The following is a 54,585-nucleotide window of genomic DNA, read 5'->3' on the forward strand; positions in this document are numbered from 1 at the left end:
TTCTTGCTCAGGTGGGTGCCGCCGCCGTTGAGGGCCAGTTGGCGGCGCACGCATTCCTTGTAGAACCTCATCAGCCGGGTACGTTTGGCCGCGCTCCACCGGTCGACGTGGTAGAAGTCCAGTTCGCCCAGATAGGGGAACAGCACGATCCAGAAGCCGGATCCCAGCGACCAGGTGAGCAGAAAGTCGTCTTCCTCGGCGGCGAAGAAGCCGGTGCGATGCATGTCGTTGGTGTCAGCCAGGGCGCGCTCTTCGACAGCTTCGATCTTGCGCCGCAGCCGCTTTGAAAAGAAGGTCTCATCGACGCGGAACAGCAGGCGCAGCAGCCGCTTCTCCAGCAGCGAGGGGAAGAACATCTCGTACATCAACACGACGCTGAACTGTTCGTCCTGGGCCATCAGTCGATGCAGGTAGGTCGTTCCGCTGCGGGCATGCCCCACCGAGAAGACCGGCTCGCGGACTTCGGTGCGCCGCAACGACGGAAACAGCAGGGGATCGAGGGCGAAGCAGACGGCGTGGACGGCGACCATGATCGGAACGCCGACGAGGAAGGCCGCCAGCAGCTTTCTGCGCCGGGCTCGGTCGGATTCGGCGCGCACCAACCGCAGCATCGTGACGTAGTTGCCGACGTCGAAATAGAACCGCGTGCCGACCATTGTCGAAGGCTAGAAGCGAAAGATTGACAAAGTCAAGGAATTCGGCGGGCGGCGCATCAGTCGTCGATCGGGGTCGCGACGGAATCGGCGACGAACCGGGTCAGGAAGTCGGCGTACTGGTCCAGTTCGGCCGTCGTCCACCCGGACAGCGCCCGGCGAAGGTGACCCCGGCGTACGTCCTGCAGTTTCCCGGCCACCCGCCGCCCGTTGGGGGTGACCGCCACCAGCGACACCCGCAGGTCGGCGGGGTCCGGCTTGCGGGTCACCAAGCCCGCGTCGACCAAGGCGGTCACTTGGCGGGTCGCCATGCCCACGTCCATGTGCGCGCCGCGGGCCAACACGCCCATCGCCACCGGTCCGCCGTCGATCAGCACCCGCAACAGCGCATACGACGGCTGGGTCAGGCTCACGCCGGCCGCGGCCGCCTGGCGAGCGAACAGCGACCGGCTGGAGGTCAGGCGCACCACCTGGGCCAACGATCGACTGATCGAGTCGAGCGACTCGTCCTTGGCCGAAGATGTCACAGCAGGTCCGTTCCGTACGTGGTTCAGCTCTGTTGATACCAGCCCGCGGGCCGCGCGGTGCCATCGATGTCGTTGAATGCCCCCATGGCCACGCATCCGGCACGGCTGGGGGTCGCACTCGCGGTCTCGGCGATGGTGTGTGTGCAGCTCGGTCTGGCCGTCGCGGTGGGGCTGATCGACCGGATCGGAGCCGAAGGCGCGGCCTGGCTGCGGCTGGCCTGGGCGGGCGTGCTGTTCGCGGTGGTGGTGCGCCCACGGCGGGCGTCGTTCACCCGTGCCACGTTCGGCATCTGTGTGCTGCTCGGCGTGGTCACGGCCCTGACCACCACGGTGTTCATGGCGGCCTTGGCCCGCATCCCATTGGGCACCGCCAGCGCGCTGGAGTTCCTCGGCCCGTTGGGTGTGGCGGTGGTCAGCGGATCGGGCCGCGGCCGCTGGATGTGGCCCGCGCCGGCCGCGGTCGGTGTGGTGGCGCTGACCCGGCCATGGCAGGGCGGCATCGACGCGGCCGGCGTGGGGTTCGCGCTGGCCGCCGCCGCCTGCTGGGCGGCCTACATCCTGCTCACCCAGCGGGTCGGCGACCGCGTCAGCGGGCTACAGGGACTGGCGGTGTCGATGCCGGTCGCCGCCCTGGTCGCCACGGCCGCCGTCGGTCCGATCGTGGTGCCGCGGATGACCCCGGAGGTGATCCTGATCGGTTTCGGCCTGGCGTTGCTGCTGCCGATGGCACCGTTCGTCCTCGAGCTGCTGGCCTTGCGCCGGCTCACCACCGCGACGTTCGGGACGCTGATGAGTCTGGAACCCGCGTTGGCGCTGCTGATCGGCTTCCTCGTGCTGCACCAGGTGCCCGGGCCGATGGCGATCGCCGGGGTCGGTCTGGTCGTCGTCGCCGGAATCGGTGCCGCGCGCAGCGGCGCCCGGGAGGCGCGGGCGCCGGTCCAGCCCGGCTGACCCGTCAGCCCCATTCGTGATTCATCGCCCGGGTCCGGGTGACGTCGTCGATCGATTCGAGCGGCCGCAGCCGCGGGCGGGTGACGGCGATCAGCACCATCGCGGCCGCGGCCGTGCCCGCGCCGAGCGCGAAGATGATCGTGAAGCTGCTCTCCGGGGTGTGGCCGTGCGCCGACCGGCCCAGCAGCACGGCGACGATCGCCGCAGCGATCGAGCTGCCGATGGTGCGGGCGATGGCGTTCATGCTGGTCGCGACCCCGGTTTCGTCGGCGGCCACTTCGCGCACCACCAGCGCCGGCAGCGCGCCGTAGGCCAGGCTGATGTAGGCGTTGGTCAGCACGCCCGCCGCGATCACCTGCCACGGCTGATCGTGGAGGGCGGCCAGCAGGACGAAGCCGAGCACCCCGGCGGCGGCGCCCACCACCAGGACGGCCCGGGCGCCGAACCGGTCGATGTAGCGTCCGCTGAGCACCGCGGTCAGAAAGCCCGCGACCGCGCCGGGCAGCAGGAACAGCACGCTGGCGCCCAGCACCGTCGCGCCGAACCCGTAGCCACTGCCCAGCGGTGCCTGCACGAAGTCGGTCAGGCCCAGGAACGCGAAGTACAGACCCATCCCGACCAGGACGGTCGCCAGATTGGTCAGCAGGATCGGCCGCCGTGACAGCATCGTCGTCGACACCAGCGGGTGGCGGCACCGGCGTTCCCACCACCACCAGGCGCCCAGCACGACCACGCCGGCGGCCGCGCACCCCAGTGTGCGCGCCGATCCCCACCCCCAGCCGTGGCCCTGGGTGATCGCCAGCAGGAGCGCCGACAGACCCAGCGCGAGCCCCGCCGCGCCGGCCCAGTCGACAGAGCCTTCGGCTGTGCGTGGCCGGGTCGGTACGACCAGCAGCACCGCGATGATCACCAGCGCAGTGAACGCGGTGGTCAACCAGAACACCCGGTGGTAGCCGGCGTCGCCGCGCATCAGCAGACCCGTGACGACCAGCCCCATGCCGCCGCCGAACCCCAACGATCCGGACAGCACGGCCATCGCGCGCATCAGCCGGTCGGCCGGCAGCTCCTCGCGCAGGATGGACACACCGATGGGATACAGCGCGTAGGACGCGCCCTGCAGCACTCGCGCCACGATCAGCAGCGGCAGCGACGCGGTCAGAGCGGCCAGCAGCGAGCCACCGAGCACGACGATGAGGACGGCCAGCAGCACCCGCTTCTTGCTGTACAGGTCGGCTAGCCGGCCGATCAGCGGCGTGGTGGCCGCGGCGGCGAGCAGGTTGGCCGTCACCGCCCAGCTGACGTCGACGGGGGAGACGTGCAGCTGGCGGGCCATCACCCCTAGCACCGGCACGACCCCGGTCTGCAGGACTGCGACGGTCAGGGCGACGACGCTCAGGGTGGCGACCAGCAGTCCCGGCCGGTGATAGCCTTCGCCGGTCTGAGTTCGGGTCGCCTCGAGATCCGACACGTGACCTCCGTCTGTGATGGGTGACCCGACCCGTTGATTATGTCGTCTAAACATCCGGCTGCGGGCACCGGAGTCCGCTGTGCGAGGATGCCCGGATGGCCACCCGACCGGCGCATTTCCTCGCCGACCCCGACGGCATGTTCCATCCGACCGAGAACGCGCGCAGCCGCTGGGGCGACGACATGCTCAACGGGCCGGCCGTGGTCAGCCTGGCCGCCTGGAACCTGGAGCAGCGTTTCGGGATGCCCGGGTTTCTGCCCGGGCGGCTCACGGTCGACCTGTTCAAGGCGGCGCGCCGGGTGCCGACGACGGTCCGCTGCCGGCTGGTCCGCGACGGACACCGCATCCGCACCTCCGAGTGCGACGTCATCCAGGGCGAGGTGATCGTCGCGCGGTCCACTCTGGTGCAGTACCGCCTTTCCGAACCGCCGCCTGGCCAGGAGTGGGTGGGCGCGGCCGCCTTCACCCCGCCGTCCGGTGGCGAGGCGCACGGGTTCTTCATCGGCAGCGACGACGTCGGCTGGAGTGCCAGCGGGCAGGCGCACCAGAACACCTCGCGCAAGCGGGTCTATCACAGTCCGATCGATGTGGTCGCCGGCCACGACATCACCCCGTTCGTGCGCACCGTCGTCGTCGCCGAGGCCACCAGCCTGGTCACCAACCTCGGCACCAGGGGCATCGGGTACATCAACGGCGACCTCACCGTGGCGTTGTCCCGACTTCCGCAGTCGGAACACATTGGTGTGCAAGGTGATTCGCATTGGGTTTGCGACGGGATCTCGGTCGGCACCGGGACGCTGTTCGACGACGCGGGCCCGTTCGGCACCGGATTGGTCACCGCGATCGCCAACCCGGCGGCGCAGATCGACTTCAGCAAGCCCGATGCGATGCCGACGTTGAGTGTCTGAGTCAGAGCAGGGCGCGCAGCTGGTCGTGGGGTAGCGCGGGGGAGCGGTGCCCGTCGCGGCCCACCATGTCGGCGTTCACCACGAGCGCATTGAGCACGGCTTCCTCGACGCTGTGCACGACGGCGCTGTAGAACTCGTCCATCCGCCCCCAGGGCAGGAACGTCAGCCGGCCGAAATCGTCGTCGCCGGCCGCGCCGATGGGAAAGCGGCTGCCCAGATCCGCCGCCTCGGCGGTGGAGAAGGCCAGGAAGATGTCCCCGGAGAAGTGGCTGCCGGTGGTGCCCGTGCGGGCCAGGCCCAGCGGCACCCGGCGGGCGAGCGCCTTGCACTGGCCGGGCAGCAGCGGCGCATCGGTGGCGATCACCACGATCACCGATCCCGCACCGGGTGGCGGACGGTTCAGGTCGCGCTCGAACCAGTCGCCGTCCAGCGGGTTGTCGACCGCCAGCTGCCCGCCGATGTGGCGGCCGGCGACGGTGAGTTCGTGGCGCGCACCGAAATTGGCCTGTACGAAGGCGCCGACGGTGAAGGTGTGGCTGCCGTAGCGCACCAGGCGCGAGGCGCTGCCGTTGCCGCCCTTGAACTCATAGCAGTTCATCCCGGTTCCGCCGCCGACCGACCCTTCGGGCACCGGGCCGCCGCGGGCATTGTCCAGCGCGGCCTCGGCATGTTCGGGCCGCACGTGGCCGCCGTTGATGTCGTTGAGGTAGCCGTCCCAGGTTTCCGCGCAGACCGGCAACAGCCATTGCCGGGCCAGCACCGGATCAACCCGGTTGACCCACGCGATCACCCCGGTGTGGCAGGCGCCCACCGCGTGCGTATTGGACAGCAGCACAGGCAGATTGAACGCACCTGACTCTTCGATCCAGGTGGTTCCGGTCATCTCGCCGTTGCCGTTGAGCGAATGCCAGCCGGCCGCGCAGGGCTGTCCGAGTCCGCCTCGGCCGCGGGGCAGGATCGCGGTGACGCCGGTTCGCACCGGTCCGGCCCCCACCGTCATCGGCCCGTCACCGGACACCAGCGTGGTGACGCCGACCTCGATGCCGGGCACGTCGGTGATCGCGTTCAACGGCCCGGGTTCGCCGGGAATACAGATGCCGAGCCCGCGAGCACGGGGTCGGCCGTCGGCGGTGAATGCCGCTGGGGACGTCATCCGGCCGACCCTACCGTCGTGTGGCTCGGGCGGCCCGGCTCAGACCGCGGGAATCCAGGGCCATTCGGCCCTGCCGACGACGGGCCATCAACTCCAGAGATCCGGTCTCACCCGACGTAATCTTCGACCCAGGGAGGTGTGGCATGGCCCGACGACTCGTGCGTGACGACGAGGTTCGCGTCCCCGTCGACGATGTCGTGGTTTCCGGACATCTGACCGTGCCGGAGGTGCCGCGAGGCATCGTGGTGTTCGCACACGGCAGCGGAAGCAGCAGGCACAGTCCCCGAAACCGTTATGTCGCCGACGTCCTGGTGTCGGCCGGGCTGGCGACGCTGCTGTTCGATCTGCTCACCCCGGCCGAGGAATCGGACCGTGCCAACGTGTTCGACATCGAACTGCTGGCCCGGCGTCTGATCGGCGTGACGGTATGGCTGCGGTCTCAACCCGACACCGCCGAATTGCCCGTCGGCTATTTCGGGGCGAGTACCGGAGGCGGTGCGGCGCTGCGCGCCGCTGCCGATTCGCAGGTCGACGTCGCTGCCGTGGTGTCCCGCGGCGGTAGGCCCGATCTGGCCGGAGCCTGGCTCAGGCGCGTGGATGCGCCGACTCTGCTCATTGTCGGAGGGCGGGACGAGGCCGTCCTCGAGCTCAACCGGCAGGCCGCCGCGGCGATACCAGCGGAGTGCACGATTGCCGTAGTGCCCGGCGCGACTCATCTTTTCGAAGAGCCCGGCGCGCTGGAGCAGGTCGCTGAGCTGGCCAAAGACTGGTTCATCGACCATGCGACGTCGATCGCTGTGAAACCCTAGCCAGAATCACGAACGCCGGGGAAGGCGTCAACAACCTTCCCCAGCGCCGTCTGCCGCTCGCACCACACCCCCCAGTAGTGGTACGAGCCACCAAACAATCCCGACACCCCCGGCGGGACCCGTGACTCGACTGACGTCTGCCATCAAGTTAAGGGGCAACCGTCAGGTGGTGCACGCGTAGTGCACTACTCGATTTCAGGCTGTTCTCAGGTTTGGTACCTATAACAGCACTCGCCCGCGGGCCGGGGCATGATCATCGGTGGCCCGCCGAGCAACGAACGGAGATCCCATGACAGCGCGCGCGGACGTGTTGACGACGGCAGAGGCGCTGCTCAGCCGCGTGGCCGCGGGCCAGCCGGTGACGCTGCTGGACGTGCGGTGGACATTGAGCCGGCCGGATGGCCGCGACGACTACCTGAAGGGGCACCTTCCCGGCGCGGTGTACGTGTCGTTGGACGACGACTTGTCCGATCACGCGGTATCCGGGCGGGGCCGACACCCGCTGCCGTCAGGATCCGCTGTTCAGCAGGCCGCGCGGCGGTGGGGAGTCCGAGACGGCGTCCCGGTGGTGGTCTATGACGACTGGAACCGAGCCGGGTCGGCGCGGGCCTGGTGGGTGCTCAGGGCGGCCGGGATTGCCGATGTGCGGATCCTCGACGGCGGCCTGGCGGCGTGGAAGGCGGCCGGTGGCGTCCTCGAAACCGGCCAGGTCGATCCGATCCCCGGCGACGTCACCGTGGCACACGACGACCTGTACGCGGGCGCGCTGCCCACCTTGACCGCCGACGACGTTGAGAGTCGACCGCTGCTGGACGCCCGTGCTCCGGAACGCTTCCGCGGCGACGTGGAGCCGGTGGACGCGGTGGCCGGCCACATCCCGGGCGCCCGAAACCTGCCCAGCACGGTGCTTCTCGGCGGGGATGACACCTTTGTGGCCGGTGCCGCGGTCGACCGGCTGCTGCGCGAGCGGGGGATCGGGGCCGGCGAGCTGGTCGGGGTCTACTGCGGCTCGGGAATCACCGCGGCGGTCGCCGTCGCGGCGTTGGCCGCCGCCGGCCGCGACGCGGCCCTGTTTCCGGGTTCCTGGTCGCAGTGGAGCTCGGACCCGGACCGTCCGGTGGCCCGCGGCGAGCAGTGACGATGCAGACCTTTCGGCTCTACCTGAAGATTCAGGCGATGTGTCTGGTGTTCGGCATCGTCGGCCCGATCTTCCTGGCGGTGTACTTCGCCACCCAGCCCGATCCGACCGTGCGGTGGATGTACTACTGGGGGCTGGTGATCACCGCGATCGACGTGCTGATCGCGCTGGGCCTCACCGACCAGACGCTGCGCGCCCGTCAGGTGGCCGGCGACGAGCGGAGTACGTCGTCGTGACCGCCGTTGCGCACCGCAGCCCGGCGCCGACGTCTGAAACGCGGGTGCAGCGCTGGCAACGATTGGCCGAGTGGCCGCTGGCGGCGTGTGCCGCGGTGTTTCTGGTGTTGTTTTCGGTCAAGGTACTGGCTCAACCACAGGGCGTGAACCGCACCATCATCCACGGGATGCTGTTCGTGCTCTACCTGCCCTTCCTGATCGACTACCTTGCCCGCTTGCTCTTGGCGCAACACCGTGCCCGGTGGTTCTTCCGCCATCTGCTCGATCTGGTGGTCGTCGTGGTGCCGGTGATGGGTCCGCTGCTTCTGCTGCGCCTGGTTGCCTTGGTCGCGGCGCTGCAACGGGCTGTCGGCGACGCGATCCGGGGCCGGGTGGTCGTGTACACCGCGTTCAGCGCGGTGTTGTTGGTGTACTCGGCGTCGCTGGCGGTGCTGCAGGTGGAGCGGCCCGCACCGGGAGCCAACATCACCAACTTCGGTGACGCCGTGTGGTGGTCGGTCGCCACGATCACCACCGTCGGATACGGCGACCTCTATCCCGTCACCGTGTTGGGCCGGGTCGTCGCCGCACTGCTCATGATCGGCGGGATCAGTCTGGTCGGTGCGATCACCGCGACGATCGCCAGTTGGATCGTGCAGCGGGTGGCGGCGGTAGACAATGCCCAGCAGGCCGCGACGGTGGCGCACATCGAAAGCTTGCAGGCCGAGGTTTCTCGGCTGGCGGACTTGGTTTCGGCCCGTCAGAACACGGAGGGCCGGTCAACGTGACCGAGCGCGGTCCCTTCGACGGCAAGGCCGTGCTCACGGGTGCGGGTAAGTCCCAGGTCGGACGGCGGCTGGGGCGCACCGGACTGGAGCTGACCATCGAGGCCGTGCTCAGGGCCATCGCCGACGCCGGGCTGGATGTCGACGACGTCGACGGCATCGCCAGCTACCCGGGCGCGGTCGCCGGCAACCCGGGTTTCTCGGGCGCCACCGTCAGCGAGGTCCGCACCGCGCTGGGATTGCGCAGCCGCTGGTACATGTCGGGGCTGGAAACCGCAGGCCAGATCGGGCCGGTGATCGAGGCCTGCATGGCCGTCACGCTCGGGCTGGCCAACCATGTGGTGGTGTACCGGTCGGTGTGGGAGTCGACGGCGGCCCAGCAGGCCGGCGGCGGCCACGCGTCGGTGTTGTTCGGTGGCGGTGGGACGCTGCCGCCTCAGATGGAGTGGACCGCGCCGTTCGGTGCGCTGTCAGCGGCCAACTGGCTGGCGATGCCCGCCCAGCGCTACATGCACGACTTTGGGCTCACCCGTGAACAACTCGGGGCCGTCGCGCTGAATGCACGGCGCAATGCGGGGCTCAATCCCGACGCGGTCTACCGGGATCCCATGACGATGGCGGACTATCTGGACGCGCGGATGATCTCCGAACCGTTGTGCTTGTTCGACTGCGACGTGCCGTGCGACGGGGCCACCGCGGTCATCGTGTCGCGCCGGGATGCCGCCGGCGGCCTGCCCCGTCATCCCCTGACGGTCGAGTCGGTCGGCCCCGGGATGTTCGAAAGGCCAACCTGGGAACAACGTTTCGACCTCACCACGATGGCGGCGCACGATTCGGCGGCCACCTTGTGGGAGAACACCCGGTTGCAACCTGGTGACGTGGACATGGCGCAGCTGTACGACGGCTTCAGCTTCCTGACGGTGATGTGGTTGGAGGCGTTGGGTTTCTGCGAGCACGGCAGGGTCGGTGAATTCATCGAGGGTGGTGAGCGGATCGCGCTCGACGGGCCACTACCGCTGAACACCAGTGGTGGTCAGCTGTCGGGCGGTCGCCTGCACGGGATGGGCTTCCTGCACGAAGCCTGCATCCAGTTGTGGGGAGAGGGCGGTGAGCGTCAGGCGCCGTGCACTCCCGAGATCGTCGCCGTCGGCGTGGGCGGGGGCCCGGTCGCCGGGTCGATGTTGGTGAGCAGCCGATGACCTATCAACGGCCGGATCTGCGGCTGGCGCCCAGTCCGACACCCGAATCGCAGGCGTTCTGGACCGGCGGGCGCGACGGGCATTTGCTGATCGCGCGCTGCCAGAGCTGCGGATATTTCTTTCACCCGCCGGCCCCGGCATGCTGGCGTTGCCGCAGTACCGATGTTTCCCCCGAACCCGTGTCCGGCCGGGCGACGGTCGCCGCGTTCACCGTGGACCGGCAGCCCTGGATCCCGGGTTTCGAGCCGCCGTACATCGTCGCGATCGTCGAACTCGCCGAACAGCCCGACGTGCGACTGATCACCAACGTCGTGGATGTCGAGCCCGAGCAGATGAGTATCGGGCTGGAGGTGGAGGTGTTCTTCGAGGCCTGGACAGCGCTATCCGGTGCCGAAGAAACCCGGGTATGGATACCGTTGTTCCGGCCCGTAACCCGCTGACGGGCCGGGTTCAACCGTTGTCGGACAACGGGATTGGATCAGTCGCGAACCCAGACCGAGATGTAGCCGATGGGAATGCCGGTGCGGGTGGCGATGCACTCGCGGGCAGCCAGTTCGACCTTGTCGCGGCTGGTCGCTTCGGTGGCGTCGTTGATCTCCGGAATCCGGATGAGCCACCGGTTGCTCTCGAATCGGAGGTCGATCTCGAAGCACTGACCGGCCATCGGCCGAAGGACCTGGTGGGTGCGAAGACCCCGTTGCGGACGAGTGGAGAAGCCGCGAGTTCTGTAATGAGTACGCATCTTCATGCTTTCCGAAACGATTCTGGGCCGCGGGAAAAGATACTCCCTGTGACCCGGAATACAAAATCGCGGTGATCTGTGGCCATGATGGGGATATGGCTCATGACGACATGACCGCCGCAGAGCGGATCGACGCCCGCATCGCCGAGCTCGACGACTGGCGTGGCGAGACATTGGCCCAGCTCCGCGCCGTGATCAAGCGCGCCGACCCCGAGGTGGTCGAAGAGTGGAAATGGCGCGGGGTACCGGTGTGGTCGCATGCCGGCATGATCTGCACGGGCGAGACGTACAAGAACGCGGTCAAGATGACGTTCGCCAAGGGCGCGTCGCTGGCCGATCCGTCGGGATTGTTCAATTCGAGCCTGGATGGGAACACCCGCCGGGCCATCGATTTCCACGAGGGCGATCTGATCGACGAAGACGCGCTGATCGCGCTCATTCATGCAGCGGTGGAATTGAACCTGTCGTCGCGCGGATAGGCGTACCGCCAGGACTCTGCGCCGACGGTGGACGTCGTCGGAAGGGTCAGTTGCGCGAACTCGGGGGACAGATGGCCGGTTGCAGACCTAGCGAGTTGGCCATGGCGTTCTGGTTCTGACACGCATTCACCCCAGAGTCCGGTGGTGTGCTCGCGCCCTGCGTCCCCGGGCACGGGGTGGGTTGCAGGCCGATGGAGATGGGCATGGCGCTTTGGTTTTGGCAGGCGGTGGATCCGGAGTCCGGTGGGGTGTTCGGCCCCTGACTGGCCCGGCAGGTGGTGGCCGGCAGGCCCAGTGAATTGGCCATCGCGCTCTGGTTCTGGCAGGCATTGATGCCGGAGTCTCTCGGGGTGCTCCCCGCCGGAGGGTTCTCCGATTGATCTTTGTCCGCTGAGCTTGCGCCCTGGCTGTCGTCGGCCGAATTGTCCGCGTCTTGATTGTTGTCTGCCGTCGGACTTGGGCTCGGGCTCGGGCTTGGACTCGGGCTGGTCGTGGGGCAGGGCGGGGGGTTGTATCCACCTTGCTGGAAACAAGCGGCGACGGCGGTGCCGGTCGGCGGGGCGGCATGGACGATTCCGTACCAGATCACGCAGGCAGCGATCGTCAACACAGCTGCACAGCGGTCCCAAATATGCTGTCGCGTCACTGATGTGGGCAACTATCGGGTGCTGTCGCCGAGCGCCCGGTTGCGACGCACACTGAATCTCCACACCCCGTCGCCGCGGCGGGGCGGTGGCACTTGATCGCCGTGATGCACGTCGATGTCGATGGCCTCGGTCTGGGTATGAGGGCCATGGGACAAGGCGGCTGCTCCTTTCGGCCGGACCAGATACCCCTGGAAGGTAGTCGATCGGCTGCTTATTCGCGCCGCTTGGCGCGCGAGCAGGTGGAGATTCGGAGGCGCTCAGTTCGTTGCTGCCCGGTCGGTAGCCTCGGCCACCGAGCCGGCGCGGCGACATGGGGGAGTCGGCCGAGGGTGCGTCCTTCGACCTGACATGACTCTCGGTGATTCGGTCGATTCGAGTAACGCGCTACTCGTTCTATGTGAGCATAGAGTCCATAGGCTCACTCCCAGTCTGAGAACGCGGGGAGAAGCAATGACAGACCCCCAACCTGATAATCCGGCCGACGTGCTCAGCCCAGTACGCCGGATTCCCGGCGACGAGAACAGACAGCCCGAACGGGGTCTGGCGCTGTGTCTTTCCGGTGGCGGCTACCGGGCCATGATTTTTCACCTCGGCGTCTTGTGGCGGCTCAATGAGCTCGGACTGTTGCCCGATATCAAACGCTTTTCCTCCGTGTCGGGCGGTTCCATAACGGCCGGTGTACTGGCGATGAACTGGGAGAAGCTTGGATTCGATGGCGGCAAGGTCGCGTCGAACTTCGTCGATGCCGTCGTCGCGCCGCTCAGGCGCATGGCGGGCACGCGCATCGACATTCCCGCATTGGTCACCGGTGTGCTGCTGCCGGGTGCCTCGGTGGCCGACCGCGTCGCCGACGCGTATCGCCGTAACCTCTTCGGTCACACGACGTTGCAGGACCTTCCGGATGACCCGCACGGGCCGCCGCGGTTCATCTTCAACTCGACGAGCCTGGAAACGGGTGTCCTGCTGCGGTTCAGCAAGCCCTATCTCGCCGACTACAAAGTGGGACGCATCCTCAATCCCGGACTCGATCTGGCCGTCGCCGTCGCGGCTTCGTCGGCGTTCCCGCCAATCCTCTCGCCGTGCACGCTCGACCTGAAGGGCCAGCGGTGGATCCGGGAACCCGGTAACGACGAAGCTCTCGACCGGCCGGAGTATCGCGACGAGATCACGGTCACCGACGGCGGTGTGTATGACAACCTCGGCCTGGAGACGGCGTGGAAGAACTTCACCGACATCGTGGTCAGTGACGGTGGTGGCCAACTCGCCGAGGAGTCCGATCCGCGTAGCGACTGGGTACGCCAGACCTATCGGGTGCTCACGATCATCGACAGTCAGGTTCGCGCACTGCGCAAGCGCCAGATCATCGGATCGATAATCGCCACGGTCCGCAAGGGCATGTACGTCGGCATCAGAAGCCGCATACCGCAGGAGTTTCCGCAAGCCGTGCTACCGGCCCGCCCCGAGAAAACGCGCCCTCTCGCCGAGATCTCCACGCGGCTGGATGCATTGAGCGGCCCCGAGCAAGAGGGGCTCATCAACTGGGGCTACGTGGTCTGTGACGCCGGGCTGCGCTCACATTATCTACGCGCCCAACTGCGCGGTGAGCCGGCCACGCCGCTGCCATATCCCGAACTCCCGCTCGGATGAGACGGTGACAAGGAGTAGCCATGGCGTCCACACGACGAGTGCCCGACGACGGACCAGGCGCTCTGCGGCCGTCGCCGCCGCCACGCGCGGTGGCGGTGACGATCATCGCGCAAGACCCGTCGGTGAAGGACCGCGCGAAGCGCATTCTCACCTCTGAAGTCGCCATTCCGGCCGAGCGTCTCGAACCCGGGCCGCGCAGTCACCGGTTCTTTGTCGTGGACTACGACACGACCACCAAGACGGCACGATGCCCGGTCAGGCTTACCGACCCGGACGGGCAGTTCGTCGACCGCTTCAAAGATCCTGCCCACAAGGGCATCTCAGACGACGACCTCGAGCGCGATCCAGCGTTTTGGGCGCAGAATGTCTACGCCATCGCGGCCCGCATCCTCGCGGTATTCGAGCGCTACCTCGGCCGCCGACTGCCATGGTCCTACCCGTCGCACGAGTTGTTCCTCGTACCGAACGCGATGGCGGAAGCAAACGCGTATTACACGTCCGAACTACATGCCGTTCTGTTCGGTTACATCACCCGCCCCACGGGCGAGGTGGTGCGCAGCTGCCTTTCCCATGACATCGTCGCCCATGAGGTGACTCATGCCATCCTCGATGGTCTGCGTCCGCGCTACGTCGAACCGGGTCTTCCTGACCAGCTCGGGTTCCACGAAGCATTCGCCGATCTTGTGGCGCTGCTATCGGTGTTCAGTCTCCCCGAGGTACTCGACCAGCAGCTCAAAAAGGCGGACAGGTCCGGGCGGATTGCGGCCGGCGCAGTCTCGGCCGAGGCGATCGAACAAAGCGTGTTCCTGGGAGTTGCTGAGCAGTTCGGCCGGGCCATCGGCCGCGGAAGCGCATTGCGGCGTTCCGTGACGTTGCCTCGCGACGGCGGGAGTTGGCGTGGCGACCTCGCGTTCGGCGAGCCACATCGTCGAGGGGAGGTGCTCGTCGCGGCAGTCATGCGCACCCTCTGCGTGATGTGGGCCAACCGGGTGGCGGACATCACGCACAATGGCAGGGTTGACCGGGAGCGTGCGGTCGAGGAGGGGCAGATGGCCGCCGAGCATCTGCTCGGAATGCTGATCCGCGCAATCGATTACACGCCACCGATCGAATTGGAGTTCGAGGACTTCCTCGAGGCTGTTCTGGTCGCCGACGAAACGCTGGCGCCTGACGACGCGCATGACTACCGAGGCTCGCTCAAGGCAAGCTTTGCCGAATATGGCATCAGCCCGGCAAGCCGGATCGTCGACTACACCACACGAGACACGCCTTGGCCCGACTATCGCAACATCAATTTCGACAGCTTGCGGCGCGACACCGCCGAGGTCTACCGGTTCATCTGGAACAACGCTCGCCTACTCGGCATCGACGACACCTTTCATCTCGAGGTCTACCGAGTGCGTCACGCGACTCGCACGGGTCCCGACGGGCTGGTCATCAGCGAAGTCATTGCGGACTACACGCAGAATCTCTCCACCACTGCGGGCAGGCTCAAGAACATCAAACCAGCAGAGTCGCAAGGCGACCGGTCGTCACCGGCAATCGTGATACCCGAGGAACTTGACCCCGATACGCCCGTACAGCTGTGGGGTGGCGGAACGTTGATCTTCGACCAATTCGCGAAGCTGCGATTCCACCAGCGAAAAGGGCTGGCGTGGGGCGACTCTGACATCTGGCGGCAACAACGACGTCTTGACCACCTGTACGGGAGCAACATACGCGACCGTCGCAACCGTATCGGTTTTTCCGACGGCCGACCGCTCGGACAGCGATTTGCCGCACTTCACTTCGACGACCGTGACGCCATGGAGAGCTGGCAATGACCGACATCAAGCCCAGCAGAACCCGGATCCGGATGTATCAGGTCGGATTCGGCGACTGCTTCCTGCTCACATTCGAATATCCGCGGGCGCTTGCCGATGGGCGCCGAGAGCGACACATGCTCGTTGACTTCGGCACCACGCGGCTGCCTCGGGGATTGCCCCGGCTTGGCGACACCGCGAGTGTGATTCTGGAGCACACCAACAACGAACTCGATGTCCTCGTCGTGACTCACCGGCACAAGGATCACCTGCAGGGTTTCGGGGACGCCGTCTCCGGGCCGTTGACCGAGCGACTCAAGCCCAAGCTCGTGATGCGACCGTGGACGGAGGATCCGAAGGCAGCGGCGGGCGCGGAGGCGCCCGGGCGCGGCGTGGACGCGCGCAGGCGCCTTGTCGCGGGGATCCGGACAGGTCAGGAGTTGGCTGCCGCGATCGACCAAATGGCGCGCGAGGACGGACAGCGCGACCTGCGGACGGCAGCGGGCCGCCTTGCCGCCGAAGCCGAAGACCAGGTGGCGAATGCAGAAGCAATCGCTCGCCTCGACGCCCTTGCCAAGAAGTCGCACCGGGGCGGCATTTACGCGTCTTTCGGCACCAAGGTTCCCTTCGAGGACTTCATACCCGGTGTTCGCTGCGATGTTCTGGGGCCGCCCACGATCGAGGAGTCTGATCGCGCTGTCCTGAGGCAGCGCGAGAATGACCCGAGCGAATTCTGGTTGGACACAATTGAATCCGCCGCCGCATCGGGAGTTGCCAAGATCACCGCGGACGAGGAGAAACAATGGGATCTGCTCACCGAACCCGGTGGCCTGGGATCGGCGCGTTGGCTCCTGGAAAACCTCACTGGCCAACAACAGCAGTCCCTACTGCGACTCGTCCGGCTCGTCGACAACGCGCTGAACAACACCAGCCTGATACTGCTGTTGACCGTCGGTGGCTCGCGACGGTTGCTTTTCCCGGGCGACGCCCAGATCGAAAATTGGTCGTTCGCCCTCAAGAAAGCACAAGAAAAGGATCGCGCGTTGAAGGAAATGCTCGCAGAAGTGGACCTGTACAAGGTGGGCCATCATGGTAGTCGAAACGCAACGCCGAAAACCTTGTTCGGTTTCTGGAACGAGCCTGCGACGAGGTCCCGGCGTATGACCGCGCTCATGTCGACCCTGCCGGGGGTGCACGGCAAGTCCGACGAAACCGCGGTCCCGCGAGAAACGTTGGTCACCGCGCTCGACAGACGCATGACACTGCACCGAACTGACGCGCTGGACGGCGAACCGTTCATCGAAGTCGTCGGGCCGACCTCCGGTCGCGGTGGATTCGAACTGGTCCACCCCTGAAGGATTCCCGCCCGCGCGAGCTCTGGCCGGTCGATGCTCAGCGGGCGAATTGCACGGGTACTGTGACGGGACCCCGGATGGCGGGAACGTCACGCCAGATGACTGGCCCGACGAGCGTGGGTTGGCGTCGCAAGACGCGTTGCAGCGCAGTCGACGTTTCCAGGCGCGCCAACGCGGCTCCGAGGCAGTAGTGGGCTCCGTGACCGAATGTCAGAGGGGGTGGCTCCGCACGTTCCAGGTGGAACTCTGCGGCTCGGCGGTATACCCCGGGGTCGCGGTTGGCCGCTGCAAGGCACACCAGAACCGTTTCGCCGCAGCGGATATCGACGCCGGCGAGGGTGTGCGGCGCAGTGGCGGTGCGACTGACCGCCTGCACGGGTGCATCCAGGCGCTCCAGCTCGGTGAGGACCTCGGGGTCGCCCGGGTCGACGCGGTCGACGATGCGGGTGCCGTCGTCGGCAGTGTCCAAGAGTCTGACGAGGCCGGCGCCGAGCAGATTCGCGGTGGTCTCGTGCCCGGCGACAGCGATGAGGAGCGCGGTGATCACCACCTCATCGAGGCTCAGCGCAGGGTCGGTGGCAAGGTAGCTCAGGAGGTCGGCTTGGGGGTGGGCGCGCCGGTCGGCGGCCGCCGGAAGGAAGTCGGCGACCAACGCCGCGGCGGCGGCCATGCCGTCTTCGAGTTCGCCCCGCTCTGCCACACCGCCGAGAATGCGGATGATCGCCGGAGAGTGCAGGCGTAGCGCCGCGCACTGATCGGCGTCCAGGCCCAGCCAGGCGCCCACCACGGCGATCGGCAGGGGCAACGCAACCTGCGTCATCAGATCGAATGGGCGCCCGGCCGGGATCGCCGAAACGGCGTCGGCACAGATCAACTCGATCCCGGCACGAAGGTCGACCACGGCGCCGCGGGTGAACATCCGGCTGACGGCCCCGCGCAGGCGCACGTGCGCAGGACCATCGGTGAACATCATGTTGGCGTCCGGCAAGGACGAGTCCAGCGCGGGGACCGACGGATGGGCCCGTGGCGCGCTGGACCAGTGTGCTCCGGTGAGGACCGCACGGGCCGCGTGGTAGCCGAGTACGAGCCAGGCTTGTGCGGTGTCGTCCCAGACCACGTCACCCTCGCTGCGACGGCCTTCGAAGTACGAGTGCGGATCTGCTGCGGGCCAGGGCAGGCGGGGGAGCGCAGAGTCACGGGTGGTCATGACGGTCCAGTGCGCCGGGCAGGCCCCGTTCCCGAACCCAGCCGTGGTGCAGCCGGCCGAGCTCGGTGACCGGTTCGGCCACACCGTCCATGTCTTCGAGGATCGAGCGGGTGGCCAGGGTGGCGTTCAGACCGGCGGCCACGCTGGCGAACGCCAGCGAAATCCGCGAAGTGAAAGCTTGTTCGGCAGGCAGCGTGATCTTGGCGACCGGGTGGTTGCGATCGCGCACGTCGACCATGCCTCGGAAGACCCGCGCTGTGCTCTGCGCGGTGTAGGTGACGGGTTGCGGCAGGTTGACCTCATAGGTCATCTCCGAAACCCACTGCCGCAGCTCGTCGTCTGTGAGCGAGGAGTCGACAGCGAAGAACCCGAGCTGTGCCATCAGGTTCCTGCAGTCATCGATGCGCCCCTCGTAGGCGGCACGCAGGAACGACACCCACAACCAGCGCGCCCGTTCCTCCAGCACGGTCACGCAGCCGAAGTCGAGGAAGCCGACGGTGCCGTCGGCTCGGAACCGGTAGTTGCCCGGATGCGGATCGGCGTGCACGAGGTTGGCATGCCGGTAGTTGGCGTTGATGAACCGTGCGATGACCTCGGCCCAGGTGTCCCTGAGCTGCTGGTCGGCGTTTTTCGCTGCGGCCCAACCCATTCCTTCCAGATAGGTCATGGTCAGCACTCGCCGGCTGGAGGCCTCGGCGATCACCTCGGGAATGACGACGAAGGGATGCCCCTGATAGAGATCGCCGAACGCGGAGATCATCTGTGCCTCGTGGTGGTAATCGATCTCTTCGCGGATCCGCTCGGCGGTCTCGTGGGCGATGGCGCGTGTGTCGATCGGCATGCCCGAGGCGGCGGTCACGAAGCGCAGAAATGTCGCCAACAGTTCGGTGTTGGCCAGGTCGCTGCGGATCGCATGGTCGACGCCCGGATACTGGATCTTGACGGCGACCCGACGCCCGTCGTGCAGGACACCGTAATGGACCTGCCCGATCGACGCCGCCGCGACCGGCTCGGCATTGAACTCAGCGAAGTGCTTTGACGGAGAACCGATTTCACGGATCAGTACCTCGTTCACCAGGTCGGGATGCATGGGTGGCGCATCGGCTTGCAACCGGGCGAGTGCTTTCTGGTAAGGGGAGAAGCCGCCGGTGCCCAGGGCGTCGGCGTCGACCATGGACAGGATCTGACCAGCCTTCATCAACGCGCCCTTCGAATGCCCGAGCAGGTCGGTGTAGCGCTCCGCGGTGCGGATATGGAACCGGTGCACGGCATCGCCGTCACCGGCACGCTGGCGCATCCCGGCGAGTAACCGGCCCCCGGCGGCGCGTGCGGTGAAGCCTGCCAATGGCATCGTCCGCCGGATCCGCCCCTGTGGGACCGGCTCGTTCTGGCGCGTCATCGCATCGACCACTCCCATAAGCAACAACGGTGGAGTAAAGTACTGTCCTACGAATAGTAAGTGATCACTTATTGGAGGTCAATGACCGCGCCAACCCGCGAACGACTGCTGACCGAAGCGATGCGGTTGTTCAGCGACAAGGGATTTGAGGCCACCAGCGTCTCGCAGATCGAAGCCGCGGCCGGTTTGGCTGCAGGGTCAGGTGCGCTGTACCGACACTTCAAGTCGAAGGATGAACTGCTGGCCGCCGGTATCGATCGGCAGTTGGATCGACGCGCCGCGATGCACGATATCCGGGGGTTGTTCGCCGGACTCGGCGATCTGCGCAGCGAACTGACCGCGCTGGGGCGCTACCTGGTGAGCGTGGTCGACCAGGAATCTGAACTGTTGCAGATTGCCGCGCGGACGCCGGCTGGGTGCTCTGAGCAACTCGACCGCGCGTACACCGCACTCGTCGGCGGCCTGCGGGACGAACTCGACGGCTGGATCCTGGCGTGGGCGCCCAGCGTGGCGCCGGAGCGCAGTGCGGTGCTGGCGGCGTTGGCTGTCAACAGCATTCTCGGACAGCGCTTGGCTACGAATCTGATTCGGCCGGCGGATACCGTGCCGGATGACGTCTACTTGGCGGAATGGACGACGGTGTTCGCCGAGCGGGTGCAGTCGTTGGTGTGATCCGCGTTATCGGGGTGAAAACGTCACAGTGACGAATTATGTTGGGGTGGCTGGCTTTTGGCGAGTAGGACGGTGTGGCGATATCGGCGCGAGGAAAGGGGATCGGGCCGTACGGATGAGTGCTGCGTCCAGTATTCGCGCCCGGGAATCCGAGGAGTGTTGGCGCGGGGCGTGGTCGATGCCGCGAGGTGGCTGCGGCGTGCCCGATGAGCAATCTGGCGGCGGGATGGCGCGGTCCGGGCTGACCGACGAATAAACGTCACAGTGACGAATTGATGGTCCTGCGCCGGTGTCCCGGTCGGTCAACTGCCTCGGCACGCCAGGCTGCGCGAGCACCTCGGGCAACGCCCGCGTTGGCGATGACCGCCGGTGGATCGGTGGGAAATGTTGAGGCGATGAAAGCTTGCGCGGGCGGTTGTCCGTTCGGGTGTTCGGAGCGACTGGCGGTGACGGTGGTGTGGACGACGCTGGACCGCAGGTCAGGCGCGCATGGCAGCGCTGGCTCGTCGAGTCGCAGGTTATCGTTTTGCCGATAAGCCACATTATGTCAAGTTAAGTACGCCGTTTTCATCTGATGAATCACAGTTGTTCCGCGCGGCCATCACCCGCAGGCCCCCGGGACGCCGATCTCGATGACGGCGTTCATGGCGGTGGCCCGCGAAGGCCTGGAGACCACGTTGTTCTTCTGGACGGGCGGCCACGGCAGCTGGGAAACGACCGTACCCGTCATCAACGCGAGCGATTTGCGCAGGGGCAACGATTGTCGTGGCTTGCCGAGCGCCCATGCGGTACCGGCAACCGACTCAATCGCGAGGCGCACATCGGTCGCAGCGAGCCTCCCCCTGCGTGCTCAGCCGCTGGGCGGCCGGTTCCACGGATCTGCCGCCGATCGCCAGAGCGGTACCTCCACGGGCTGCCCAGTGATGAACTCCGCGATCAGGCGGGTGAACAATGCCGGCTGGTCTTCGGTGATGCCGTGTCCGGCATTGTCGACGGGAACGAGGACTGCTCCGGGGATGGCTTCGACGTAGCGCCGGGTGACCGACCAGTGGACGAAATCACATTGTGCCGCCATAACCAGTGCCGGGACATGCGCCTGCGCGAGGGCCGGTCGAGGGTCGGCGGTTGCCGCGAAATCCGCGACGAGCATCTGATTGCTATAGAAGCCCTGCAGGTTGTGATGTGCCGGGGGTCGAGGCAGCCCAGAACACGCGGTGGCGCCCCGACCGGTCAGGGCAACCGCCCGCATCCAGCTGTCAGCTTCCCGATCCGGCACGAAGGAGTGGGCCGCGTTGGGGTTGACCTCGAGCAGAATGCTCTGCAGCAGCGTTCGAGCTCGGCCCGTGAGCTGCTCGTACTCGCGGCGCTCCGCGGCGTCGCGTGCTGGCCACGGTTCGCCGACGTCCTCCTCTAGCCCACCCCAGATGGTTCCGGGTGTGACAAAGACCGCCCGCTCGATGCGGTCAGGGTGACGTGCCAGGTATTGGGCGAGCAGCGAACCGCCCCAGGATCGGCCGATCAGGATCATCTTCTCAGCGCCGATCGAGCGCCGTACTGCATCGAGATCGTCGACCGCGTGCTCGACGGTGTACTGGGTGACGTCACTCAACCGGGAGGAGCGTCCCGCTCCGAGTTGGTCGTAGGCATAGACGTCGTAACCTCGCGCGGCCAGCTCCGCACTGCCCGTTGGCAATCCTTCGCCTGGCGTCCCTGGACCACCGTGCAGAAACACGACCGGTACACGCCTGCCGGGCATGGGAGTTGCCGATTGGTGGTAGTACGCGAGTCGGCCGTCGGGAACCGACCAGTATCGGACGCCCGCCGGATCGGGCTCGACTGGCATCGTGGGGAATCGGTCCAAGAGGGTGTAGTGAGCGATGGTCGCCGCAGTCATCGCCAGGACGACGCTGACTGCCGCGGTCGATCGCCACGTGCCGGTGAACCGGAGAATCCTGCTAACCGCGAGCACGGCTACCACGCCGCTCGCCACGAGTGCGACGTAGCCCGCGCCGAGGAAGACCCATGGCGCGTCGATGAGACGGGCCGAAAGGAGCACAACGACAAGGCCGAGCACGACGGCAAGCGCCACCCCGGTCACGACCACCGCGGCCGCCATCGCCACCCGCATCGCGGTACGCGCCGATCGAGCGCCCACTGCCACTTACATTTCTCCCTGTCTGCTGCGCGGACGCTTCAGCGAAGCGCCGCGCAGCGTGCCAGCAATTCGGCATCGGGCGGTTGGTAGAAGCTCAGCACCGACGTCCGCCGCTGATGTGATCGACGGTGACGACCATTTTGGCCAGGATCGCGGGGTTGTGGTAGGTCACCCCGGTCACCAGCGAGGATTGGCGATGAGCCTCGGCGGCAAAACTCTCGGTACGCACGTCCGGCACCCAGACCTGTAGCGGGCGCAGGCCCCGCTCCCGCATGCGCCGCCGGTACTCGCCGCCCCTTTCTCTCACTGCCATGGCGACATGTTGAATGTAACGCTGGACCCAGGTCATCGTTTCGGCGAGATCTTGCCTGCAAAAGTCTGCGTGGCGATCTTTCCGTTCCGGATGACGAAGGTGTCGCTGGCGATCTCGAAGCGATGGTCCGCAGTTTCGGCCGTCCACACTATGTAGGCGATGTCGCCTGAGACCTCCCGTCGGAGGATTTCGTAGGATGCGCCGGGTTGTGCGAACTCTCCCAACAGTTCTGCGAAAAATCGCCGCAGGGCCGCCGTCCCGCGTAGTACGCCATCGGGGGTGAACAAGGTGGAGTCCTCGGTGTAGTCGGCCATGGTCCCCGCGAGGTCGAGTTCGCCCATGCGTTCAAGGTGATGAACAAGGACATCTTGCGTCGCCGCAGTGACGAGCGCGTCGTCGATCATGGTTGCACTCCTGGGGTTTTGGACCACAATGACGAACTACTCGCTGTGAGAGTCATGTCCGCGAGTCCCTGCGCCAGCTCTACCTCAGGGCGATAACCCAGATCCTTTCGGGCGGCGGTGATGTCATAGCTGCGGTCATGGCCCAAAAACGTGACCAGCCAGTTGGTCAGCATCGGCGGCTTGGGTCGGCGCAGCAACCGGGCGCTGCCGTCAAGCACCGCTGCCAGGCTCGCCGCGGCCCATAGTGGGACACTGCGCGCTCCGCTCACGTCGACGCCCTGAGTGGCCAACAGCGGCGTCATGAAGTCGCGGATCGACATCGGCCGGCCGTCGGTGACGTAGTAGATGCCCGCCGCTCGACCCCGTGTCAGGGCGAGTTCAGCGGCCGCTGCCAGGTTGTCGACCTGGACGAAGTCCATGACATGACGACCCTGGTCAATCCAGGTCCATCCCCCGGTCCGGGCGAGTTCGGCCAGCTCGGTCACCGTGGTCATCCCGGCTCCCCAGATGAACGGCGGCCGCAGCACGACGGTGCTCATCGTGGGTGTCACCGCAGACAGAAGAGCCTGCTCGGTAGCGAGCTTGACGCGGCTGTATGCGGTGTTGGGCCGACCGTTGTCGGTGGCCTCGTTCACCACCGCTGCGCGCTGGCTGCCGCTGGAGACGCTGGCCGCGCTGATCAGCACGAACCTGCCCACTCCGGCCGCGGCGGCCGCTTCGTGCAGGGCAATCGTCGGGACGTGGTTGTCGCGACGAAAGCCGGCGTCTGGACCCCAGAACTCCATCCGGGCCGCGGCATGAATGACCGCGTCGCAGTCGGTGAGCGCACCTGTCCACCCCGCCTGCTCGCCATTGGGCGCCAGATCCGCCAGATCGCCCGTCACCGGTCTCCCGCCGGAGGCCGAAATCAGTTCAGCAGCACGCTCGGAGCGTGCCAACCCCAGCACCTGATGCCCGTCGGTGGTCAGACGGCGCACCACGCGCTGACCGACGAAGCCGCTGCCGCCCGTCACGAAGATCCTCATCGCCAACTCCTATCACGTCAAATGGTTTGGGATCAAAATATTAGACGGCTTGATATTCTGCCGTCAACGACAGACGGGAACTCCATGGCCACACAGCGCACTGAGCAGGCGAATCACCTACCGGGAGAACTGGCCGATGCCTTCGGTCGCGCCGGCAAATCGGTGGTGCGGGCCTTTGACGAGCGCCTCGGCGAGCACGGGGTATCCACACCACGCTCCAAACTGCTCGCCGAGATTCAGCGACTCGGTCCGGTCCGGCTGGCCGACCTCGCGCGCGCGGTCGGCATTACCCAAGGGACGGCGTCCGCGCTGGTTGAGGCGCTAGTTCAAGATCGCCTTGTCGAGCGAAGCGCCGACCCCAACGACCGCCGCGCTATCCGACTCTCGGTCACTCAGCAGGGCGACGAACAGGCTCGCCGCTGGCTCACCGACTACCTCGACGCAGCGCGGGACATCTTCGCCTGCTTGGATTCCGCCGAACAACGCGTGCTCGCGCACCTGCTCACCCACCTTGCCGACACCCTCGAAACACGGATCGGCTAAGGCTCAATGAGCGTATGCAGACCTGCCGCCGCGCGATTGAGGGCCACGACATCCTGGAAGAACGACTGACTCGGCTCCCAGGACCCGATGATCGTCAGAAGTGCGTCGCGTCGGGCCAGAACGTCATCGCGGCCGGCCAGCCTCAGGGCTCGCTGCATCTGTTCGGCACTGAGTTCGGTGCAGTAAGCGGGCGCCCCCATCTGCAGTCGCCAGGTGTCGTCAACAGTTCCGGCATCGACCGGGTCGAACCCGCTGTCGTCCACTAACCCCATCACCTTGTGCTTGGCGGCACTGTCGGTTCCAGCCACAGGTACAGCCAGCCGGTCGGCGTCCCCCTTTGGTCGTCCCCCAGCCGCAAGTGTCGTCTGTACGAGCGCGTTCCATGCCCGGATGACCGGGCGGCCGAGCTGCTGCTGCACCCACAGACCTTCGGGCTTGCCCTCATCGATCTCCGCAATGCGAGCATCCCGATGCGGGTAATAATTGGACGTGTCGGCGACGGGTACGTCATCGGGCAGTCGACTGATGACTGACTTGATATCTGGCATGCGAGCAAACGGAATGCACGTGACGAGCAATTCAACGTCGTGAGTGACGTCGTCGAGAGTGACCGCAACACATCCCGCCTCTCTACTGATCTCGGTAATGCTCTGCGGCCCACGGGTGTTCGCGACTTGCACGAGATGTCCAGCCGCGCTCAGCTTGCGGGTAAGAGTGGCTCCGATATTCCCAGTGCCGATGATGCCGATCCGCATAGCGGTTGTCCCTCCGGGTAATACGGATATTCGTCTGTCCAGTTCGCGTGCTCTTTCAGAATGGCATCCGGCGGCAGCCGAGCGCGATGACGAGAAATGCAGTGATCGTTACCCTGGAGGTCATGAAACGCATCGAGGTCCGCGAGCTCGAGTACTTCTTGGCCGTCGCCGACACGCTGCATTTCGCCCGTGCCGCTGACAATCTCGGCATCGCATCGCCTCCGCTGTCGCGGGCGATCGCGCAGCTTGAGCGACGACTGGGCACTCCTCTTTTCGAACGGACCAGTCGCCGTGTAGAGCTGACAGCGGCGGGTCGGGTGTTCAAGACGGAGGCCCGCAACACCTTGCGTTGTCTCGACCGCGCAGTGCGTCGGGCGCAGCATGGCGGAGACGGTCCGCTGCGCATTGCTACTCCACCAGGGACAGGCGCGGGTCTGCTGCGCGAAGCCGTGCGTGACTACCTTGCCCGCTTCGGCCGCGGCGCCCTCGAGATGGTGTTCACCAGGGAGCAAATCTGCGCGGTGCGCGATGGCCTGGCCGACGTTGCCCTTGTCTGTTCAGCGGCCGACCTGACCGGTTTGCATGCGCACAGCGTCGCATCCGAACGCCCGGTCGTGCTTGTTTCGACGGACCATCCCTTCGCGGTCCAGGGCGCGGTGACGCTCACCCGTGTGGTTCAGGACCCGGCATACGCAGCTGATCTGCCTTCGGTCGGCCTGGATGCCCTCATTGATCTGGTAGCTACCGGGCAGCTGGTCGCCGTCGTCGGTGACAGCGCCGTCGACCGACTTGGGCGGCATGTTGTCGCGATCCCCGTGACGGGGCTACCGAAATCCGATGTTCAGCTGGCTTGGCCTGCCGACTCACCTCACCCTCGCATCGGCGGCTTGGTCGATGTGATCGAGCAGCTCCAACGCCGCTCGCGGGTGGCGCTGTGAGAGCTTTCAGCCGGATCTGGGGACGTTGATCGCGCACCGAGCCGCGCGGTCGATCAGAACGGACCGCCGACCTGGATGCCCATGTTGACTTCGTCGATAGCCTGGTGGGCCAGATCCAGAGCAGCGACTCGGTGACCGCCCTTGTTGTCCTCGGCCGCTTCCAGTTCGCCGACCGCCAACTGCAGGTAAGCGTTGGCGTTGTTCATCGCCGGCCCGATGGGTGGCGCTGGTGGGACAAAGTAGCCGTCGGCAGGTCCGCCGGCGAAGTCGATACCGAGGTTGACTTGATCAATGGCCTGTTGCGCCAGATTGATGGCCGTCACTCGATGTCCGCCCTTGTCGTCCTGGGCGGCTTGAAGCGCAGTCACTGCCTGCTGCAGGTCGTTTATGGCGCCATACATGTGCGGCTGCTCGGCGTGGGCCGTGCCTACGCCTAGGGTGGCCAGCGTCAGCGTGGTGAGACTCGCGGCGATGGTGAATCTTTGGGTTGCACCGAGCATGTCTACGAGTCCCCTCTCAACGGTGATAGTGCGCACATTGTTGCACTGGTCAACGCGAAGCGCCCACGAATGGGGTTGCCGTCCAGCACCCGAATCCGGACAAGCCGTAGGCTCGCGGCGTGTCCACGGTGACCCTGTCTGCCAGCGCCGCGTCGACGGCGACGTTGACGCTCGGGCTCGCGGCGTATGCAGCGCTGATCTTCGTCAGCATCGCGATGGCGATCTACGACGTCCGCCGCGGTCGACGCGGCCGGGCGATCGCCGCGTCGGTGATGGTCGGGCTGCTGACCGTGGCCGGGCTGGTTGTCGCCATCCTCAGCAGTGTCGTCTGAACTGTCATAACGATGGGTCCTGAGCGCATCGCGTTGCGCGTGGCGACATCTGACGACGATGCGTTCGTCGTGGAGATGGCGCGGCACGCCTGCGTCATCGAAGATCGCCCGCTTCCCGACCCCGACGGCGACGAGGTGGTCGAGATGCTTCCCCCTGTGGGCATGGTGGCGATCATTGCCCAGGACCATAGGGGAACGCCCGTCGGTGCGGTGTGGACCTATCACGGCAGCCCTCCCCTGCGCCGCGACGCGGCGGGCGTCCCGCTGCCCGAACTCTGCATCGCTGTCGCACCAGGGCACCGCGGGGCAGGCATCGGCGGCATGCTGCTCGACGCGCTGTTCGCCGATCTGGCGAAGACCCACGACTCGATGTGCACCAACGTGCACGTCCGCAATCCCGCCAAGCGGCTCTACGAGCGCAAGGGATTTCGTGTTGACGGCCAAGGCAACGGCCCGCTGGGGATCGCGCTCGTCAAGGACCTTCGCTAGACGCCGCGCGGATCAGCGTCGGAGGATGTCACTCGGTGCCACGGTGGTGACGAACCTGCTCGCCGCCGCGGCGAGCTCCTCATCCGCGGTGGCCAATGCGTCCGCCTGCAGTCGGGTGAGTGCGATGAACTCCGCCCGATAGGTATCCGCCCAATTCAATTGGGCAGCAATGCGCCACGCATGATCCTGCAACGATCGATCGCCAAGGAGCCGGATCCGCAGCCTGCGGATGTCGTCGAGAATCTTTCGGCCTGTTCGTTCGTCGATCTCGCCACGGCGCACCGATTCGTACACCAGGGCCAGCACCTGTGAGCGCAGCAGCGTGGGAGCGGTGAGGCTGTGCTCGGATGGGATGGCCGCCCCGCTGGTGGCGAGGTCGATGGCCGCCGGCGCGTCGATAACGAAGATTGTCACCGCCGTACCGTCGCACAAGGAACCAGTCCCCCACCAGGCGGTCGGGCTCAGATGGCGAATGCCTGCGGCGGACCGGCCAGCGAGGCCTTGGCCCGCAGGCCGAGCGCGTCGGCGATCTCGATCTCCCCTGCCTCCAGTCCGTCGAGCGCCAGTTCGACCAGTGCCGCCGGTTCGGTGACCGCGCCCTCGGGGAATTCGAGCCCGGCGGTGCGGGCGAAGTCGAACAGCGTCTGGGTGCCGACGAGCCCGGGCATGAGACCGACCACTTGTGTTCCCTGCTGGGCCAATTCGAGACGCACCCCGTTGGTGAGCCCCCACTCGGCTGACTTGGCCGCCGCGTAGGCGGTGTTGCCGTCCACCGTGAGCCATGCGACGGCCGACAGTACGTTGACGATGGCGCCACCGCCGTTGCGGGCGAGCACGGGCGCGAACGCTCGGATGACGTTCAGTGTGCCGAAATAGTTGGACTCCATCACCCGCCGGACGGCCGCCAGGTCGCCAGTCACCAGACTGCCCCCCGCGGTGTCGGCCGCGTTGTTGATCAGGACGTCGACATCACTGGCGATCTCGGCGGCGGCCCTTGCCGAATCCGGGTCGGTGATGTCCAGGCGCAGCACCTCAGCCCCCGGGATGTCGACGAGTTCGGGTCGTCGCGCCGTGGCGTACACCTTGGCCCCGCGCCGCAGGAGCTGCGTCGCGAAATGCGTGCCGATACCGCGATTGGAACCCGTGACCAAAGCTGTGGCGCCTGCCAATTCCATCTGTCCTCCAGCGTTGTTCCGCAGTCCGAAGCGTAAAATGACCGTGCGGTCATGTTGACCATCCCACTGTAGGCAGAAAATGACCGGTCGGTCAACTTGATAGGATGCGCGGGTGGCAACCTCTGCTCGTGGCCTGCGCGCCGATGCCGCGCGCAACCGCGAGTCGCTCCTGGCCGCGGCCGAGGAGGTGTTCGCCGAGCGTGGTGTCGAGGCCTCGGTCGCCGACATCGCCCGGCGTGCCGGGGTGGCCAAGGGCACGGTGTTCCGGCATTTCGCCTCCAAAGAGGATCTGATCGCCTCCCTCGTGTGCGAGCACCTGGTCACTCTCACCGACGCCGTGCACCGATTGAAGGATGCCGCTGATCCGGGCGCCGCGCTGCTGGAGTTCCTGACCATCGCCGCCGATCAGCGACGTCAGCACGACCTGACTTACCTGCAGACCTACAGCGCGGGCGACCCCAGGGTGATCGCAATCCGCGAGGAAGTGCACGCCGGCGTCGAGACTCTCGTGGCCAACGCCCGGGCTGCCGGCGCGATCCGCCCCGATGTCACCGGGACTGACGTCTTCCTGCTCATGTGCGCACCGGTGCACGTGATGGACGGTCTCCCCGATCCGCCGCCCGACTTGTGGCGGCGCTATCTCGCGATCATCTTCGATGGCTTGCGCCCAGAGGGGGCGAGCGCGTTACCGCTGCCCGCGCCCGAACTGTCCTGAGCTGATTGGCTTCTGCCGGACTCAGTGCTCGGTGTCGGTGAGTTCCCCGATGAGCTCCCGCGCGACGGTGTCGTGCCCGTCCCGCTCCCCCGCGCCGACGACGGCGGTGTAGATGGCCGTCGCGATCGCGACCGGCGACGCCTCGCACAGCGGCATCGAGGCGTCGAACTCCTCGGCGTATCCGGTCTGCCGTCCCCGCGCCCACCTGCAGCGCCTCATCGGGTCAACACCGCGCCGAGTCATGTTGAAAAGGAAACCAGTCAACCGGCTTGGATGGCCATGCCAAACCGGGAAATGGAGTGCCCGCAATTTGACGCGCTCAAAAATTAGGTAGTGAACTACTCGTTCTTAACTGCAATCACTACGCTATGCTCGCGCACCCCATACAGCAGCGGCTTGTCCTGAACGCCGCGTATTTGCTAGCTCCGCGTCCAGCGTGAGGCGATGATCTAGGATCACCGGCAGATCGTGATGGTCCCCGAGGGCGATGCCAGGGGCGGTGCAGGAAGGGGCCGACTTGCCCAAAACTGCCCGCACCGCCGCCGCTGCCGCCGTTGTCTTCGTGGTCTTCGTGGTCTGGATCGTCGCCGCCTGGTCGCACGGCATGTCGGTCACCGCGGTCAACGACATCGTGTTCGTGCTCCTGAGTCTGACGGCGACGGTCTTCGCCGCCCGCGCCGCCCGGGTGGTGCACGGCAGACTGCGCGCCGCGTGGGTCGCGATCACCATCGGAATGGTCGGCTGGGCACTCGGCGAGATGTTGTGGGCCTACTACGAACTCGCTCTCGGCGAGGCCCCGTTCCCCTCGCTGGCCGATGCGGCCTATCTGGTCATGCCGATCGGGTTCTGCGCCGGGATGCTTCTGTTCCCCGCCCACAGCGAATACTCGCGCAGTCGGACGCTGCTCGACGGGATCATCGTGGCCGGGTCGCTGTTCCTGGTGAGCTGGGTGACCATCCTGAGCCCGATGCATGCCGCCGGCGCCGAGACTCCGTCGTCGATGATCATCTCGCTGGCGTACCCGATCTCCGACGTGGTGATCTTGACCGTGGCCGCGATGGCGTGGCTGCGGGCGGCCAGCAACCAGCGCCAGGTACTGACGCTGCTGACGATCGCGATGGGCTTCATCGCGCTGTCCGACAGCGGCTTCACCTACCTGTCCGCAAAGAACGCCTACACCAGCGGCAACCTCGTCGACATCGGCTGGGTGGCGGGCCTGCTCCTGGTCATGGTGGCGGCCATCGCCAGCCGTGACGAGGTCCGCCTGCCGCGTGCACAGGTAGCGCTGACGGGTTGGGCCTCGGTCTGGTTCCCCTATACGCCGCTGCTGCTGGCCGGCATCGTCGCCGCCGCCGAACCGGTGACGCTCTTCCAGACCCCGCTGGCCGAGACCGTCGGCGCGCTGCTGATCCTGGCGGTGCTGGGCCGGCAGTACCTGGCGGTCAACGAGAATCGCCGGCTGCTGACCACCGTGGCCGAGCAGGCGCTGCGTGACCCGCTGACCGGCCTGGCGAATCGGGCGATGTTCTCCGACCGGCTCGAGGACGTCATGGCGCGCCGCGAGCGTGAACGCCTGTCGGTGGGGCTGATCATCCTGGACCTCAACGACTTCAAGCTCGTCAACGACACTCTGGGCCACCCCGCCGGCGACGAACTGCTGAATCGGGCCGGCGAGCGGATCCTGGGCTGTGTCCGCAACAGCGACACCGTCGCGCGGATCGGTGGCGACGAGTTCGTCGTGCTCGTCGTCGACCATGACCGTGACCATGACCTCGACGACGGGTCCGCCGGGCAGATCGCCCGGCGGGTGGCGGAATCGTTCGAGAAGCCGTTCACCGTCGACGGCCGTGAACTCTATGTCCGGCCCAGCGTCGGGCTGGCGGTGGCCGGCGTCGGCGAACCCGGAATGTCGGCCGAACAGCTGATCAAGCGCGCCGACACGGCCATGTACACGGCCAAGAAGACGCGCGCCGCCGGCGTGCACACCTTCACCCCCGGTGCGCAACCGGCCGACTCCCCCGGCGACAGCCTGATCCACCGCTTGCAGAGCACGCCCTCGAGCGGCGACGGCGCAGCGACCCAACTGCTCGGCGAGTTGCGGCACGCCATCGATTCGGTCGAACTCACGCTGGCCTTCCAGCCCAAGTTCAACCTGCTCACCGGATCCGTGGTGGGGGTCGAAGCCCTGGTGCGCTGGCCCCATCACCGGCGCGGCCTGCTCAGCCCGGACGAGTTCCTGCCGCTGGTGCGCCACCACGGCCTGATGCGCCCGGTCACCGACCTGGTGATCAACGCGGCCCTGGACGCCGCGCTGAGCTGGCATCAGGCCGCGGTGCATCTGCCGGTGGCCGTCAACGTGTCGGCTCCTTTGCTGGCCGACCCGCACCTGCCTGCCCGTATCCGCCGTGCACTGGCCGATCGCAACCTGCCGGCCAGCGCGCTCACGGTCGAGATCACCGAAGACCTGGTGCTCGGAAATATCGAGGGCACCCGCGACGTGCTGAACCAATTGCGCCGCAGTGGCATTCGCGTCGCCATCGACGATTTCGGCAGCGGCTACTCCACCCTGTCCTATCTGTGCGAGCTGCCAGTGGACGAGGTCAAACTGGACCGGCGCCTGGTTGTGCCGATCGTGCACGACCCGCGGGTGGCCACCGTGGTGCGCGCGGTGATCGGCCTGGCCCACGAACTGGGGCTGATCGTCGTCGCCGAGGGAGTCGAGGAGGCCGAGATCGCCGACCGGCTCACCGAATACGGCTGTGATGTGGTGCAGGGCTTTTATTTCAGCCTGCCATTGTCGGCCGAGGAAGTGCTGCGGTTGGCCGTGGGGCCCACTCCCGATAACGGTCGGAACTCATCTTGGGACGAATCCGAACACGGCCGGCGCCAGATACACCGTTAACAGCTGTCACATCGTTAACATCACGCGGTGGACGATTGGCCCCCGGCTGCCCATCTGCGGCAACCACGGACGGTGACCCGCCGTGATGCGCTGCGCTACGCCGCGGCGCTGGCCGGTCTCGGCGCGGCGGCCGTGGGCGCCGGAACGCCCACTGCGGCGGCCGCCTCACCGACGCTGATCGACTTCGCCGCCAAACAGATCCCCGCGCAGGATATTCGGGCGGCCGGGCACGCCGGCGTCGTCAACTACGTCTCGACGTCGCGGCCCGGCTCGTCTTTCGGCGCCAAGCCGATCACCCGGCCGTACGCCCAGTCGCTGACCGCGGCAGGTCTGGTGATCGTCAGTAACTATCAATACGGAAAGCCGGGTGGCACAGCCCCGTCGGACTTCACCCGCGGCTACGCCGGCGGCATTGCCGATGCGCGGACGGCTTGGCAGCTACACACCGCCGCCGGCGGCGGGCAGAGCGCGCCGATCTTCTTCACCATTGACGAGGACATCGACCGCAACACGTGGAACACCGTTGCCCTGCAGTGGTTTCGCGGCATCAATTCCGTACTCGGCGTGCAGCGCACCGGGGTATACGGCGGTATCGACGTCTGCGAGTGGGCCGCCGCCGACGGCGTTCTGGGGCGCTCCAGCACGCCAGGTAAATGGTGGGCCTGGCAGACCAAAGCCTGGTCCGGCAACCGAGTCCACCCCGGCGCGGTGCTCTATCAGCGAATCGTGGCCACGGCGTCGAACCCGGGACCGCTGGTCGGCGGACTGGAGGTCGATGTCAACGACGCACTGGCCGGCGACGTCGGCCAGTGGAACCTCCACCCCTGAGCGTCACGCCGCGGCGGCGTCGTCGTGGGTGGGGGTGAGGCAGGATGCGCAGTCAGGGCTGTCGATATCGAGTTGTCCGCATCGTGGGCAGATGAACGGAATCATGAGCTGTCCCTTTCGTCCAACGGTGTCGACGCCGGCGTGCTGCCGCGTTGGCGCATCTTTACCCCGCACGGTCGCGCCCGAAACCGGGTATCAGCCCAGGGTGCTCTGATAGCGGCGCATCCCGGCGATCCACCGCTCGTAATCGGCGCCCTTCTGTCGATACATGGTGAGTACCTCGGGATGCGGCAGCACCAGAAACGTCCCGTCGGCGATGGCCTCCACGACCAGGGCGGCGACGGCATCCGGCGAAATCACCGCACCGGCGCTGGTGACCGCCGCGCCGGCCACCCGGATCTCGGCATCCGGCGAGTCCGACATGCCGCGCAACAGTGGGGTGTCCACCCCCATCGGGCAGACGCAGCTCACTCCGACACCCCGGTCGCCGTACGTGATGGCCAACCATTCGGCGAAGCCGACCGCGGCGTGTTTGGTCACGCTGTAGGGAGCCGCGCCGAGTTGGGTCAGCAGGCCGGCAGCCGAGGCGACCGCGACGAAATGCCCGCCACCCCGCACAACCCACTGCGGGACAACAGCTTTGGCCGCGCGAATGTGGGCGCGCAGATTGATGTCGAGGATCAGGTCCCAGGCGGCCTCGTCGTCGCCGAGGCCGGGTTCGCCGGTGATACCGGCATTGGCGACGTAGATGTCGACCGGTCCGAACGCGCGGCCGGCGGCGTCGAGTAGGGCGGCGATGCCGTCGGCGCTGGAGACGTCGGCAGCCACCGCGACACCGTCGATCATCGCGGCGGTGGTGGCAGCCGAATCCGCGTCGATGTCGCCGACCACCACCGAGGCGCCCGCTGCAGCCAGGGCCACCGCGATAGACCTGCCGATGCCCGAGCCTGCTCCGGTGACCACCGCCACCGATCCGTCGATCTTCACCGGCACATGTCTACCGCACGCAGATCGACCCGCATCCGGATGTCGCGATATACGTTTCAACTCTGGACAAGGGTCTGCGATGGAGATCGACAATGAGAATTGCCGTCAGTGGCTCGCACAGTCTGGGCAAGTCCACGCTTGTCCGGGATTTTCACGAGCGGTACCCCGAATTCGTGATCGAGGACGAGCCTTACCGTTTCCTCGCCGCCCAAGGTGAGCGAATCCATTTCGCCGAGCGCGCAAGCCAGCGATGCAACATGCTGATGACCCAACATGCGATCGCTCGCATCAATGCCGCCCGGAACACGCGGCCCGATATGAACGTCATCTGCGATCGCAGTTGCCTCGACTTCATTCCCTACTCGGAGTACGCACGGGCGATGGGCGGCTCCGAAGGCGTGCCCGCCAGCGAACGCCGTACCACCCTGGAGGTCCGCGCTGACATGCAGGAGAAGCGCGATCTGAAGTATCCGTCGGACATCACGGCCGCCGCTATCGAACGGCTGTGGACAACCGTGCTCGACAGTAATGCTCTGCACAGTTATGACGTGATTGTCTTTCTCCCGCTCACGGGGGATCCAGCGGTGGACCCGGCAATGGAAAATGACGGCATCCGCTCGGTCGAGAACTTTTATCGCACCTGGATCGATCGCGCCTTCAAGCGGCTCTATCGCGAGGAATTGCCGGCCCGCTGCGCCGTGACCTGCCGCGTCGTGGAGATCACCGGAAACAGGCGCGAACGGGTGACCGCGCTGGCTCAGGTGGTCGCCGATGTCGAAAACGGCAATTGACCCCGCCGCCCGCGCCGTCGTGGGCACTCGCTAGCTTTACTTAGACCTACGAACGGAGGCGGGCATGGCCGAGCGGATTCCGATGGTCGACTACCTGGTGCTCGACGACGGGGAACCCCATCTCGTGGCCCACGAGTGCACCGCCTGCGGCGCCCGGTTCTTCGACCGGCGCAACGCCTGCGCGGGCTGCTTCGGGACGGAGTTCGCGACCGTCCCGGTGGCGACCGAAGGCACCGTGCGGACGTTCACCATCGTCACCTTCGCCGCGCCGGGTGTGCCGGTCCCCTTCGTCGCGTCGGTGGTCGACTGCGAGGGCACCCAGGTACGCGCCAACCTGGTCAACGTCGAGCCCGATCCGGCCCACGTCCACGACGGCATGAAAGTGCGGCTGTGCACCTATTCCCTCGGTGCGGACACGGAGGGAACCGAGGCCATCGGCTTCGGTTTCGAGCCAGTCTCCTGAACCCCCACCCCCGAGTCCTGCCAAGGAGATGCGATGAGCGCCAGTGACGAGATCTGGATCCTCGGAATCACGATGACCAAGTTCGGTAAGCACGCCGACTCCGACACCGTCGATCTGGCCGCCGAGGCGGCGATGGGTGCGCTGTCCGATGCCGGTGTGACCATGGCCGACATCGGCGTACTGGCCGCAGGCAACCTGATGAACGCCAGCGCCGGGATCGGCCAGCAGCTGCAGAAACAGATCGGCCAGACCGGCATCCCGGTATACAACGTGGCCAACGCGTGTGCCACCGGCGCGACCGCGCTGCGTACGGCGATCATGGCGGTCAAGGCCGGCGAAGTGCGTTACGGTATGGCGGTCGGCGTCGAAAAGCTCTCCGGGGCGGGACTTCTCGGTGCAGGTGGCCGGAAGAAGGACGACTCGGGCGTGTGGCAGCCCGCCGGCCGGTTCGGTGCCGTGGCGCCGATCGACGGACGCATCGGCACCGAGACCATGCCCGGGGTGTTCGCCCAGATCGGAACCGAGTACGGCCACAAGTACGGCGGCACCAGCTTCGAACTGTTCGCCAGGATCAGCGAGAAGAACCACGCGCACTCGACCCTGAATCCGCTGGCCGCCTACCAGAAGCGGTTCACCCTCGAGCAGATCATGAACGACGTCATGATCGCCTACCCGAACACCCGGCCGATGTGCTCGGCCAACTGCGACGGCGCGGCCGCCGCGATCGTGTGCAACGGCGAGACCCTGAAATCCCTGTCGCTCGAACAACGCAGGCGGGCGGTGAAGGTATCGGCCTCGGTGCTGACCAGCGACCCGTACGAAGCGGGCTGCCAGGTACTGCCCAACGTCAACACCCTGACCCGCAATGCCGCCGCGATCGCCTACGAGCAGGCCGGTGTGGGGCCGAGCGACCTCGACCTGGTCGAGTTGCACGACTGTTTCGCGACCGCCGAACTGGTCCACTACGACAACCTGATGCTGTGCGAACAAGGCGGTGCCGCCGACTTCTTCAACTCCGGCGCCACCTGGCGGGACGGGTCGACCCCGGTCAACGTCTCGGGCGGGCTGCAGTCCAAGGGCCATCCGATCGCCGCCACCGGAATCGCCAACATCTGGGAGGTCTGCCACCACCTGCGCGGTGAGGCGGGCGAGCGTCAGATCGACGGAGCCAAGGTGGGTCTGGCCCACGTCATCGGGCTCGGATCGGCCTGTGGCGTGCACATTCTGGAGAAGTCCGCGGCCTGAGCCTGCCGGCGACACGCGCCCGAAACACGCCGCGGCTACCGTGGTCGGCGAATCTCGGGAGGAGTCGGCCATGAGCACGCAAACCCGTGCCACCTACCGCACCATGGCGGAGGGCACCGCGCAGGATTACGCGCTGATCGAGCGCGCCGAGGCGGCGAACAATGCCGGGCTGGTGTCGCGGGTGCTCGGCCTGGTCGAGGCCTTGGCCGACGGCCAGCAGGCCTACCCGGTCAGTCGCCTGGATCACTCGCTGCAGTCGGCGACCCGGGCATTCGACGACGGCAGGTCCACGGAGTATGTGGTCGCGGCGCTGCTGCACGATATCGGCGACACCTACGCGCCGCACGCACACGGCGCCTTCGCCTCCGCGGTGATAGCCCCCTACGTGTCGGAGCGCACCGCCTGGATCGTCAAGGTCCACCCCGAATTCCAGCAGTACTACTACGCGCCGCACATGGGCGGTGTTCGCGACGCCCGGGACAGATACCGGGGCCACCCGTGGTTCGACGACGCCGTCGAGTTCTGCGAGCGCTACGACCAGAACTGCTTCGACTCGCGATTCGAGCACCGGCCGCTGGAGTTCTTCCGGCCGATGGTCGACGAGGTGTTCGCCCGCGAACCGTGGACGGCGTGACCGCGGGGCACTAGTTGGCGGGGTCGACGGCAGCGGCCTGCACCAGAGTGGCCGCGGGTGCCGGTGCGCCGAGCCGGCTCACCACGAAATCGGCTGCCTGGTCGGCCATCCCATTGCTCTTATACGAGCTGTGGGCGCCCCGGTCCAGTCCGCCGGGGTAGCACACCGGATCGCCGACCGCGCACAGTTGGATCGTCTTGCCCGCGTACAGATCGCCGATCGCGATCGGCGGTGCGCTGCGGTCGGCCAGGCCCAGGAACCAGTCGTCCGGCGTGCCGAACAGCGCCACCGCCGCGACGTGCGATGCCACCGACGCCGGCATCGGGCGGGAGATGCTCGCGGGTAAATCGATCCCGGCCGGCACGGAACTCGAGGTCGTGTACCCGGCTACCGCGGCGCCCTGCGAGTAACCGCCGAGCACGATCTTGGTCGACGGGCATTCGGCAGCGACGGACTGGATCTTGGTGGCCGCGTCCGCGACCCCGTCGACGGCCTGCCCGAAGTTCAATGAGGCGGGATAGTTCACGCCGTACGCCTCGACCGTGCGGCCCGGCAGCCGAGCACTGAGCGCGTCGACGAAGGACTGTCCGGTGGCGCCGACGCCCGGCGCCTCGAAGGTGCCGCGCGCGAACACCACCTCGACCGCCGCGCACGAATCGTCGGCCGCACTGGCGGTGGCGGCGGGGCCGGCGAACAGGCCCGCGGCCGCGATGCCCAGTGCCGCCGCCGTGATCGCCGATCGGGATGCTGTGGCCGTCGCGGCCGGCAGTGAGGTGCGCATGTCAGGGGTCCCCGTTCTCGAATCCGCTTGCCTCGCTTTGATCTGCGAGGGCAACTGCCTGCTACAAGCGGAGATCGGTGACCTGGGATTCCGGCATTGTCAAGTGATCTATCTCACCGAAACCAAAACGGCGCGCGAGGATGATCGCCGCCTCGGCAGGCGTTGGTTAGGGCTCATTTCGAGGAGGTCGGCGCTCAAGCGTCGTATGCACGCAACAGCGCCCGGGTGCGGGCCCGACCTTCCGGCGACGGATCGAAGGTGGCGGCGACGTACTCGTCGACGCCGGCCGCGCGCAGCTCGTCAAGGCGGCCCCGGACGGTGTCCTCGTCGCCGATGATGGCGGCGTCCTGCGGCCCGGCGTAGCCCTCGCGATCCAGCATCGCCCGGTACGACGGCAGCTGTCCGTAGACCGCGAACTGCTCGGCCGCCTGCCGGCGCGCGGCGTCGATGTCGTCGGTGACGCTGATGGGCAGTGAGGCGGCAACCCGCACCGCGCCGTCGCGCCCGGCGTCGGCGGCCGCCTGCCGCAGGGCCGGCCCGACATGCTCGGCCAGCGTCCGCGGACCGGTCATCCACGTGCACGTCCCGGAGGTCCGGCGACCGGCGATCTTGAGCAGCTGGGGGCCCAGCGCCGCGATGTAGACCTCGGGCCGGGGTGCTCCGGGGATCATCAGCGCACCGCGGGTGGTCACCGTCTCCCCCGCCACATCGGCGGGCTCACCCGCCAGCAAGGGCAGCAGGCCGTCGAGATACTCGTTGAGCCGTCGCACCGGCTTGTCCCACGGGATGCCCCACATCCCCTCGGTGACCGCCTGATGAGTCATGCCCAGCCCGAGCACGAACCGGCCGCCCGAGGCCAGGCTCACCGTCAGCGCGCGCTGGGCCATCAGCATGGGGTGCAGATTCTGGATGGGCACCACACCGCTGGCCACCTCGATCGTGTCCACCTCGTGCAGCGCGATCGCCAGAATGGTGAGAAGGTCTGGCTCGTAGGGCAATTGGCTCATCCACACCCGCGCGAAGCCCTCGTCACGCAGCATGGCGAGGTTGGCGATCGTCGCATCGATCGGCGAACCGCCGCTCGACCCGCTGAGTTGTCCGAACATGCTGATCTGCATGCCCTCAGCATGCAGCCTGTACTGCGATCGGTGGGGTTTTTGGCCCACTGGTCAGGAGTCGACCCACGCCGATCCCACGACCAGCGGGTGCACGATCGCCGGCATGCCGCGCCACACCTGCTCGTCGGCGTCGACGCGGAACCCGCAGGCGCGCATCAGCTCCACGGTCGGGCGGTTACAGACGCAGCCGCCGGCGAAACCGCGCCAGGGCCGCAGCAGCGCATCCTGGGCCGTGGCCAACCACCGCGACCGGGCCCGGACGTGCTCGACGAACAGCAGCCGCCCGCCCGGGCGCAGGATGCGGGCGATCTCGCGCAGCGCGCTTTCCGGATCGTCGACCGTGCACAGCACGAGCGTCGAAACCACGGTGTCGACCGACGCGTCGGCCACCGGCAGCCGTTCGGCCGGGGCATCGAGGATCCGCGCCGCCAGAGCCCGCCGCGCCACCGCATGCGCAAGCTTGCGACGCATACCGGGTTCGGGCTCGGTGAGCACGAGGTCGTCGAGCCCCTCGGGATAGTGCCGCACGTTCAATCCGGTACCGGCGCCGATCTCCACCACGCGCCCGTGTGCGCCGGCCAGCAACGCGCGCCGGCGCCGCCGCATGCCGGCCACTTCCCCCAGCCAGACGAACGGGTCGTACAGCCGCGACATCACCGCCAACCACGCCGACGACGACGTCGGGGTCGGGGTGGCGAGATCCGGGCGGCCGGCGGCGGTGTCAGTCATGGACGACAACGTACGAGTGGCCCACGCCGGCCCGCTTCCCCGAAATCGGCCATCTCTGCGCGATGGCCGAAACCGGCTACACGATCCCCAGCCGGCCGGCAACCGCCACCGCCGCCGTCCGCGAGGTCGCCCCGAGTTTGCGGCGGATGTTGGCGACATGACGATGCACGGTGTGCGGACTGAGCCGCAGCTGCTCGGCGATCTCGCGGTCCGCCAGACCGTGGGCGACGCAGCCGAGGATCTCGCGTTCGCGCGGCGAGAGCGCAACCGATCCCGCCGACGGTGCGGCAATAGGGGCCGGTCGGTCCGGCATCAGGCCCTGGCGGCACGTACGGGCGACGGAGTCGACGTCACCGTGCCACGGGAAGTGGGCGTGACCGGGCAGCGGGATGAACGTCGCACCAGGGATCGCGGCGGCGACCGCGCGCCCGAGCCGGTAGGGCACGGCGCGATCGTCGCGGCGGTGCACGACCGTCGCCGGCCGGCGTAAGGCGTGCAGCTGGGCGCGGACGTCGAGCCGATAGACCATGTCCAGTAACGCCGCCGCGGTCTCCGCGGTCGCCGATTCGCGCTGCAGCCGCGCGAAACGGTCGTGCTCGGCCGCCTCGGCGCTGCCGAGAAAGATGTCGCTGAGCATCCGCGCACCCAATCCCCAGTGCGCGCGCACCGCAGCCACGATCGCCTCGCCCACGCCCGGCGCGGTCAGCTCGCTGCCGGCGGCATACGACCCGTAGAGCACCAGGCGCTCGACGCGCTGCGGGAACGCGGCTGCGAATGCGACCGCGGTGCAGCTGCCCGACGAGCCGCCCAGCAGCGACACCCGGTCGAGCCCGAGCTCGTCGAGAAGTGCCCGCAGCGTGGCGACGTCAGCGTCGAGCGTGAGATCCGACGCGCGGACGTCGCGGTCGGACATCCCCACCCCGAGCCGGTCGTAGCGGATCAGCGTGTGCTGCCCTGCCACGCCCTCCCAGAATCGCCGGACTTCTGCGCCCTGCCAGTCCAGTTCGAGGTGACTCACCCACCACGCCGGGGCCACCACCGGTGGGCCGTCGCCGCGTATCTCGTACGCCAGGCGCCGGTCGCCCACGGGCAGGAACCGAATCTCCGACTTGTCGAGCATCGCCTGCGAGCGTATCCACCACACGCGGTGCGTGGGCCTGCTTAGGATCGCGGGGTTGACAACGGCACGACCGAATCGAGGTCTGATGGCATCTCGAATGGGCTTACTCGTGGCGCATCTGCTGGCCGTGTGCGTGACGGTGTCGGCGCTGGCCGCCGGTGGCTCGGCACCGGCTCGCGCGGACGAGACGGGGTATCCGTTCTCCTGCCGCTCGGAGTCGCTGACGTCCGATTTCGCCGCCCGTGACCAGCTGCCGCAGACCGATGTGCCGCCCGACGACTGGTACCGCCTCGGCCGTCGGGGGCGTTACCTCAACGGCGGCTGGGGTCCCGCGGCCAGCGTGTTGCCGCCGCCCGAGATCCCGCAGGATGCAGGTTGCGATCCCGTCACCTGGAAGCAGGAACGCATCCTGGCGGTCGCGATGCGTTACCTCAACACCCCGGGCAATCCATTGGGCCTGCAGTACCGGCACCACCACATCCCGGGCTGGAACCCGCCTGCTTCGACGTATTCCGGCGCCGGCGAAGAGAATCCGGATACCGACGCCCCGCGAAGCCCGGTCGCCTGGGATCCGGGGCCGGGACTGGACTGCTCGAATTTCACTGCGTGGGTGTACAACTACGGCCTGGGGATCAAGTTCGGTGGCGACGTGCACAAGCAATTCGCCGGCACCGCAGGCCCGATGGGCACTCAAGTCCCCGCCGAGGGCCCGTTCCAGCCCGGTGATCTGCTCTACCTGCACCCGGACAGCGACCCCGACGTCGCCTCACATGTGGTGATCTACGTCGACGATCGACACGTCATCGACAGCCGCGTCAGCGCCCAGAACGTCTCCGGGGTCCAGATCCGCAATCGATCCGGGTGGTACCGGGAGGCCGTTCTGGGCGCATGGCGGCCGATCGGCTGACGACGGTCAGGACTGCATCTGCCCCAACGTGACCTGCACGGTGTGGGACGCCCCGGACGGATCGTCGTAGGTGAGGCTGACGTTGTCGCCCGGCGCCTTCGCGCGGATGGCGGCGACCAGCGACTCCGGTCCGTCGATCACCTTGTTGTCGACCTTGGTGATCGTCGCCCCGCTGGGCACACCGGCCGTCGCAGCGGGGCTGCCGTCGGCGACCCCGGCGACGACCGCGCCGCCGTTGTCATTCGAGCTGAGTTGGACACCCAACGAGGCGTGCCGGACGGTGCCGGTCGAAATCAGTTCGTCGGCAATGCGTTTGGCCTGATCCACCGGAATGGCGAAGCCGAGGCCGATCGAACCGCTCTGCGCGGCCTGCGAATCCTGGCCACCGCCAAGGGAGGCGATCGCCGAGTTGACCCCGATCAGATCGCCGTTCATGTCCACCAGGGCGCCGCCGGAGTTGCCGGGGTTGATCGCCGCGTCGGTCTGGATCGCGCTCATCACCGAATGCTGGCCGGTCTGCTCGTCACCGGTGGCGACGGGACGGTCCAGCGCGCTGATGATGCCGGTGGTGACCGTGCCCTGCAGCCCCAGTGGTGAGCCGACTGCGACCACGTTCTGCCCGACCTTGAGGTCCGCGGACGATCCCAACGTGATCGGGGTCAGCCCGGACACGTTCTGTGCCCGCACGACGGCGATGTCGTCGGCGGGGTCGGTGCCCACGACGGTGAACGGCACAGTGCGACCGTCGGAGAAGGTCACCGTGGCGTCCAGTCCGCCGCCGGTCCGGCCGAACGGGGTCACGCCCGGTCCGTCGGCTCCGTCCGAGCCGTCGGGACCGACTTCGGCGGCCATCGGGCCCTGATTGCCGGCCGACTGGGCCGCGGCGGCGACAACGTGGTTGTTGGTCAGGATCAGCCCGTCGGAGCTCAGCACGATTCCGGAGCCCTCCTCGCGCTGCCGACCGCTGCTGATCTGCAGTTTCACCACGCTGGGCAAGACCTTGGCCGACACCTGCTCGACCGACCCCGCGGGTGCTTGGCCGGCGGGCTGGTTGGAGACGGTGCCCGTCTTCGGTGCCGGACCCGCGGCGGCGACCGGTGCGGGCGCCGCACCGGGCGTCGGGCCCGACTGGTCGACCACGGCCACGGCCGCGGCCGCGCCGGCCACCATGGCTACCGCTGCGGTCCCGGCCACCAACACGCCGACGCGGGTTTTGCCGCGGGGCCTGTGAATTTGCTGTGACGCCGGTCTCATAAATTGGCCAGGCATTGCAGTATGGGGTCCATAAGGCGGTGGATAGGACCGATTCGTATCAGTGGAGCCGTAGCTGGGCTGAAACCGGTCCTGACCCCACTGACCTGAGTTAGTGTGATCTGCAGCATTTTTCGCCTGCCAGTGGGGTTGGTTTTCCTCTGGTGAATTCCCTGGCCGGTAGCTCATCGCGTTCTACTTCTCTTTCTATGACACATGCATCGGTGCGCCCTGTGGCGCCTGAATGCAGTGTTCCTGCCATGTCTGAATCTTTGCTGAGAAGGAGTTCAGCGCAGCCCAAGACTTTTTCCTGAGTCAATTACGGGTGCCGGTAAGCCGAGACCGGGCAACGCCGCTGTAGCGTGGCGACCGTGACTTTCTCCCGCCTGCCCTCCGCCGTCGCGCTCGCCGCATGCGTCACCTCGATCGCTGTGACGGTGGCCGCCTGCGGCTCTGACAGCAGCGCGCCGTCGGCGAGCCCGTCGGCCACCGGTCCGGCGGTCGCCTCCACGGTGACCCAGGCCGCCGGTCCGGACGGCACGTGCCCGACGGCGCCGCCGGCGAACGCCGGCACCCCGGAGTGGACACTGCCCGGGGCGACCGGCGCCGTGGCGGTCACCGGGTCGACCGACACCTCCGCACCGGTCGTCACGGTGACGGCACCGTTCAGCGTCACCGCCACCCAGGTCCAGACCCTGCAGGCCGGTTCCGGGCCGGTCGTCGCGCCGACGGCCACGGTGTCGGTCTGCTACATGGGTGTCAACGGCCGGGACGGCAGGGTGTTCGACAGCAGCTATCAGCGCGGCGAAGCGGTGGACTTCCCGCTCGACGGCGTGGTGCCGGGCTTCCAGAAGGCCATCGCGGGCCAGAAGGTCGGATCCACCGTCGCCGTGGCCATGGTCTCGGCCGACGGCTACCCCGACGGCCAGCCCCGGGCCGGGATCCTGCCCGGTGACACCCTGGTCTTCGCGATCAAGATCCTCAGCGCCTCGTAGCGACGGCTACGGCAGGCAGGTGGGCTGCAGGGAGTTCACCAGCGCGTAGATGTCGTCCTTCTTCTGGTCGGCCCAGTCGATGGCGGTCCACGTCGAGGGCTGGGGCCAGGCGTTGGACACCGACCCCCCGTAGTCGCCGAAGCCGAAGCCGTAACCCGGGGTGATCACGAACAGGGCACCCACGGCGTCCCTCATGTCATCGCTGGCCCGCTGCAGGTTGACCAGGGCCGGGGCCAGGCCCGGGACCACGCCGGGGCCGTTGACGTCTTCCATGTAGTGGATGCCGTGGCTGATCATGGCCAGCTTGACGTTGGTGTCGCGCTGCTGCGCGGCCCCGCTGGCATAGGGCGAACTGATCACGATCCGCACGCCGCCGATGCCGGCGTTGATGTCGTTGTCCAGGCTCTCGCGGATCTGGCCGAGCACACCGCATGGCACTCGGGCGGGGTCCGCGGAGACGGTCGGGGCCAGCCCGGCCGCCGCGCAGGTCAGCACCGCTGCGATGGCGTAACCGCGACAGGCCGTGCCGAGAACCGGCCGTTGAGTTTGCTTCATTGTCCACCTGTGTATCCGGGCATCATCAGTGATGCCTGTATATAGGCGGAATTGACGGCGACGTTACCGCCGACCGGGAATTAGCTTGGGGTCAGACCCAGTTCCACACCGACATGTCGCCGGGCGGGTAGTTCATGCAGACGTCGGTCGCCTTGGCGACGACACCCTTGTTGTTGAAGAACAGCTTGGCCCAGTTGCCCCAGCGGGTTGCGACGAATTCGTAGTAGACGTTGGTCGCGGTGTTCTCGGAGTACTGACGCCGGGCCGCCTCGTCGAGGGAGAAGAACCAGTGGATCCGGTCGAAGGCCAGCTGCTGCACGTCGGCGGGCCGGTTGCTCCGGTCGATCATGTAGCGCTCGAAGTACACCGGGCTGGTGTCGCGGGCGGCTGCCATGTACTGCTCGACGTCGCACTTGGTGATGATGATCCGGTGTGGGATCGGATAGTCGTCGGTGGCGTCCGCGCCCGCCGGGCCGGCCGAGATGACGCCCGCCGCCGCCAGGACACTGAAAGCCAATCCCGCGAGCTTCGCGCGACTTCTCAAACCGGTCATCGTTCTCCTGCCCCATCACTCGGTCGGGTGCCGCGGCTGCGGCGCAATCCCTAGACCCTTAAGCGGACTAACTATATAGCGGTCCGGGTCGCAGTATCCACCCTGGGGCGGCGCCGGGACGGCGTTTGTGACTAGTGAGACCTGCCCGCGCTGGGCGCATCAGCCTCCGTTGGTGACCGGGTTCGAGGACAGCGGCATGAAGGCACCGTTGATCCACACGCCCCAGCGTCCCCCCCACATCGAGGTCCACACCACCGGCTGACCGTTCCATACCTCGGCGGGCTTGCCCGGGGCCCAGGCCGGGACGGGCTCGCCCAGCACCGGCGCCGGCTCGGGAGCTGGGTCCGCATATGCGGGCGCGACGCCGAGCGTGAGTCCCGCCGCGAGCACAACGGCAGTCAGAGCGGTTTTGGTGAAGGTCATGAGCACGACTCCAGCGGTCAGACGGCAGGCGATACTTAGCAAATATAACCAGCGGACCGCTCGGCTAATCGCGCCACCCCGCAAAGATTGCGGTACTAGGGCGTGGGCACCGGCGTCGCAGTCACCGGGGCCGGTTGTCCCGGCGTGTTGTATTCGTACCCCGGCGGCGGCGGCCCGGTCAGCGGGTAGTAACCCGGCGGCAGCGCGGGGGTCCCCGGTGGCGGCGGCTTACCCGGGCCGTATTCGCCAGGAGGCGCCTCCGAGCCCGGTGCGGTATACGACTTGAAGCCCGGTGGCAGCGGCGGCGGTGCGCCCGCGCCCGGTGGCGGCGCGACCGAGCCGCCGGCGTAGGCCTCGTCCTGGGGCCCGTAGTACGGGTCGCGGACTTGATGCCACATGTCTTTCAGCGACCCGAGCACACCGGGGGTGTTCTGCGAACCGTAGGTCGGATTCGCGATCTCGGGCACCGACGGCGGGGCGCCGGGCGGCGGAGGCGGTGCGGGCGGTGCCGCCGGATCCCCGGAGATCACCACCGGCTGGCCGGGCGGGACCGCCGCGGGATCGCCCGGGACCGGGGTCGGAGTCGGTACCGGGTCGGCCGCAGCGACGGCGGAGCCACCCAGCACGGCGCCGACCGTCACGCCGGCGACGACGACAGCACGGATGAACGGCGCGGCGCGATGCCTTTCAGTCATGTCTCCGGCGGTCCTCTCGGTTCCCCAAAACGGGCGTACGGGCATCGTCGCACACATCAGGGCACCCTGTGGCCGGGCGAACTGTGTGTACGCCCGGCCTATCGCCCACGCGGGGCCAACCGTTTCGCCGACGCTCAGACCTGGGTGCTCTCCGGCGTGCCGGTGGCGGTGCCGGTGGCCGACCCCTTGACATGGCGGGTGAGGAATCCGATCGATGTGATCGCCGCGGCGGCGCCGATCGCACCCCACACGATGATCGGGAACACCAGCGCGCCGGCGATGACGTCGTAGGTCAACGCCAGGTAGAGCGACCAGACCACCCGGTAGGCGCACCAGAAGGCCAGCAGTCCGGTGCTGATCCCGATCGCCAGGCTGTACCTGCGGTCGACGCGATCGATCTGCTCGGCGATGGCAGTCGGCACGATCTTCATGGGTTCTTCCTTTCCTGACCCGGCGCCGCGGTGGCGTCGGTGCGGACAGTGAAGAACGAGCGATCGGCTACCGATCCCAACTCACTCGGAGAAGTCGGCGCTGATCCAGCGGTCCGGTCGGATGGTGAACAGCGAGCTCACCACCTCCTCCTGCAGCGACCGGGCGAATTCGCGGCCGGCCTCGTCGCCGAGGTAGCGCACCGCGATGGCCTCCCCCACCGCCAGCGGCGTCGGTGTGGTCACGTCCACCACCGAGCCTTCCACCGCCACGTAGCGGTACGGCGGCGCCTCGTCCTGAACCACCAGCGTCACCACGCCGGCCGCCTTGGTCAGCCGCGCCTTGCGGCTGGATTCGCCGGTGGTGAAGCGGATGTTGCCGCCCGGCGTGTAGTCGTACCAGATCGGCACACTGGCTGGAGGCCTGCCGTCGGCAGCGACGGACAGCACGGCGACATGGGTGGCGGCCAGGAATTCCTGCCGCTCGGACTCGGTCAATTCTCTGGGCATACAGCGGCCAACCGTCCCTCGCGCGGAGCTATTCCGGTTGTCCACCTGCCCGCCCGGCCCGAGATCGCCGCGACGGCGGCGCGCACGGGCAACGCCGCGCGGGTTCGTCGGTGTCGGTGCAATCGTTCGGTAGGGTCTCGGCGTGACTTCGCGCCCCACTCTCAAATCCGTAAACGCCCGTCTGGCTGAGGAACTCGCCGTCGCCGAGGCCCAGGTCAGTGCCGCCGTACGGCTGCTGGACGAGGGGGCGACGGTGCCGTTCATCGCCCGATACCGCAAGGAAGTCACCGGCAGCCTCGACGATGGCCAGCTCCGTGACCTCGAGGAGCGGCTGCGCTACCTGCGCGAGCTCGACGAGCGGCGCGACGCCGTCCTGGCCTCGATCGCCGAGCAGGGCAAGCTGACCGACGAGCTGCGGTCCGCGTTGCTCACCGCCGACACCAAATCGCGGGTCGAGGACATCTACCTGCCGTACAAGCCCAAGCGCCGCACCAAGGCGCAGATCGCCCGGGAAGCCGGCCTGGAGCCGCTGGCCGATCTGTTGCTGGCCGACCCGACGGTGAATCCCGAGACCGCCGCAACCGGCTTCCTCACCGCCGACGTCGCCGACGCCGCCGCCGCCCTCGACGGCGCCCGGCACATTCTCGTCGAGCGGGCCGCCGAGGACGCCGAGCTGGTCGGCGCGATTCGGACCAAGTTCTGGGCGGAGGGATCGCTGCGCACCGCCCCGTACTCCGAGGAGGCCGCCAAAAGCCCGGCGGCACAGAAGTTCCGCGACTACTTCGAGTTCGCCGAGGCGCTGGAGAGCATGCCTTCGCACCGGGTGCTCGCCGTCATGCGCGGTGAGAAGGAGCAGGCACTGGCGCTGCGGTTCGACGGCGGCAGCGACGACGCCTACGAGGTGATGGTCGCCCAGGCGCTGGGAGTCGATCTGGCGGCCGGCGCGGCGGCGACGTCGTGGTTGGCCACCACCGTGCGGCTGGCCTGGCGGACCAGGCTGATGATCTCAGGCGCGGTCGACGCGCGGATGCGCTTGCGCCAGCGCGCCGAGGATGACGCGGTCGCAGTGTTCGCCAAGAACCTCAAGGATCTCCTGCTCGCAGCCCCGGCCGGCACGCGCACCACGCTCGGTCTGGATCCGGGCTTTCGCACCGGCGTCAAGGTGGCGGTCGTCGACGGTACCGGCAAGGTGCTCGAGACGTGCGCGATCTTCCCGCATCAGCCTCAGCGGCAATGGGATTCGGCAAAGGCCACGTTGGCCGCGCTGATCGCGCGGCACGGGGTCGAGCTGATCGCGATCGGCAACGGCACGGCCTCCCGGGAGACCGACGCCCTGGCCGCCGAGCTCGTCGCCGACATTCGTGCCGCCGGCGCGCCCGCCCCGGTCACGGCGATGGTCAGCGAGGCCGGCGCGTCGGTGTATTCGGCGTCGGCCTACGCCGCCCGCGAGCTGCCGAACCTGGACGTGACGGTGCGCGGCGCGGTGTCGATCGCGCGGCGCCTGCAGGACCCACTCGCCGAACTGGTGAAGATCGAGCCGAAATCGATCGGGGTCGGCCAGTACCAGCACGACGTCGCCCCCGGCACCCTGGCGCGCAGTCTCGACGCGGTGGTCGAAGACGCCGTCAACGCCGTCGGAGTGGACCTCAACACCGCATCGGTTCCGCTGTTGTCGCGGGTGTCCGGGGTGTCCGAGTCGCTGGCCGAAGCGATCGTCGCCCACCGGGAGTCCACCGGACCGTTCCGCAGCCGGCGCGCGCTGCTGGACGTCGCGCGATTGGGCCCGAAGGCTTTTGAACAGTGCGCGGGGTTCTTGCGGATCCGCGGCGGCGATGACGCCCTGGACGCCTCGGGTGTGCATCCCGAGGCGTACCCGGTGGTCCGGCGAATCCTGGACCGCTCGGGAATCGCGCTGGCGGAGCTGATCGGCAACGAACGCGCCCTGCGATCGCTGCGGGCCGCCGAGTTCGCCGATGACCGGTTCGGCGTGCCCACGGTGACCGACATCCTGGCCGAACTGGAAAAACCCGGACGCGATCCACGGCCGGCCTTTTCCACCGCGACGTTCGCCGCCGGGGTGGAGAAGGTGGCCGATCTCAAGGTCGGCATGGTGCTCGAAGGTGTGGTGACCAACGTCGCGGCGTTCGGCGCGTTCGTCGATGTCGGTGTGCACCAGGACGGCCTGGTGCACGTGTCGGCGATGTCGGACCGATTCGTCTCCGACCCCCACGAGGTGGTGCGCAGCGGCCAGGTGGTCCGGGTCAAGGTCGTCGACGTCGACGTGGACCGGCAGCGGATCGGGCTGAGCCTGCGACTCGGCGACACGCCCAAACGGGACCAGGCCAAGCGTCCTGAGCGCGGTGGCGGCGGCGCGGGCCGGCCGGGTCGCGGCGAACGCCGCCAGGCCACCCGCGGCGGCGACGGTGGCCGGCGCTCGACCGAGGCGGCATCGGGTTCGATGGCGCAGGCGCTGCGCGACGCGGGTTTTGGCAGATAGATATTCGGTGCAGTTGTGGCCCAAGGGATTCGGCCAACGCCCCTCGGATGCAGTCCCGACGGGTCGAGTTGGCCGGGTTGAACCACGGTGCGGCCCAGGACCAGGTGGCAACCCGGGGGTTCCCGGCGGCCAACTGCGCCAGTTTTTTTCATGATCACCTGAGGTGCACGAAATATCCGCCACCGGAGTTCACCGGAATAGCCGACTGCCAGCACGTCGACAGGAATCGGTAAATCTTCTGCCAGAAACCATGGCATTCCTGGGAATTCTCAGTCGCTACTTACGTTGTGCTTCTTAGCTTTTCATAAATCGGCCGCAGCCCCAGGCTTATACCTATCGGCGCCGCGAATTTCACTGTCCTGTGCAAAATTTCACGCAGTGGCCGAATGGGAATTATCTTGCCGGTCCCAATGCGTTACAGCGCCCATGACTGATATCGCATTCTCCCGTTCCCTGAACAAGATTCGTGTCTCCCAACGTGGTGACCCGCGCATCGCGGGCACCGCGGTCGCGTTCACGGACCATCGCTACAACCAGGACGAGGTGGCCGCGGCGCTCACCTCGTTCGCCGAGCCAGGCTTCGCGCGCTTCGCCCGAACCAGCGGCGTCGACCACCGCAACCTCGCCCTGCCGCTGGAGCGCTACCCGGCGCTGAGCGGCTTCACCGAAGCCAATGCCGCCTACCTCGAGGTCGCCACCGAGCTCGGCGAGCAGGCGGTGCGCCGGGCCCTCGACAACGCCCACGTGCGCCCCGAGGAGGTGGACGCCATCATCACCGTGTCGAGCACCGGTGTGGCGGTGCCCACGATCGACGCGAGAATCGCGGCCACGCTCGGGCTGCGACCGGACGTCAAGCGGATTCCGGTGTTCGGTCTCGGGTGTGTGGCCGGCGCCGCCGGGCTGGCCCGGATGCATGATTACCTGCGCGGTTTTCCGGGCCACATCGCCGTGCTGCTGTCGGTCGAGCTGTGCTCGCTGACCCTGCAGCGTGACGACACGTCGATTCCGGCGCTGATCGGCGTCTGCCTGTTCGGTGACGGTGCCGCGGCGGTGGTCGGCGCCGGCGCGGAGCGGGCACCGGCCGGACTCCCCCTGCATCCTGGGCCACGGGTCCTGGCAACGCGCAGCAGGCTGTTTGCCGACACCGTCGACGTCATGGGCTGGAACGTGACCTCCAGCGGATTCCAACTGGTGATGTCGCGCGACGTGCCGAACATGGCCCAGGATCATCTCGGTGAGGAGGTGGACGGGTTCTTGGCCGAGCAGGGGCTGACCGCCGCTGACATCGGCACCTGGGTCTGCCATCCCGGCGGGCCCAAGGTGCTCGACGCGATCACCGATGCCGTCGGCGTGCCGCCGGAAGCGTTGCGGCACAGCTGGCAGTCGATGCGCGACAACGGCAACATCTCCTCGGCCTCGGTGCTCGACGTGCTGGACCGGACCATCGCCGAGGCGCCGGCGCCCGGCTCGCTCGGCATGATGCTGGCGATGGGGCCTGGGTTCAGCTTCGAGCTCCTGCTGCTGGCCTGGTGAGGGAGAGACCCGATGATCTACTACCTGTTCATCCTGGCGATCGGGCTCGAGCGCCTCGTCGAATTGGTCGTCTCGCGCCGCAACGCCCGATGGTCGTTCGCACAGGGCGGCCGGGAATTCGGCCGCGGCCACTACCCGGTGATGGTCGGCATGCACACCCTGCTGCTGGTGTCCTGCGTCGTCGAAGTGGCGACGACACACCGGCCCTTCGTGCCCTGGCTCGGCTGGCCGATGGTCGCCGTCGTGGTGGCCAGCACGGTAGTGCGCTGGTGGTGTGTGTCGGTGCTGGGCAAGCACTGGAATCCACGGCTGATCGTGATCAAGGGCGCACCGCTGGTCCGTCGCGGCCCCTACCGCTGGGTGCATCACCCCAACTACACCGCGGTCGTCGCGGAGGTGGCGGCACTACCGCTGGTGCACTCCGCGTGGGTGACCGCCATCGTATTCAGCATCGCCAACGCGGCGGTGCTCACCGTGCGCATCCACGCCGAGAATGCCGCTCTCGGATATGCGTGAGGTCACCGAAGTGAATTGACTCAGGAGTCAGAATCGGTGGATCGCAACTACTTTCGGTTGCGCGCATCCGCCGATTCCGGCTTCCGGGGGTGTCCTTGGGTGTTAGGTTGTGACTCGCCGAGGTCGTGCACAGCCGCGTCGAGGGGCCTTCCATGAGCACAGCTGCCGAACGCGCCGCCCAACTGGACTTGGTGGCCCGCCTCAAGTCCGCCTATCCGGAGTTGCCGGACGCTCCCACTCCGGACCTGATCGACCACGCCCGGCTCGTCGCGTACCTGAAGCCGGTGCACGACGTCGGCGGCGAGCCGGACGCCCCGATGACGTATGAGAACAAGGATTACGAGTACTGGGAGCACATGACCTACGTGCTCTGCGAGGTCTTGGCCTGGCGTGGCATCTGGCTCTCGGAGGAACGGCGGCGGATCGGCAATGTCGACGTCGGCCGCGCGGTCTATCTGGGGCTGCCCTACTACGGACGCTGGCTGCTGGCGGTGGCCCGGGTGCTGGTCGAGAAGCACCACATCGGGTTGACCGAACTCAGCGAGCGGATGGCGCAGGTGCAGCAGCGCTACGCCGGCGGGTTGGCCGGCACCCCGTTACGGGCGCAACCCCGGTTCGCCGGCGACGGGGCCGGCGTCGCGCGCAACAGCCACCACATCCATGCGGTCGGCAAGGGCGACCCGCAGGTGTATGCGGGCATGGCCGGCGCGCCCCGGTTCCAGGTCGGCGACACCGTCGTGGTGCGGGAACTGCCGGTGCTGTTCTACACCCGCACCCCGGAATACGTCCGGGGCGCCACCGGGGTGATCGATGCGGTGGCCTACGAAAGCCCGGCGGCCGAGGACGAGACCTGGGACCGCCCTGATGCCACCCCAGAATGGTTCTACGTCGTCCGGTTCACCATGGCGCAGCTGTGGCACGGCTACACCGGCACCGACACCGACAGTTTGCGCACCGAGATTCCCGAGCGCTGGCTGGCGCCGGCCCCGTCGAGGAGCGGACGGACATGACCGAACACGACCACCATGACCATGACCATGACCATGACCGCACCGTCAAACCGATGGTCGACGAGATCACCGATTTCGAGGTGCTGGAGATCGCACTGCGCGAATTGTGCATCGAGAAAGGCATTTTCACCGCCGAGGAGCATCGCCGGTTCACCGAGTTCGCCGAGCAGATCGGCCCCACGCCGGCCGCCCGCCTGGTGGCCCGAGCATGGCTGGATCCCGACTTCAAGCGGCTCGCCCTGGCCGAACCGATGACCGCCAGCAAGGAGGTCGGCGTCGACTGGCTGGAACCGACCGGGTTCGGAACGCCCAGCGATTTCACCGCGTTCGCGATCCTCGAGGACACCCCGGCCGTGCATCACGTGATCGTCTGCGCGCTGTGCTCCTGCTATCCGCGACCCATCCTGGGCAACTCCCCCGAGTGGTACCGCACGCCGAACTACCGCCGCCGGCTGGTGCGCTGGCCGCGGCAGGTACTCGCCGAGTTCGGTCTCTACCTGACCGACGACATCGAAGTCCGGGTCCAGGACTCCAACCAGAAGCACCGCTTCATGGTCATGCCGATGCGCCCGCCCGGCACCGACGGGTGGACCGAGGACCAGCTCAGCGAGATCGTCACCCGCGACTGCCTGATCGGCGTCGCGTTACCGCGGCCCGGAGTGACCACCAACGTCATCACCGACACCCGCCCCGCGATGCATCCGTCAGGGCAGTGAACGACCATGACCGAACCCGGCACGCTGCGTCAGATCGTCGAACGTAACCAGGTGTGGTCGGTGATGGCCGCCAAATACGGCGTGCAGAACCCGGTGCCGCCGTGGAAGTCCAGCCTCGACGGCCTGTGTGACGCCCTCGACCACGCCCCGGCCGAGGCCGATGTGCCGACGTTCCAGGAACGGCGCGACGAGGAAGACGCCCTGTCGGCCACCGTCTATGCCGCCCTCCCCTATCCGGAAAGCCAGCTGGTGTCGCTCGCGCATTCGCTGCTGGCCCGCGGGATCATCACCGAAGACGAACTGCGGCAACGACTTTCCCTCGTGCGAGCCCGGCTGGAATCCTGACTCCAACCGCCGTGTCCCCCAATCGGTGGACACCGCAATCATCCGATGTTGCGTCTGATCGGTGGACACTGTGTGCCGCCGTCGAGGGTCATAGTTGCCTGGTGAGCCGTCAAGCAAGCGGCGGCTCCCCCAAAACCTAAGGACGGCAACGGTGAACAGCAGCATGGATCTCACGGAACGCACGGCAGCGGCCGCCAGCGCGATCGGCATCCGCCCCGCCTATTTCATCCAGCAGACCAACGGGAGTTTCCGGCCGACGGCGTCGGCCGCGGCCTCCTGGACCGACGGCGTTCTCAGCGGCCAGGCGATCGCCGGGTTGGCGGCCTCCACGCTGGAGCGCAAGTACGGCGCCGTCGGCTACCTGCCCGCCCGGCTGACCCTGGACCTGCTCAAACCGGCCCGGGCCGTCCCCACCCACACCCAGACCCGGCTGATCCGGCAGGGACACCGGATGCGGACCGCGGAGTGCGACATCATCCAGGACGACTGGATCGTGGCTCGTGCGACGCTGCTGCAGTACCGCCAGTCGCACACCAGCGCCGACGAGCAGTGGAGATCCGCGGTGAGCGTCATCGCGCGGGACACCGCGGACAGTCCGGCCCTGCACGTGGACGACGACGGCACCGGCTGGAGCCCGATGGGCGTGCGGCACGAGAACACCGGCCGCAAGCGCGCGTACTACGGCGGCCTGGATGCGGTCGCCGGCGTGCCGGCCACGCCCTTCGTCCGGGCGGCCGTCGTCGCCGAGGCTGCCGCCAATCTGGTGACCGACCTGGGCGCCGACGCCGTCGGCTACATCAACGGTGACCTGACGGTCGCGCTGGCGCGGCTGCCGCGAGGGGTGTTCATCGGGGTACAGGCCGACACCCACTTCACCGAGAACGGGGTGTCGGTGGGTAGCGCGACGCTCTTCGACGACGACGGTGCGTTCGGCAGCAGCATGGTCACCGCGA

The 54,585-nt window shown here is 67.5% G+C and carries 61 protein-coding genes and 1 pseudogene (2 of these 62 running past the window's edge); 33 read left to right on the top strand and 29 right to left on the bottom strand.

Going from position 1 to position 54,585, the window contains the following annotated elements; genetic code table 11:
- Nucleotides 1-656, bottom strand: the 5' portion of a protein-coding gene (locus MSZK_RS18115) for a sulfotransferase (protein ID WP_099250072.1). It extends 508 nt beyond the left edge of the window; the window shows 656 of its 1,164 coding nt (coding positions 1-656); the start codon lies at nucleotides 654-656; the stop codon falls past the left edge of the window.
- 56 nt (nucleotides 657-712) lie between these two features.
- Nucleotides 713-1,180: a MarR family winged helix-turn-helix transcriptional regulator gene (locus MSZK_RS18120; protein WP_233211376.1), complete on the bottom strand. Its 468-nt coding sequence runs from the start codon at nucleotides 1,178-1,180 to the stop codon at nucleotides 713-715.
- A gap of 84 nt (nucleotides 1,181-1,264) precedes the next feature.
- Here MSZK_RS18120 and MSZK_RS18125 point away from each other — a divergent pair, with 84 nt between their 5' ends.
- Entirely contained in the window at nucleotides 1,265-2,131 is an 867-nt protein-coding gene (locus MSZK_RS18125) for a DMT family transporter (protein ID WP_099250154.1), read from the top strand.
- 4 nt (nucleotides 2,132-2,135) lie between these two features.
- Here the strand turns inward: MSZK_RS18125 and MSZK_RS18130 are convergent, their stop codons facing one another.
- Nucleotides 2,136-3,599, bottom strand: a complete 1,464-nt coding sequence (locus MSZK_RS18130; protein ID WP_233211377.1) for an MFS transporter — start codon at nucleotides 3,597-3,599, stop codon at nucleotides 2,136-2,138.
- A gap of 95 nt (nucleotides 3,600-3,694) precedes the next feature.
- On the opposite strand from MSZK_RS18130, the gene MSZK_RS18135 reads away from it, so the two are divergent.
- Complete coding sequence (locus MSZK_RS18135) at nucleotides 3,695-4,507, top strand: acyl-CoA thioesterase domain-containing protein (protein WP_099250075.1); 813 nt, start codon at nucleotides 3,695-3,697, stop codon at nucleotides 4,505-4,507.
- A 1-nt stretch (nucleotide 4,508) separates the two neighbouring features.
- On the opposite strand, the gene MSZK_RS18140 is transcribed toward MSZK_RS18135, so the two are convergent.
- On the bottom strand, nucleotides 4,509-5,660 hold the full coding sequence (locus tag MSZK_RS18140) for a P1 family peptidase (RefSeq protein ID WP_099250076.1): 1,152 nt from the start codon (nucleotides 5,658-5,660) through the stop codon (nucleotides 4,509-4,511).
- 158 nt (nucleotides 5,661-5,818) lie between these two features.
- Between MSZK_RS18140 and MSZK_RS18145 the strand changes: the two are divergent.
- From MSZK_RS18145 to MSZK_RS18170, 6 genes and pseudogenes are all read left to right on the top strand, one after another.
- A pseudogene (locus MSZK_RS18145) lies at nucleotides 5,819-6,469 on the top strand (dienelactone hydrolase family protein); the annotation flags it as partial.
- Nucleotides 6,470-6,758: 289 nt separating this feature from the next.
- A complete protein-coding gene (locus MSZK_RS18150; RefSeq protein WP_099250077.1) occupies nucleotides 6,759-7,607 on the top strand; it encodes a sulfurtransferase in 849 nt (282 codons plus the stop codon).
- A gap of 2 nt (nucleotides 7,608-7,609) precedes the next feature.
- The gene (locus MSZK_RS18155; protein WP_099250078.1) at nucleotides 7,610-7,843 is read left to right on the top strand and encodes a hypothetical protein; all 234 of its coding nucleotides are present in this window, start codon (nucleotides 7,610-7,612) and stop codon (nucleotides 7,841-7,843) included.
- Entirely contained in the window at nucleotides 7,840-8,610 is a 771-nt protein-coding gene (locus tag MSZK_RS18160; RefSeq protein WP_099250079.1) for a potassium channel family protein, read from the top strand. Before MSZK_RS18155 ends, MSZK_RS18160 begins: the two co-directional genes overlap by 4 nt.
- Entirely contained in the window at nucleotides 8,607-9,806 is a 1,200-nt protein-coding gene (locus MSZK_RS18165) for a thiolase family protein (RefSeq protein WP_099250080.1), read from the top strand. Before MSZK_RS18160 ends, MSZK_RS18165 begins: the two co-directional genes overlap by 4 nt.
- Nucleotides 9,803-10,246, top strand: a complete 444-nt coding sequence (locus tag MSZK_RS18170) for a Zn-ribbon domain-containing OB-fold protein (RefSeq protein WP_099250081.1) — start codon at nucleotides 9,803-9,805, stop codon at nucleotides 10,244-10,246. Before MSZK_RS18165 ends, MSZK_RS18170 begins: the two co-directional genes overlap by 4 nt.
- A gap of 38 nt (nucleotides 10,247-10,284) precedes the next feature.
- Here the strand turns inward: MSZK_RS18170 and MSZK_RS18175 are convergent, their stop codons facing one another.
- Nucleotides 10,285-10,548, bottom strand: a complete 264-nt coding sequence (locus MSZK_RS18175; protein WP_233211378.1) for a long chain fatty acid-CoA synthetase Faa4p — start codon at nucleotides 10,546-10,548, stop codon at nucleotides 10,285-10,287.
- A gap of 95 nt (nucleotides 10,549-10,643) precedes the next feature.
- Between MSZK_RS18175 and MSZK_RS18180 the strand changes: the two genes are divergently transcribed.
- The 4 genes from MSZK_RS18180 to MSZK_RS18195 all read left to right on the top strand — a co-directional run bounded on the left by MSZK_RS18180 (nucleotide 10,644) and on the right by MSZK_RS18195 (nucleotide 16,478).
- Nucleotides 10,644-11,027, top strand: coding sequence for a DUF1801 domain-containing protein (locus MSZK_RS18180; RefSeq protein ID WP_099250083.1), 384 nt, complete (start codon nucleotides 10,644-10,646; stop codon nucleotides 11,025-11,027).
- A gap of 995 nt (nucleotides 11,028-12,022) precedes the next feature.
- Complete coding sequence (locus MSZK_RS18185; RefSeq protein WP_233211379.1) at nucleotides 12,023-13,321, top strand: patatin-like phospholipase family protein; 1,299 nt, start codon at nucleotides 12,023-12,025, stop codon at nucleotides 13,319-13,321.
- A gap of 20 nt (nucleotides 13,322-13,341) precedes the next feature.
- Complete coding sequence (locus MSZK_RS18190; RefSeq protein WP_142389951.1) at nucleotides 13,342-15,144, top strand: hypothetical protein; 1,803 nt, start codon at nucleotides 13,342-13,344, stop codon at nucleotides 15,142-15,144.
- Nucleotides 15,141-16,478, top strand: coding sequence for a hypothetical protein (locus MSZK_RS18195; RefSeq protein ID WP_099250086.1), 1,338 nt, complete (start codon nucleotides 15,141-15,143; stop codon nucleotides 16,476-16,478). The genes MSZK_RS18190 and MSZK_RS18195 overlap by 4 nt, the downstream gene beginning before the upstream one ends.
- 37 nt (nucleotides 16,479-16,515) lie before the next feature.
- Here the strand turns inward: MSZK_RS18195 and MSZK_RS18200 are convergent, their stop codons facing one another.
- Together MSZK_RS18200 and MSZK_RS18205 are read right to left on the bottom strand one after the other, a co-directional pair.
- Nucleotides 16,516-17,685 (bottom strand): cytochrome P450, encoded by a 1,170-nt coding sequence (locus tag MSZK_RS18200; RefSeq protein ID WP_099250087.1) that lies wholly within the window; start codon nucleotides 17,683-17,685, stop codon nucleotides 16,516-16,518.
- Entirely contained in the window at nucleotides 17,672-19,084 is a 1,413-nt protein-coding gene (locus tag MSZK_RS18205; protein WP_199203385.1) for an AarF/ABC1/UbiB kinase family protein, read from the bottom strand. Before MSZK_RS18205 ends, MSZK_RS18200 begins: the two co-directional genes overlap by 14 nt.
- Nucleotides 19,085-19,165: 81 nt before the next feature.
- Here MSZK_RS18205 and MSZK_RS18210 point away from each other — a divergent pair, with 81 nt between their 5' ends.
- Nucleotides 19,166-19,756: a TetR/AcrR family transcriptional regulator gene (locus tag MSZK_RS18210; RefSeq protein ID WP_099250088.1), complete on the top strand. Its 591-nt coding sequence runs from the start codon at nucleotides 19,166-19,168 to the stop codon at nucleotides 19,754-19,756.
- A 601-nt stretch (nucleotides 19,757-20,357) separates the two neighbouring features.
- Here MSZK_RS18210 and MSZK_RS33440 read toward each other — a convergent pair.
- From MSZK_RS33440 to MSZK_RS18235, 5 genes are all read right to left on the bottom strand, one after another.
- Nucleotides 20,358-20,486 carry a hypothetical protein gene (locus MSZK_RS33440; RefSeq protein ID WP_255414231.1) on the bottom strand — a complete coding sequence of 43 codons (129 nt, stop codon included), beginning with the start codon at nucleotides 20,484-20,486 and terminating at the stop codon, nucleotides 20,358-20,360.
- Nucleotides 20,487-20,606: 120 nt separating this feature from the next.
- The gene (locus MSZK_RS18220) at nucleotides 20,607-21,917 is read right to left on the bottom strand and encodes an alpha/beta fold hydrolase (protein WP_142389952.1); all 1,311 of its coding nucleotides are present in this window, start codon (nucleotides 21,915-21,917) and stop codon (nucleotides 20,607-20,609) included.
- Between the two features lie 88 nt (nucleotides 21,918-22,005).
- Nucleotides 22,006-22,224, bottom strand: coding sequence for an antitoxin MazE-like protein (locus tag MSZK_RS33080; protein WP_233211380.1), 219 nt, complete (start codon nucleotides 22,222-22,224; stop codon nucleotides 22,006-22,008).
- A gap of 32 nt (nucleotides 22,225-22,256) precedes the next feature.
- Nucleotides 22,257-22,628, bottom strand: a complete 372-nt coding sequence (locus MSZK_RS18230) for a nuclear transport factor 2 family protein (RefSeq protein WP_099250091.1) — start codon at nucleotides 22,626-22,628, stop codon at nucleotides 22,257-22,259.
- Nucleotides 22,625-23,653, bottom strand: a complete 1,029-nt coding sequence (locus tag MSZK_RS18235) for an NAD(P)-dependent oxidoreductase (protein WP_099250092.1) — start codon at nucleotides 23,651-23,653, stop codon at nucleotides 22,625-22,627. The genes MSZK_RS18230 and MSZK_RS18235 overlap by 4 nt, the downstream gene beginning before the upstream one ends.
- Nucleotides 23,654-23,737: 84 nt before the next feature.
- On the opposite strand from MSZK_RS18235, the gene MSZK_RS18240 reads away from it, so the two are divergent.
- A complete protein-coding gene (locus tag MSZK_RS18240; RefSeq protein WP_099250093.1) occupies nucleotides 23,738-24,196 on the top strand; it encodes a MarR family winged helix-turn-helix transcriptional regulator in 459 nt (152 codons plus the stop codon).
- Here the strand turns inward: MSZK_RS18240 and MSZK_RS18245 are convergent.
- Nucleotides 24,193-25,053 (bottom strand): NADPH-dependent F420 reductase, encoded by an 861-nt coding sequence (locus MSZK_RS18245; protein ID WP_371411358.1) that lies wholly within the window; start codon nucleotides 25,051-25,053, stop codon nucleotides 24,193-24,195. The two genes, MSZK_RS18240 and MSZK_RS18245, sit on opposite strands and share 4 nt — an antisense overlap.
- 20 nt (nucleotides 25,054-25,073) lie before the next feature.
- On the opposite strand from MSZK_RS18245, the gene MSZK_RS18250 reads away from it, so the two are divergent.
- Nucleotides 25,074-25,889 carry a LysR family transcriptional regulator gene (locus MSZK_RS18250; protein WP_158230600.1) on the top strand — a complete coding sequence of 272 codons (816 nt, stop codon included), beginning with the start codon at nucleotides 25,074-25,076 and terminating at the stop codon, nucleotides 25,887-25,889.
- A 53-nt stretch (nucleotides 25,890-25,942) separates the two neighbouring features.
- On the opposite strand, the gene MSZK_RS18255 is transcribed toward MSZK_RS18250, so the two are convergent.
- Complete coding sequence (locus tag MSZK_RS18255) at nucleotides 25,943-26,425, bottom strand: hypothetical protein (protein WP_142389955.1); 483 nt, start codon at nucleotides 26,423-26,425, stop codon at nucleotides 25,943-25,945.
- An 83-nt stretch (nucleotides 26,426-26,508) separates the two neighbouring features.
- Here MSZK_RS18255 and MSZK_RS18260 point away from each other — a divergent pair, with 83 nt between their 5' ends.
- Both MSZK_RS18260 and MSZK_RS18265 read left to right on the top strand, forming a co-directional pair.
- Nucleotides 26,509-26,721, top strand: coding sequence for a hypothetical protein (locus MSZK_RS18260; protein WP_099250097.1), 213 nt, complete (start codon nucleotides 26,509-26,511; stop codon nucleotides 26,719-26,721).
- Nucleotides 26,722-26,733: 12 nt separating this feature from the next.
- The gene (locus MSZK_RS18265) at nucleotides 26,734-27,210 is read left to right on the top strand and encodes a GNAT family N-acetyltransferase (RefSeq protein WP_099250098.1); all 477 of its coding nucleotides are present in this window, start codon (nucleotides 26,734-26,736) and stop codon (nucleotides 27,208-27,210) included.
- 12 nt (nucleotides 27,211-27,222) lie between these two features.
- On the opposite strand, the gene MSZK_RS18270 is transcribed toward MSZK_RS18265, so the two are convergent.
- Nucleotides 27,223-27,624, bottom strand: a complete 402-nt coding sequence (locus MSZK_RS18270) for a type II toxin-antitoxin system VapC family toxin (RefSeq protein WP_099250099.1) — start codon at nucleotides 27,622-27,624, stop codon at nucleotides 27,223-27,225.
- Between the two features lie 47 nt (nucleotides 27,625-27,671).
- Complete coding sequence (locus MSZK_RS18275; protein ID WP_099250100.1) at nucleotides 27,672-28,385, bottom strand: SDR family NAD(P)-dependent oxidoreductase; 714 nt, start codon at nucleotides 28,383-28,385, stop codon at nucleotides 27,672-27,674.
- Nucleotides 28,386-28,497: 112 nt separating this feature from the next.
- Between MSZK_RS18275 and MSZK_RS18280 the strand changes: the two genes are divergently transcribed.
- Nucleotides 28,498-29,100: a TetR/AcrR family transcriptional regulator gene (locus MSZK_RS18280; RefSeq protein ID WP_099250101.1), complete on the top strand. Its 603-nt coding sequence runs from the start codon at nucleotides 28,498-28,500 to the stop codon at nucleotides 29,098-29,100.
- A 21-nt stretch (nucleotides 29,101-29,121) separates the two neighbouring features.
- Here MSZK_RS18280 and MSZK_RS18285 read toward each other — a convergent pair whose 3' ends face one another.
- Nucleotides 29,122-29,319 (bottom strand): hypothetical protein, encoded by a 198-nt coding sequence (locus MSZK_RS18285; RefSeq protein WP_099250102.1) that lies wholly within the window; start codon nucleotides 29,317-29,319, stop codon nucleotides 29,122-29,124.
- A gap of 298 nt (nucleotides 29,320-29,617) precedes the next feature.
- On the opposite strand from MSZK_RS18285, the gene MSZK_RS18290 reads away from it, so the two are divergent.
- Both MSZK_RS18290 and MSZK_RS18295 read left to right on the top strand, forming a co-directional pair.
- A complete protein-coding gene (locus MSZK_RS18290) occupies nucleotides 29,618-32,002 on the top strand; it encodes a bifunctional diguanylate cyclase/phosphodiesterase (protein ID WP_099250156.1) in 2,385 nt (794 codons plus the stop codon).
- Between the two features lie 72 nt (nucleotides 32,003-32,074).
- The gene (locus MSZK_RS18295) at nucleotides 32,075-32,830 is read left to right on the top strand and encodes a DUF1906 domain-containing protein (protein WP_199203389.1); all 756 of its coding nucleotides are present in this window, start codon (nucleotides 32,075-32,077) and stop codon (nucleotides 32,828-32,830) included.
- Nucleotides 32,831-33,025: 195 nt separating this feature from the next.
- On the opposite strand, the gene MSZK_RS18300 is transcribed toward MSZK_RS18295, so the two are convergent.
- Nucleotides 33,026-33,817: an SDR family oxidoreductase gene (locus MSZK_RS18300; protein WP_099250157.1), complete on the bottom strand. Its 792-nt coding sequence runs from the start codon at nucleotides 33,815-33,817 to the stop codon at nucleotides 33,026-33,028.
- Nucleotides 33,818-33,909: 92 nt separating this feature from the next.
- Between MSZK_RS18300 and MSZK_RS18305 the strand changes: the two genes are divergently transcribed.
- The 4 genes from MSZK_RS18305 to MSZK_RS18320 all read left to right on the top strand — a co-directional run bounded on the left by MSZK_RS18305 (nucleotide 33,910) and on the right by MSZK_RS18320 (nucleotide 36,950).
- Nucleotides 33,910-34,608: an AAA family ATPase gene (locus tag MSZK_RS18305; protein WP_099250104.1), complete on the top strand. Its 699-nt coding sequence runs from the start codon at nucleotides 33,910-33,912 to the stop codon at nucleotides 34,606-34,608.
- 64 nt (nucleotides 34,609-34,672) lie between these two features.
- Nucleotides 34,673-35,071 (top strand): Zn-ribbon domain-containing OB-fold protein, encoded by a 399-nt coding sequence (locus tag MSZK_RS18310; protein WP_099250105.1) that lies wholly within the window; start codon nucleotides 34,673-34,675, stop codon nucleotides 35,069-35,071.
- Between the two features lie 33 nt (nucleotides 35,072-35,104).
- The gene (locus tag MSZK_RS18315; protein WP_099250106.1) at nucleotides 35,105-36,316 is read left to right on the top strand and encodes a thiolase family protein; all 1,212 of its coding nucleotides are present in this window, start codon (nucleotides 35,105-35,107) and stop codon (nucleotides 36,314-36,316) included.
- 70 nt (nucleotides 36,317-36,386) lie between these two features.
- A complete protein-coding gene (locus MSZK_RS18320) occupies nucleotides 36,387-36,950 on the top strand; it encodes an HD domain-containing protein (RefSeq protein ID WP_099250107.1) in 564 nt (187 codons plus the stop codon).
- A gap of 10 nt (nucleotides 36,951-36,960) precedes the next feature.
- Here the strand turns inward: MSZK_RS18320 and MSZK_RS18325 are convergent, their stop codons facing one another.
- From MSZK_RS18325 to MSZK_RS18340, 4 genes are all read right to left on the bottom strand, one after another.
- Nucleotides 36,961-37,731 carry a cutinase family protein gene (locus MSZK_RS18325; protein ID WP_099250108.1) on the bottom strand — a complete coding sequence of 257 codons (771 nt, stop codon included), beginning with the start codon at nucleotides 37,729-37,731 and terminating at the stop codon, nucleotides 36,961-36,963.
- A gap of 194 nt (nucleotides 37,732-37,925) precedes the next feature.
- On the bottom strand, nucleotides 37,926-38,849 hold the full coding sequence (locus tag MSZK_RS18330) for a TIGR03564 family F420-dependent LLM class oxidoreductase (RefSeq protein WP_099250109.1): 924 nt from the start codon (nucleotides 38,847-38,849) through the stop codon (nucleotides 37,926-37,928).
- Between the two features lie 51 nt (nucleotides 38,850-38,900).
- On the bottom strand, nucleotides 38,901-39,578 hold the full coding sequence (locus tag MSZK_RS18335; RefSeq protein ID WP_099250110.1) for a class I SAM-dependent methyltransferase: 678 nt from the start codon (nucleotides 39,576-39,578) through the stop codon (nucleotides 38,901-38,903).
- A 76-nt stretch (nucleotides 39,579-39,654) separates the two neighbouring features.
- Complete coding sequence (locus MSZK_RS18340) at nucleotides 39,655-40,698, bottom strand: alpha/beta fold hydrolase (protein ID WP_099250158.1); 1,044 nt, start codon at nucleotides 40,696-40,698, stop codon at nucleotides 39,655-39,657.
- An 85-nt stretch (nucleotides 40,699-40,783) separates the two neighbouring features.
- On the opposite strand from MSZK_RS18340, the gene MSZK_RS18345 reads away from it, so the two are divergent.
- Entirely contained in the window at nucleotides 40,784-41,605 is an 822-nt protein-coding gene (locus MSZK_RS18345; RefSeq protein ID WP_099250111.1) for an NlpC/P60 family protein, read from the top strand.
- 6 nt (nucleotides 41,606-41,611) lie between these two features.
- Here MSZK_RS18345 and MSZK_RS18350 read toward each other — a convergent pair whose 3' ends face one another.
- Entirely contained in the window at nucleotides 41,612-42,802 is a 1,191-nt protein-coding gene (locus MSZK_RS18350) for a S1C family serine protease (RefSeq protein ID WP_371411359.1), read from the bottom strand.
- A 416-nt stretch (nucleotides 42,803-43,218) separates the two neighbouring features.
- On the opposite strand from MSZK_RS18350, the gene MSZK_RS18355 reads away from it, so the two are divergent.
- A complete protein-coding gene (locus MSZK_RS18355; RefSeq protein WP_099250113.1) occupies nucleotides 43,219-43,851 on the top strand; it encodes an FKBP-type peptidyl-prolyl cis-trans isomerase in 633 nt (210 codons plus the stop codon).
- 6 nt (nucleotides 43,852-43,857) lie between these two features.
- Here the strand turns inward: MSZK_RS18355 and MSZK_RS18360 are convergent, their stop codons facing one another.
- From MSZK_RS18360 to MSZK_RS18385, 6 genes are all read right to left on the bottom strand, one after another.
- Nucleotides 43,858-44,406, bottom strand: coding sequence for a hypothetical protein (locus tag MSZK_RS18360; RefSeq protein WP_099250114.1), 549 nt, complete (start codon nucleotides 44,404-44,406; stop codon nucleotides 43,858-43,860).
- Between the two features lie 91 nt (nucleotides 44,407-44,497).
- Entirely contained in the window at nucleotides 44,498-44,959 is a 462-nt protein-coding gene (locus MSZK_RS18365) for a DUF5078 domain-containing protein (RefSeq protein WP_099250115.1), read from the bottom strand.
- Nucleotides 44,960-45,118: 159 nt separating this feature from the next.
- Nucleotides 45,119-45,382 carry a hypothetical protein gene (locus MSZK_RS18370; RefSeq protein ID WP_099250116.1) on the bottom strand — a complete coding sequence of 88 codons (264 nt, stop codon included), beginning with the start codon at nucleotides 45,380-45,382 and terminating at the stop codon, nucleotides 45,119-45,121.
- Nucleotides 45,383-45,477: 95 nt separating this feature from the next.
- Nucleotides 45,478-46,077 carry a hypothetical protein gene (locus MSZK_RS18375; protein WP_199203387.1) on the bottom strand — a complete coding sequence of 200 codons (600 nt, stop codon included), beginning with the start codon at nucleotides 46,075-46,077 and terminating at the stop codon, nucleotides 45,478-45,480.
- A 134-nt stretch (nucleotides 46,078-46,211) separates the two neighbouring features.
- A complete protein-coding gene (locus tag MSZK_RS18380) occupies nucleotides 46,212-46,508 on the bottom strand; it encodes a hypothetical protein (RefSeq protein WP_099250117.1) in 297 nt (98 codons plus the stop codon).
- Nucleotides 46,509-46,589: 81 nt separating this feature from the next.
- Nucleotides 46,590-47,015, bottom strand: coding sequence for a pyridoxamine 5'-phosphate oxidase family protein (locus MSZK_RS18385; protein WP_099250118.1), 426 nt, complete (start codon nucleotides 47,013-47,015; stop codon nucleotides 46,590-46,592).
- Nucleotides 47,016-47,157: 142 nt separating this feature from the next.
- Here MSZK_RS18385 and MSZK_RS18390 point away from each other — a divergent pair, with 142 nt between their 5' ends.
- From MSZK_RS18390 to MSZK_RS18420, 7 genes are all read left to right on the top strand, one after another.
- Nucleotides 47,158-49,512 (top strand): Tex family protein, encoded by a 2,355-nt coding sequence (locus MSZK_RS18390; protein ID WP_099250119.1) that lies wholly within the window; start codon nucleotides 47,158-47,160, stop codon nucleotides 49,510-49,512.
- A gap of 426 nt (nucleotides 49,513-49,938) precedes the next feature.
- A complete protein-coding gene (locus MSZK_RS18395) occupies nucleotides 49,939-51,045 on the top strand; it encodes a type III polyketide synthase (RefSeq protein ID WP_099250120.1) in 1,107 nt (368 codons plus the stop codon).
- Between the two features lie 15 nt (nucleotides 51,046-51,060).
- Nucleotides 51,061-51,561, top strand: a complete 501-nt coding sequence (locus tag MSZK_RS18400) for an isoprenylcysteine carboxyl methyltransferase family protein (RefSeq protein WP_233211388.1) — start codon at nucleotides 51,061-51,063, stop codon at nucleotides 51,559-51,561.
- A gap of 152 nt (nucleotides 51,562-51,713) precedes the next feature.
- Nucleotides 51,714-52,571 (top strand): SH3-like domain-containing protein, encoded by an 858-nt coding sequence (locus MSZK_RS18405; protein WP_099250122.1) that lies wholly within the window; start codon nucleotides 51,714-51,716, stop codon nucleotides 52,569-52,571.
- Nucleotides 52,568-53,287 (top strand): thiocyanate hydrolase subunit gamma, encoded by a 720-nt coding sequence (scnC, locus tag MSZK_RS18410; protein ID WP_099250123.1) that lies wholly within the window; start codon nucleotides 52,568-52,570, stop codon nucleotides 53,285-53,287. The genes MSZK_RS18405 and scnC overlap by 4 nt, the downstream gene beginning before the upstream one ends.
- Before the next feature lie 6 nt (nucleotides 53,288-53,293).
- A complete protein-coding gene (locus tag MSZK_RS18415; protein ID WP_099250124.1) occupies nucleotides 53,294-53,632 on the top strand; it encodes a thiocyanate hydrolase in 339 nt (112 codons plus the stop codon).
- A 163-nt stretch (nucleotides 53,633-53,795) separates the two neighbouring features.
- Nucleotides 53,796-54,585, top strand: the 5' portion of a protein-coding gene (locus MSZK_RS18420) for an acyl-CoA thioesterase domain-containing protein (RefSeq protein WP_233211381.1). 44 nt of this gene lie beyond the right edge of the window; only the first 790 of its 834 coding nucleotides appear in the window; its start codon is at nucleotides 53,796-53,798; the stop codon falls past the right edge of the window.

Source organism: Mycobacterium sp. shizuoka-1 (assembly GCF_002723835.1).
GTDB lineage: Bacteria > Actinomycetota > Actinomycetes > Mycobacteriales > Mycobacteriaceae > Mycobacterium.

Excerpts from the sequence above, each read along its gene's own strand:
- MSZK_RS18125 (WP_099250154.1), top strand. The coding sequence starts at position 1,265 with ATGGCCACGCATCCGGCACGGCTGGGGGTCGCACTCGCGGTCTCGGCG.
- MSZK_RS18135 (WP_099250075.1), top strand. The coding sequence starts at position 3,695 with ATGGCCACCCGACCGGCGCATTTCCTCGCCGACCCCGACGGCATGTTC.
- MSZK_RS18140 (WP_099250076.1), bottom strand. The coding sequence starts at position 5,660 with ATGACGTCCCCAGCGGCATTCACCGCCGACGGCCGACCCCGTGCTCGC.
- MSZK_RS18150 (WP_099250077.1), top strand. The coding sequence starts at position 6,759 with ATGACAGCGCGCGCGGACGTGTTGACGACGGCAGAGGCGCTGCTCAGC.
- MSZK_RS18155 (WP_099250078.1), top strand. The coding sequence starts at position 7,610 with ATGCAGACCTTTCGGCTCTACCTGAAGATTCAGGCGATGTGTCTGGTG.
- MSZK_RS18170 (WP_099250081.1), top strand. The coding sequence starts at position 9,803 with ATGACCTATCAACGGCCGGATCTGCGGCTGGCGCCCAGTCCGACACCC.
- MSZK_RS18175 (WP_233211378.1), bottom strand. The coding sequence starts at position 10,548 with ATGCGTACTCATTACAGAACTCGCGGCTTCTCCACTCGTCCGCAACGG.
- MSZK_RS18180 (WP_099250083.1), top strand. The coding sequence starts at position 10,644 with ATGGCTCATGACGACATGACCGCCGCAGAGCGGATCGACGCCCGCATC.
- MSZK_RS18185 (WP_233211379.1), top strand. The coding sequence starts at position 12,023 with ATGACTCTCGGTGATTCGGTCGATTCGAGTAACGCGCTACTCGTTCTA.
- MSZK_RS18190 (WP_142389951.1), top strand. The coding sequence starts at position 13,342 with ATGGCGTCCACACGACGAGTGCCCGACGACGGACCAGGCGCTCTGCGG.
- MSZK_RS18195 (WP_099250086.1), top strand. The coding sequence starts at position 15,141 with ATGACCGACATCAAGCCCAGCAGAACCCGGATCCGGATGTATCAGGTC.
- MSZK_RS18200 (WP_099250087.1), bottom strand. The coding sequence starts at position 17,685 with ATGACCACCCGTGACTCTGCGCTCCCCCGCCTGCCCTGGCCCGCAGCA.
- MSZK_RS18205 (WP_199203385.1), bottom strand. The coding sequence starts at position 19,084 with ATGACGCGCCAGAACGAGCCGGTCCCACAGGGGCGGATCCGGCGGACG.
- MSZK_RS18210 (WP_099250088.1), top strand. The coding sequence starts at position 19,166 with ATGACCGCGCCAACCCGCGAACGACTGCTGACCGAAGCGATGCGGTTG.
- MSZK_RS33440 (WP_255414231.1), bottom strand. The coding sequence starts at position 20,486 with ATGACGGGTACGGTCGTTTCCCAGCTGCCGTGGCCGCCCGTCCAGAAG.
- MSZK_RS33080 (WP_233211380.1), bottom strand. The coding sequence starts at position 22,224 with ATGGCAGTGAGAGAAAGGGGCGGCGAGTACCGGCGGCGCATGCGGGAG.
- MSZK_RS18230 (WP_099250091.1), bottom strand. The coding sequence starts at position 22,628 with ATGATCGACGACGCGCTCGTCACTGCGGCGACGCAAGATGTCCTTGTT.
- MSZK_RS18235 (WP_099250092.1), bottom strand. The coding sequence starts at position 23,653 with ATGAGGATCTTCGTGACGGGCGGCAGCGGCTTCGTCGGTCAGCGCGTG.
- MSZK_RS18240 (WP_099250093.1), top strand. The coding sequence starts at position 23,738 with ATGGCCACACAGCGCACTGAGCAGGCGAATCACCTACCGGGAGAACTG.
- MSZK_RS18250 (WP_158230600.1), top strand. The coding sequence starts at position 25,074 with ATGAAACGCATCGAGGTCCGCGAGCTCGAGTACTTCTTGGCCGTCGCC.
- MSZK_RS18265 (WP_099250098.1), top strand. The coding sequence starts at position 26,734 with ATGGGTCCTGAGCGCATCGCGTTGCGCGTGGCGACATCTGACGACGAT.
- MSZK_RS18275 (WP_099250100.1), bottom strand. The coding sequence starts at position 28,385 with ATGGAATTGGCAGGCGCCACAGCTTTGGTCACGGGTTCCAATCGCGGT.
- MSZK_RS18285 (WP_099250102.1), bottom strand. The coding sequence starts at position 29,319 with ATGAGGCGCTGCAGGTGGGCGCGGGGACGGCAGACCGGATACGCCGAG.
- MSZK_RS18305 (WP_099250104.1), top strand. The coding sequence starts at position 33,910 with ATGAGAATTGCCGTCAGTGGCTCGCACAGTCTGGGCAAGTCCACGCTT.
- MSZK_RS18310 (WP_099250105.1), top strand. The coding sequence starts at position 34,673 with ATGGCCGAGCGGATTCCGATGGTCGACTACCTGGTGCTCGACGACGGG.
- MSZK_RS18315 (WP_099250106.1), top strand. The coding sequence starts at position 35,105 with ATGAGCGCCAGTGACGAGATCTGGATCCTCGGAATCACGATGACCAAG.
- MSZK_RS18320 (WP_099250107.1), top strand. The coding sequence starts at position 36,387 with ATGAGCACGCAAACCCGTGCCACCTACCGCACCATGGCGGAGGGCACC.
- MSZK_RS18325 (WP_099250108.1), bottom strand. The coding sequence starts at position 37,731 with ATGCGCACCTCACTGCCGGCCGCGACGGCCACAGCATCCCGATCGGCG.
- MSZK_RS18330 (WP_099250109.1), bottom strand. The coding sequence starts at position 38,849 with ATGCAGATCAGCATGTTCGGACAACTCAGCGGGTCGAGCGGCGGTTCG.
- MSZK_RS18335 (WP_099250110.1), bottom strand. The coding sequence starts at position 39,578 with ATGACTGACACCGCCGCCGGCCGCCCGGATCTCGCCACCCCGACCCCG.
- MSZK_RS18340 (WP_099250158.1), bottom strand. The coding sequence starts at position 40,698 with ATGCTCGACAAGTCGGAGATTCGGTTCCTGCCCGTGGGCGACCGGCGC.
- MSZK_RS18345 (WP_099250111.1), top strand. The coding sequence starts at position 40,784 with ATGGCATCTCGAATGGGCTTACTCGTGGCGCATCTGCTGGCCGTGTGC.
- MSZK_RS18360 (WP_099250114.1), bottom strand. The coding sequence starts at position 44,406 with ATGAAGCAAACTCAACGGCCGGTTCTCGGCACGGCCTGTCGCGGTTAC.
- MSZK_RS18365 (WP_099250115.1), bottom strand. The coding sequence starts at position 44,959 with ATGACCGGTTTGAGAAGTCGCGCGAAGCTCGCGGGATTGGCTTTCAGT.
- MSZK_RS18370 (WP_099250116.1), bottom strand. The coding sequence starts at position 45,382 with ATGACCTTCACCAAAACCGCTCTGACTGCCGTTGTGCTCGCGGCGGGA.
- MSZK_RS18375 (WP_199203387.1), bottom strand. The coding sequence starts at position 46,077 with ATGACTGAAAGGCATCGCGCCGCGCCGTTCATCCGTGCTGTCGTCGTC.
- MSZK_RS18380 (WP_099250117.1), bottom strand. The coding sequence starts at position 46,508 with ATGAAGATCGTGCCGACTGCCATCGCCGAGCAGATCGATCGCGTCGAC.
- MSZK_RS18385 (WP_099250118.1), bottom strand. The coding sequence starts at position 47,015 with ATGCCCAGAGAATTGACCGAGTCCGAGCGGCAGGAATTCCTGGCCGCC.
- MSZK_RS18395 (WP_099250120.1), top strand. The coding sequence starts at position 49,939 with ATGACTGATATCGCATTCTCCCGTTCCCTGAACAAGATTCGTGTCTCC.
- MSZK_RS18405 (WP_099250122.1), top strand. The coding sequence starts at position 51,714 with ATGAGCACAGCTGCCGAACGCGCCGCCCAACTGGACTTGGTGGCCCGC.
- scnC (WP_099250123.1), top strand. The coding sequence starts at position 52,568 with ATGACCGAACACGACCACCATGACCATGACCATGACCATGACCGCACC.
- MSZK_RS18415 (WP_099250124.1), top strand. The coding sequence starts at position 53,294 with ATGACCGAACCCGGCACGCTGCGTCAGATCGTCGAACGTAACCAGGTG.